This window comes from Nostoc flagelliforme FACHB-838 (assembly GCF_014698065.1).
In the GTDB taxonomy this organism is placed as follows: Bacteria; Cyanobacteriota; Cyanobacteriia; order Cyanobacteriales; family Nostocaceae; genus Nostoc; species Nostoc flagelliforme_B.
The window spans coordinates 1-57,231 of the sequence record NZ_JACJSI010000026.1; the positions used below are offsets into that span (position 1 = coordinate 1).

Below are 57,231 nucleotides of genomic sequence, written 5' to 3' on the forward strand. Positions count from 1 at the left end.
AAAATAAGGGTTTATCTAGTAATCGCATATTTATTGAGCATTTGATCCGATTGCTGAAAATATTTCGCATAGCCTCGCAAAGATTTCGCTTAAGGATTGATACCTATGAACAGATTATCTTAACAGTTTGTGGGTTAGTAAGGCTAAGAATTGGTAGTTTAGTTTTACCAAATTAATTACTATTAATAGTAATGCTAACTTAGATAACTAGGGAGTATTATTTATGGCTCTAAACTATCAGTAACTATCTCAAAGCTTTATGATTACGTTTTCACGAAGATATCAAAGCTTGCTCTCAAAGCTTTGAACAGTCTGGCTTTGGAGTTTTCGGACAAGTCTCTTTAGAGTTACAGCCCTCCATCTGAACTAATTACAGGATTAAAGATGAATTAATCAAGGTCAATAAAGTCTCTGGGAGTAATAATCTGGTTTTGATATTCGGCTAGGGTCTCGAGTGATAAAAGGTCTTGATCTCCTGTGATTAAAACTTCTGCATTTGCATCTTTAGCAAGTTATAAAAATTTGTTTTCATCTGGATCTCTACAGGTGTTTATTTGAGATTTTATTTGTATAAATTGACTATACTTTTTAACTATGTCCAAAAAATCTTGTCGGTCTTCATCTGAGATATATTTATCGAACTTACGTTTGTAAATTCGTGTGTTTAATTCTTGATAAGTTTCATCGCTTTGAGCAGTTTTGAATTCTTTATAGACTTTATCTATGGCTTTACGGGCTGCTCCATTAGGACTTAGAGCAGCACTAAGTAAAACATTTGTGTAAATGACAATTAGTTTATGATTCATCGGCGAGTAATTCTTCTAGAGTTTCTTCGGTTAATCCTTTGGCTTGAGCATTTCTGCCGATTCTGTCAAAAACACTAAGTAAATCTTCATCTTTATTATTTGAGGAAGTTTTCTTTATTTCTTGAATAAGTTGTTCTTGTTCTTGTGCGGGAAGTTGTAGGACAAGATTAAGAATTTGCTCGAAGCTTAGGGGGAGTTGATAGGTTTTTTGAGTCATGGTGAGTTCTGGAGTTAGGGAATAGAAACTTGTTAGCTTTTTTAATCATTTTAGCATTTTTGATTATCCCCATTTATCCTGTTTCTCTGTGTTCTCCGCGCCTCTGCGGTAGCCTGCGGCAAGCCGCTTTGCGTCTACGTAAAAAAAAAGGACGAACCCAAAAGTTCGCCCCCAACATAGTATTATGCTGTTGCTCAATCCAAACCCAAATCTAAATCTTCCCTTCTTCTCTCACCAACTTATCCCAACCCAAATCTTTCAAATTATTATTCCGACGTAGCGGACGAGTCACCAACTCTAACATGTCACGCGCATTCGTAAAGCCGTGAATTTGAGCAAAAGTGAACTCTACAGACCACTTTGTATTAATACCCCGTGCTTCCAACGGATTAGCGTGAGCCATACCAGTAATTACCAAGTCTGGTTTCAACTCATAAATTCGTTGAAGTTGATTGTAATTATCTGGCTTCTCCACAATTCTTGGCAGGGGTGAATTCATTTCCTGGCAAGTTTTCTCCAGCAATGCCAACTCAGCAGCTTGATAGCGCTTATCCATGTAGGGAATGCCGATTTCGTGAACAGTCATCCCACAACGGATTAAGAATCTTGCTTGGGAAACTTCCAGCAAGTTATCACCCATGAAGAATACAGACTTACCGCGAATCAGTTTCACGTAATCTTCCAAACCTGCCCAAATTTGTGCTTCCCGTTCATCCAAACCCTTGGGAGTAATACCGAACACCGAGCAGATTTTCTCAATCCAAGCGCGAGTACCATCGGGGCCAATGGGGAAGGGTGCGCCAATGAGTTTACACTTACGGCGGCGCATTAAGGTGGTAGCTGTGCGGCTGAGGAAGGGGTTGACACCAGCGACATAATACCCTTCTTCCAGTACTGGCAGTTCAGTGAAGCGCTTCGCGGGTAGCCAGCCGGAAACTTTGATGCCTTGTTTCTTCAGTTCCAAAGTTAACTGAGTAACTACGGGGTCTGGAAGGGAGCCAAAGAGAACTAAGGGTGGATGATCCACGTACTCAGATTCATCTTGGGCGACATCTTCTTTCTTTTTACCGAAGTTGAGCAATTTAGCGATCGCATTACGTTCACTTTTCTCTGTTTCCGCCACCGGAGCCTTATCAGGACAACGGTTAGCCATAGCAGCTAATACGGTGTCTTCCCCTTGGGTAAAGGCGTAATCTAGACCATTTGCCCGCGCTACAACGATGGGAATCCCGATTTCGGATTCTAGTTTCGGTGCTAAACCTTCCAAATCTGTTTTGATAATTTCCGTGGTGCAAGTGCCAATCCAGACAATTACACTAGGATTGCGATCGCGTTTAATTTGCAAGCACAACCGCTTTAACTCTTCATAATCACTCAGTTGTGCCGAAATATCGCCCTCTTCCAACTCTGCCATTGCATAGCGGGGTTCAGCAAAAATCATCACCCCCATCGCATTTTGCAGGAAGTAGCCACAAGTTTTTGTCCCAATCACCAAAAAGAAGCTATCTTCAATTTTTTGATATAACCACGCCACGCAGCTAATTGGGCAAAAGGTATGGTAATTTCCAGTTTCACATTCAAAGCTTAAAGCTTCTGGTTGTTGAGCGACAGTCATTTTGGTTTTTTCTCCCCTTGATATTTAATGGCAGGTCAACCAATTTTAGATTTTAAATTGACAATTTTGGATTAAAGACTGGGACAACAAAAGTATCCTTTGTCTAACGACAATTTCCCTAATTCCTAACCCAAAATCCCAAATCTAAAACTTAAAGTTGCGAGGAACGGCAATAATTAAGCGTTGGGGAAGAGACGGGCAATTTCTGATTCATCAAAAACGCCTGCTGGCAGTTCTTCCCCTAAAAAATCGTTACTTTCTTCAGCCTTTTGCAAAGCTGTTTCATCACCCCAGACATCTGACAACACGTCTTTAAACGCATTTTCGTCTAGTGGACTATCTTCAAGCCCCTCGTCTTCATCCAGCTTTATTTCCATTACAGCTGTTGCATCTGTATCGAAGGCAATTTCCCCAAACTCATCTGCTTCTAAACTAGAGGTTTCCAGAGACTGATCTTTTGAGTCTTGCCCGTTGGTTAAGGAAATATCGCCAAAGGCATCTTCGGTTTCCTCTAACTCGCTGATTTCCAGGCTTGGAGCGTCAGAATCCACTATTGTGAACTCCTGAACTACCGCCACCGCCGCAAAGCCATTTGTATGAGGATGTGCCAATGTTTCTTCTTCAGGCTTTTCGTCGATGACAGCCGCTGCTTCTTCTATGAATCTCTCTACTTCTGGGTTGCCAACAAAGCGATTACCGAGAACTAAATCTGGGTCAAAATGCAAATCCAGCACTTCAATCAGGGTATCGGCATCAGGATTAAGTTTGGCAAAGGGCAACATTAACTGCGCTAGTTTTGGCTCTAGGGCGTTAAGAACTCCCAGGATGAGGTAAGAAGGTGGTCGCTTCCCGCCATCAGGGGTGTACACTGACTCCACTTCCATGTGTAGGGTAATCCAGTCTCGATTACTCTGGAAAAATTGCAACCACTTTTGCTTTATTGAATCCGTAAAGCTGTGAAAGAATGCCATGTTATTGTCCCCCATCCTGAGAACTTGGTGATTTATACAATCATCAAGTCTAGTTCCTCTTCTGAATTAGGAACCTGGGGTTTTCCCGGATTTAGATAAAAATCGGATAACAAAGCGAACAGCTCCCGATCTGGTGTGTCGTTAGGTACAACACCTTCGGGACGCGCCAGAATTTGGTCAGCGATGTTGAGGTAGTAGTCGCAAACGTAGTCTAGGGAAGGATCTTGCTCTGCCATCTCAAACAAAGTTTTCCCTTTCACACGGGAAACACGGATATCTTCAATTAAAGGTAAAACCTCTAGAACTGGCATGGGCACAGCTTCTATATATTTTTCAATCAAGTCGCGTTTGGAGGTGCGGTTGCCAATTAACCCAGCTAAACGCAGTGGGTGAGTTCTTGCTTTTTCGCGCACTGAAGCAGCGATCCGATTGGCAGCAAATAAAGCATCAAAGCCATTGTCTGTAACGATCAGGCAGTAATCTGCATAGTTGAGTGGTGCTGCAAAACCACCGCAAACTACGTCACCCAGAACGTCAAAGAGAATTACATCGTATTCATCAAAGGCGTTCAGTTCTTTAAGTAATTTTACGGTTTCACCGACTACGTATCCACCGCACCCAGCACCCGCAGGTGGGCCACCAGCTTCTACGCAATCAACACCGCCGTAGCCTTTATAAATCACATCTTCCGGCCAGACATCTTCGTAGTGATAGTCCTTTTCTTGAAGGGTGTCGATAATTGTGGGAATCAAAAACCCAGTCAGGGTAAAGGTACTGTCATGTTTGGGGTCGCAACCAATTTGCAGCACTTTCTTGCCACGTTTAGCTAGGGCGACTGATATGTTACAGCTAGTTGTGGATTTACCGATACCACCTTTTCCGTAGACTGCTAGTTTCACTTTTATTTGCCTCTTATAGCTACTTGTCAAACTTGTGGCTCAAACATTTGCCTTCACCTTTCCTGAGATGGCGATGCGTGAGGTCTGTGAATGTCATTATTGGGCAAATTACCTAGAAAAGAAAGTGGCTCTTAATTTGGAAAACGCTCTTATCCGATGAATTAAATCACAATTATATCTATTTGGATTTTTATAAGCTTTAAGGGCTTTATTAGCTCTAAAAACCATAAATAAACAATTTTTATTACTTATTTTTATAAAAAGAGTTACAAAAAACAAAAAACTGAAATCGGCTTTTTTGAATGCTTTTCATCGAATTAGCTGATGGTCGGACAACGTGTTTTCAAGGCATTAGGGCGCTGGGTGAAGGGTAAAGAGAGGTATATGCAGCCTTATGCTGGAAATACTACTGTAATTTGCGTTAGCGTAGCTCACCCTACCACTTAGTGGAAGCAAGCTACGCGTAGCGTCTTGTAGAGAAGGTATCGCAGATAAATTGCCAGTTTTCAGTCTGTAGTCACAACCATTTAATTGCTGCTTGAGAGTAAGTTAGTCAGTATTTGTAAAAATTTATTAATTTACCAAATTTAGGAGGTGATAGCCCTCTTAATGGGCATTCCCATCCAGAGACTGGGAACAAGACTAATTAAGACACCTCAGTTTCAACTCCGTGGATTTCCTGTAATGTTTGCCAGCCAGCTTGCCACTGGGAATTATCTTGTAATAATTTGGCATTTATCCAAAAACGGACTTTCGGATCACAAGCAGCAACCATTTCGGCATAAACCCAGTTAGCCTGATTTTTCCGATTGACAACTTGGAAGTGCCGCCAGCCATCAACTTTTTGCTGTGCCGTCCACTTAGAACCAACTAAGTAAGGAAATTTTTGTTTTTTAGTCATTTGTCATTTGTCATGTGTCATTTGTTAATAGGTATGGGTTCTTCTCTTGCCCCCAATCCCCAGCTAATATGTCAGCAAATCACCGTTACGGGTAAACTTTTGACAATCCAACTCACTATCTTGCTGGACACATAGTGAAAACCATCTGATATGACTCCAGCAGGTGTTGATGTTGTTGGTAATTTTACGCTTTTTCTTGGAAAGGCGTTGTCTTACGACTTCATTAGGGCAAAGAATCTCTAACGTTCCTGTACCATCTTCGTAATTGACGATGCGAAATAGACAGTCTTGCAACATCGCACGGCTGCTGCTGTCGAAGAACCGCTTAAACCTCTGTAGCTTTTCCCCTTCAGTCATTTGGCTGATGGGTTTTATGTTCAAGAAATCCTCATCCTCAAAATCAAAGTCATCATCTTCAAAGTCGTAGGGGTCAATCATTTTCAGCATCCACTAGGCGACCTGGGATTATAGTAACTCTGTGTGGGGGCAGGAGGAGAATAGTGAAGGCAAGGTAGAAGAACTTTAAACTTACTTACGCATTGAGATTTATGGTGAGGTTCAGCCAGCTTCGGCAATAAGCTTGCCAATTTCTTAAAGGGTTGCACCTGTTGCCAGCATCGCACGTATCAACAGTTCAATTGAAACTGAAGCATCACCATTTTCTGCCTTAGCAACACGTGGTTGACTTGAGTGAATTCTCTTGGCTAATTCAACTTGTGTCATTACTTTTTGTCGTCGTGCTTTTAAACTCCAGCTGAGTGCTAGTTTAATTCCAATCAGAGCATTTTCTTCTGGCGTTAGTTCCAAAAATTCTGAAACTGTACCAACCTTCCAACCCCTTGCTTCTAGACGTTTTTTTTAACTTGATCCATGACTAATTCTTGCCATGCTTAACTTGACGGATGAGCAAATTAATGCCGCTCTGTCTTACATTGAGACGCATCGTCAAGAGGTTGAAGCAGAGTATCAACTCGTTCTCAAGGAAGCCGAAGAGCTGCGGCAGTACTACGAAGAACAGAATCGTGAGTTGGTTGAGAAAATGGCCAAAATGCCGCCACCACCAGGACGAGAAGCAGCTTGGAAAAAACTTCAGGCGCAGAAAGCCAGACTTAGAGCCCAACTTGAACCCCAGACATGATTTTTCTCGTCGATCATAATCTTGAAGGACACGCACTGCTTCTGTCAGGCAGTATCACAAATCAAGGTTAGCAAGATTTGTTTTCAATCCGCTTTGTTCTTCTCGAAGAGATGTCACTATCAGTTAATAGCAGCGACAGAGTTGTGTGGAGATTTGCTCAAGCAAATCAAATGCTCCTACTCACTGCGAATCGCAGAATGAAAGGAAAGTATTCTCTAGAGCAAGTATTGCAGGAAGAAAACACGCCGAATTCGTTTCCGGTTGTCACAATTGGAGACGCTAATCGAGTTTTGAATGATCCTGACTACCGGGATCTCTGTGTTAATCGCCTACTTGAAATTGTACTTTATTATATTGAGAATTACATGGGGACACGTCGAATTTTTATTCCGTAAGTTGCTCTGTTTGTTGTGCAATGAACAAAAATTGCACATGGAAATCGCAACTACGGGAAAATACGACTTTTACAAGACGTGAACACCGATCTAGGCGATCGCTCTGCTGTTCATACAATATCTATTAAGAATAGAAATTGTATTTACTTGGTGTTCTGGCGGTAGCCTGCAACAAGCTGCTGCGCCTCTACCTTCTTGAAAAAGCCTATGCAACCTACTAATCCTAACCAATTTACAGAAAAAGCCTGGGAAGCGATCGCCCATACCCCAGATATTGTTAAACAATATCAACAACAGCAAATTGAAAGTGAACACCTGATGAAAGCGCTGCTAGAACAAGATGGTCTAGCAACTGGGATTCTCACTAAGGCGGGTGTTAACCTCCAAAAACTGCGCGATCGCACTGAACAATTTTTTCAACGTCAGCCGAAAGTATCTGGTACTAGCAGTTCTGTCTACTTGGGACGTAGCTTGGATACACTTCTAGATCGGGCAGACGGATATCGCAAAGAGTTTCAAGACGAATATATTTCAATTGAACACTTATTGCTGGCTTACGCTAAAGATGACCGCTTTGGCAAAGCTTTATTCCAAGAGTTTGGTTTAGACGAAGGCAAGCTAAAAAATATTATTAAACAAGTTCGAGGGAGCCAAAAAGTGACCGATCAAAATCCAGAAGGCAAATATGAAGCACTGGAAAAATACGGGCGTGACCTTACAGAAGCTGCCCGTAAAGGCCAACTTGACCCAGTAATTGGGCGAGATGATGAGATTCGTCGGACTGTGCAAATTCTCTCTCGCCGCACCAAAAATAATCCTGTGCTAATTGGTGAACCAGGTGTTGGTAAAACTGCGATCGCCGAAGGATTAGCACAACGCATTATTGCAGGTGATGTACCCCAATCCCTCAAAGACCGCAAGCTGATTTCTTTAGATATGGGTGCTTTGATTGCAGGGGCCAAATTCCGGGGTGAATTTGAAGAACGCCTGAAAGCAGTATTGAAAGAAGTTACTGAATCTGGCGGCAATATTGTTTTATTTATTGATGAAATTCACACCGTTGTCGGCGCTGGTGCAACCCAAGGCGCGATGGATGCTGGTAACTTATTAAAACCGATGTTGGCGCGGGGCGAATTGCGCTGTATTGGGGCGACAACTCTAGATGAATACCGCAAACATATCGAAAAAGATGCGGCACTAGAAAGACGCTTCCAGCAAGTTTATGTCGATCAGCCCAGTGTAGAAGATAGCATTTCGATTCTACGCGGGTTGAGAGAACGTTATGAAAACCACCACGGGGTGAAAATTTCTGATAGTGCTTTAGTTGCAGCAGCCGTATTGTCGAGTCGTTATATTAGCGATCGCTTCCTCCCTGATAAAGCCATTGACTTAGTGGATGAAGCCGCCGCTAGATTAAAAATGGAGATTACCTCCAAACCTGAAGAACTCGACGAAATTGATCGCAAGATTCTGCAATTGGAAATGGAGAAGCTTTCGCTGAAAAAAGAAAGTGATGCAGCTTCTCGTGAACGTCTAGAAAAATTAGAAAAAGAAATTGCCGATCTCAAAGAAGAACAAAGAACCCTGAATAGTCAATGGCAGTCTGAAAAAGACATTATTGACAAAATTCAGTCTGTGAAAAAAGAGATTGAACGGGTCAATTTAGAGATTCAGCAAGCAGAACGCGACTACGACCTTAACCGTGCTGCTGAGTTGAAATACGGCAATTTAACCAGTTTGCACCGTCAATTGCAAACAGTAGAATCTGAATTGGCAAACGCTCAAAGAAGTGGTAAATCACTATTACGGGAAGAAGTCACAGAAGCTGATATTGCCGAAATTATTTCTAAATGGACAGGAATTCCCATTAGCAAGTTGGTGGAATCGGAGAAAGAAAAATTGCTCCATTTAGAAGATGAACTGCACCGCCGCGTAGTTGGACAAGAAGAAGCAGTTACAGCTGTAGCCGATGCAATTCAGCGATCGCGGGCTGGATTGGCTGATCCCAATCGTCCCATTGCTAGCTTTATTTTCCTTGGGCCTACAGGTGTGGGTAAAACTGAGTTGGCGAAAGCGCTGGCGGCGTATATGTTCGACAGTGAAGATGCGCTGGTGCGAATCGATATGTCGGAGTATATGGAGAAACACGCCGTCTCTCGTTTAATCGGTGCGCCTCCAGGATATGTAGGTTACGAAGAAGGCGGACAACTTACAGAAGCGATTCGTCGCCGTCCTTATTCAGTGATTCTTTTCGACGAAATCGAGAAAGCACACCCCGATGTATTTAATATCTTCTTGCAAATTCTTGATGATGGTCGCGTCACTGATGCCCAAGGTCATAAAGTAGACTTTAAAAACGCTATTATCATCATGACCAGCAACATCGGTTCGCAGTACATTCTTGATGTCGCCGGAGATAACGCCCACTACGACGAAATGCGTCGTCGAGTAATGGAGGCGATGCGGAATAGCTTCCGTCCAGAGTTCCTAAACCGGATTGACGAAATTATCATCTTCCACGGTTTAGATAAGAAAGAATTGCGGCATATTGTGCTACTGCAAGTCGAAAGATTGCGGCAAAGATTGAGCGATCGCAAAATATCCCTCAAGCTCTCGGATACTGCACTTGACTTTTTAGCAGAAGTAGGATATGACCCAGTTTATGGGGCGCGTCCACTGAAGCGGGCGATTCAGCGAGAGTTAGAAACTCAAATTGCCAAAGCCATTTTGCGCGGTGAATTCACCGACGGCAACACCATCTTTGTAGATGTGCAAAATGAGCGTCTTTCTTTTAGTCGCTTACCTGCTGAGGTATTTACCAGCTAATTGAAAAAGAGGCAGGGGAGCAGGGAGCAAGGGGAGGCAAGGTGACTTGAGTGAGAACTTGCAACAAGTGCTTTCCCCTTGCCTGTTCGTTAAAGATCATCTCACGCCAAAACGCCAAGTCAAGCAAGAGCGTCTTGGCGTTTTTTTGTGAAACATTAGTAGGGTGTATAATTACGAATTACGAATTACGTTGACCCTTACAAATCACTTGTCGCATTTTACGCATATTTGCAGGCAACTCTAAATTCATTGCTTGTTGAATGAAAATTGATGGAATTGGAATAAGAGGAGTAGCTTGCACAGTATAAGCTAGCATTGTACCGTTACCGCAATCTTTGAGTTCTAAATTGGCGTTAAAATCCTCGAAAGTCCCTTTTTCCATGCGGAATTGGATTTGTTGCCCCAACACTTCTACAACGTTGAGGTAAATTTCAACTTGAGCTGTGAAAAACAAAAAGGCTTTTTGTGCTGCTTGATACAGGCGTTTGACTTCACCTTTGTGTGATATCTCGCTTTTAGTGATGTCGGGAAAATATTGCACCCAGCGCGGGTAATCAGTTAATTGCTGCCAAACTTGCGATCGCACCATCGGCAAATACATCCAGGCTGTCACCGCGCCGCCCCAGCTTTTGTGCGATCGCGTTTCTACTAAAATTTCACCCTGTACCAGCAACTTTTGCTTGTCTTGATTCCAAGCCATATCTGAACCTGCAATAATTGAGTCTGATATATAAGATGCAGACATAATGATTTAAGTTACTCCTCAACTCATCCACCTAAATGAAGTTGAAACTACAAGCTGTAAACTTGGCTTCAGATCCAACCCATTAAACTTTAGCTCCAGTCTAATACTTATCTTTTCCAGAAACAGCGATTTTTGCTAATTATTTCAGTTACTTTACTGTAAAAACTGTGTTTCTTATTACAATTAATACAATTAACACTTAAGTAAATTTTATCAAAGCAATATTTATAGATGAAAAACTGCGTTGTTAGCAGCTAGAATGGCACAAACACGACCGAATATCAAGCACTTTAACCCAATGTTTGGATAGTTTCTCTAAACTTTCACGTATTATTTCTGATGAAACTGCAACTTCATGAGAACTTCATATCTTAATTATCAATATCAACTGTAATGTCTGTTGAGTTGGGAGGAAAAGTAGGTGAATCAATCTTCTTTAAATCGTAGATTAATCCAGATTTTTGGTATCCTTCTTGGCGTTAGCGTTGCCGTTTGGGTACTCAGAGGCTTTGGTATTCTTACTTTTATTCCAGGTGGAATAATTTGGCTATTGTTACTTGGGGCGATCGCGATCGGGATTATCAGTTACGTCCAAAGGACATGGTGGCGTTTTTAATTGGCAAGTAATATAAGGCTGAGTGCAGTCAAGAGGCAGGAAGTAAACCCGATAAATAAATTTAGGGGTTTCGATAAGGATGCAGGAAATACAATTTACTAAGAGAAACGAACATGACAAAGTATAAATGTACTGTTTGCAGCTACGTATATGACCCAGAACAAGGAGATCCAGATAGCGACATAGCACCGGGAACAGCCTTTGAAGATATCCCAGAAGATTGGTCATGTCCAACTTGCGGTGCCCAAAAATCAGACTTCGAACCTGATGAAGAGTGAAGATAACAGCTAGCCTAGAGAGTAGGTGCTGTAAAAGAGACATTTTTGAAATTGTTACCGTTACAAATTGTAGTTATTGGGGGTGGGGCAGCAGGATTTTTTGGCGCGATCGCTTGTGCTAAAGCAAATCCTGATGCCCAAGTTACTTTACTCGAAGCTAGTCGCCAACCCCTAGCGAAAGTGCTAATTTCTGGTGGCGGACGCTGCAACGTGACTCATGCTTGCTTTGAGCCGGAGGAGTTAGTGCAAAATTACCCCAGAGGTGCAAAAGCTTTACGGGGTGCTTTGACTCGGTTTGGGCCTCAAGATACAGTAGCTTGGTTTGCGACTCACGGAGTCTATCTCAAAACTGAAGCTGATAACCGGATGTTTCCTGTCACCAATACTTCAGAAACCATTGTGGAATGTCTGATTAAAGCGGTGGCGAAATCTGGGGTAAAACTCCGTATTGGTACACATGTAACTTCAGTGAGAACCTTAGCAGATGGGGGTTTTGATATCCTTCTGAAGTCGGGAGAGACGATTAAATGCGATCGCTTACTTTTTGCAACCGGCAGCAGCCTTGCGGGTTATAAAATTCTTCGAGAGTTAGGTCATCAAATTGAACCACCAGTACCCTCGTTATTTACCTTCAACATTGTCGATCAAAAGCTGCGGGAATTGGCTGGAGTTAGTGTTAATCGTGTCCAATTACGGTTATCTGCGGGTGGAAAATCTCAATTACAACAAATTGGGCCATTGTTAATTACCCACTGGGGTTTGAGTGGCCCGGCTGTTTTGAAGCTTTCTGCTTGGGGTGCAAGATTTCTCCACGAAAGCCGCTATCAAGCCAAGTTATTAATTAATTGGCTACCTGATTTGCAACAAGAACAAGTGCGAGAAAAAGTTTTAGCAGTTAAAGATGAATGGGGAAAGAAAGCGATCGCATTGCATCGCGGCGTTGATCTCCCTCATCGTCTCTGGCAATATATCATTGCTCGTGCAGGCATCACCACAGAAGACCGTTGGGCAGAAATATCTAGTAAAACCTTAAATCAATTGGTGCAAGAACTTACTCAGGGACAATATTTAATCAACGGTAAAGGAGCTTTCAAAGAAGAATTTGTTACCTGTGGCGGCGTCAACCTTAAAGAAGTCAACTTCAAGACAATGGAAAGTAGATTAGTTCCTGGTCTTTATTTTGCCGGAGAAATCTTAGATATTGATGGCGTTACCGGTGGGTTTAACTTCCAAAGCGCTTGGACAACCGGGTATTTAGCAGGGCTAGCAATGGCGACTAGCGACTAGTTTCACTACAATGATTATGGTAGTTTAAAAAATTTCGTAGTAAGCACTTTAGTGTTAAAAAAAAAAGGACTAAAGTTTTTACTACGAACTCATCAAAATTAATGTAGCAGACTACTATAACGATTATCGTGAAAATTTATTATCAAAAAGATAACTTTGAAATTTTATCTTAGTTCTCTTTTGATCAAATATTCAACTTATTCTACTAGCAGATCCCCAACTTCTTAAATCAGTGAAAATAAGCTCATTTTTACGACGAGAGCCATCAACAGAACAATGTCAGTGAAGTATTTCGACCTGAAGCGAAGTTAGGTAAGGTCTAATTCCATCACCGCTACACGTCTATAAAATGATCATAAAGAGGGAAAATTATCTTGCAATTGTAGATCAATTTTGAACACACCCAACAATGAAATTCAGCGAAATCCTCCGTCAATTTGGTGACGCAGCCACCAATCATAGCCTGACTAACAACCCAGACCAAGACCCAGAAATTACAGGGGTAGCAGCCATTGATGAAGCTAGCAACGGTACGATCAGTTACGTAGAAGGTGCAAAATTTGGGTCTTTTGTCGGTAAGACCGATGCTAGTGCTTTAATTTTGCCCCAAGACGAAAAATTACAAATGGTTGCACAAGAGAGGGGTATTGTCTGGATAGCGACCTCAGATCCGCGACTGTTGTTTGCCAAAGCGATCGCACTTTTTTATCAACCATATCGCCCTACCCCAGAAATTCATCCCACTGCTGTGATTCACTCCACTGCAAAAGTTGGTAGTGATGTCTATATTGGCCCTCATGCTGTGATTCAACAAGGGGTAGAAATTGGCAATGGTGCAATTATTCATCCCAATGTGGTAATTTATCCAGATGCCAAAATCGGCGATCGCACCACCTTACACGCCAACTGTACCATCCACGAACGCACCCGCATCGGTGCAGATTGCGTTATTCACAGTGGTGCTGTGATTGGTGCAGAAGGCTTTGGTTTTGTTCCTACCCGGACTGGCTGGTTCAAAATGGAACAATCTGGCTACACTGTCTTAGAAGATGGGGTGGAAGTTGGTTGCAACAGTGGCATTGACCGCCCAGCCGTCGGAGAAACAAGGGTAGGTCGCAATACAGTAATTGATAACTTAGTGCAAATAGGTCACGGCTGCCAAATTGGTGCTGGTTGTGCGATCGCAGGTCAGGTTGGCATGGCGGGAGGTGTTAAACTGGGAAATCGCGTTATTTTAGCGGGACAAACAGGAATAGTCAATCAAGTGAAAATAGGAGATGGGGCGATGACATCTGCTCAAACTGGAATTCACAGCGATGTTGCACCAGGAGAGGTTGTCTGCGGAACTCCAGCCCTTCCTTACAAACTATATCTCAAGGTATGTGCTGTTTATGGTCGCCTGCCAGATATGTATCAATCGTTAAAACAATTGCAACGTAAATTCAAAAATAGCAATGATTAACTTTATTGATCGTGCGTAAAACCTCATCCCGCAAGTGGCGTGAGGATGTAAGCACGGTTAAATTATGGGGTCCGATACCCCATAATTTAACACTATATGTAGAAGTCAAAGTTCGATTATCAAGGGTACTGTCTCGATCCCAGTCAACTTCTTAGATAGTAAATGTGACACCAGAAGTAATTGCACTTATACTGACATCTTCAGCCACAGCAATAATGTCACCGGAAAGGGGCGAACCGAAGAAGATGACCGTATCTAAGATAGATGAGTCATTTGAAAAAATACCACTACCAATACTATTGTTAGTATTGAAGTTTTGCTGTACAAAAGTGTAATCGCTAGCAGAACCCCGCAGAGCAATCTTGTCACCATCTAGTACAGAGAAATCTGTGATAATAGCATTACCAGCTTGCCGATAGGAGTCGTTTAGGCTGAACGTATCAGCAGATTGAACCCCTCCAAATGCTAGCCCTCCTGTTAAAATATCTATCTCTCCACTATTAAAGTTACCACCACCTGAGAGGGTATCATTACCTTGGCCTCCACCAAGAATATCATTGCCAGAATCACCAATTAGGCGATCATTACCAGCGTTTCCATCAAGGCGATCGTTGTCAAGTCCACCGGATAGTTGATCGTTACCGCTACCACCTAGCAGAATATCACTGCCATCACGACCATTAAGAAATAGACTAATGTTTTGGTTGGCACGACTGGCATCTATGCGATTATTGCTAGCGCCTCCTTGGATTTCGACGCTTTCAATATTTTGCAGAGTATCAGTACCTGTGGCTGAATCATCTAGATTGGCCCCAGGGCCAAACTTGCCACCTTTGAGTTGGCTTTTGTTTGGGTCATTGACAAATGAGAACAGTTCAAAGTTATTGTCGCCCTGTATGAAGAGGAAGTCTTCACCTGCTCCGCCGATGTATTGGTCATCGCCTGCTCCATCAAAGGCACTATCAGAAAAACTATCCCTCCCGGCTCCACCTTGGAGGAAGTCATTCCCTTCTCCCCCATTAAGATTATTATTGTCATTGCCACCGATAAGGGTGTCATTGCCATTATTGCCACGGAGAAAGTTAAATCCCGCTCCTCCTACTATGCTGTCATTCCCATCGCCACCGTTGATCTGGTCAAGACCACGGCTACCTATGATGGTGTCATTGCCTGCACCGCCAAAGAGATCGGTTCGATCTAATAACAAAGCTTGAGACGCATTAATCGTGTCATTACCCGCAGTACCAGTGAGCTTAACACGCTCAACCTCAGAAAACTGGTGAACTAAATTACCGACAAACAGCCGATCATTAGTCAAGACATAATTTGAGGCTCCTTCAACGCGCAGCTCGTCATTATCTGCACCACCAATTAGGGTATCGCCAACATCACCTACACTAGGAGAGTTGCCATTTTGAGCGATGAGAATATCCTTACCCGCACCGCCATTAAGGCGATTGTTTCCAGTCCCACCAGAAAGGCTGTCATTGTCATCGCCGCCGTTGAGAGTGTCGTTACCCGCGCCACCATCAAGGGTATCTCTGTTGAATCCACCATCGAGGGAGTCGTTACCAACTCCCCCAAATAGAGAATCATTGCCAAAGTTGCCTATTAAAGTGTCGTTACCCGCGCCACCATTAACTGTATCGTTACCCGCCAGAGCATCGATTTTATCGTTGTCCCCATTAGCTAGAATTTTGTCATCAGCAGGGGTTATGCTTCCATTAATAATTGCCATAATTTTGAGTCTTCTTTGATTTGGTTGTGAGTTTGTGTATTATTTACCTGATTTTGACTTGGGACTAATTTCTCAACAAAGTTAGATTTGTCCGAAGCCAAATAACTGCGGTTGCTGTTATTACTAGGTTCTCTTTTGAACGTAAAAACGTAAATATGGATAATTTAAGGAGTTTGATTTCCAGAAATTAGACGACAAAAGGGATTAACTTAAGGTTAAGTAAGTAAATTTAAACAGAGTAATGTTTGCTGAAGTAGGCAAGGTATGAATTTCAGCCATTTGAATATAATTTGGTGAAAAATCAGGAAAGTCGATAATTCGGACTGTAGCTAAATAGATAAAAGTTGTGATTCATCCCTGAGCAATGGAATTCGAAACAGCATTCAAAATCTTAGATGCAGCAGTTCTTGCCCAGACACAAAGACATCTGAAAGATATTGAAGTAACAATACTTCGTAACTCTTGGCAAGGAAAGAAGTATGGCGAAATTGCCCAAATTCATGGCTATACTACCGAATATCTACAGCATGATGTTGGGCCGAAGCTTTGGCAGATGCTATCAGCAGCATTCGGCGAAAAGGTTAGTAAAAAGAATTTTCAGGCAGCACTAGAGCGACAGCGGCTTTCTGGCAGTGCTGCTTCACCAAAGCAGTTAGAGGCTATTTTGCAGCCCCAAAACCTGATGTCATCTGATTCACAAGTAAAAAAGGGTTCTAAAGGAAATGGGGAAGTATTACTAACTAACGAACAACCACAACTAAACGCAGAAGTAGAATTTCCGGTAGGTCAAGTTCCTCTTACTTCTAGCTTTTATGTTGAACGTCCTCCAATTGAAGATCTCTGTTTTCAAGAGATTTTACAGCCAGGTGCCTTAATTCGCATCAAAGCATCTAAACAGATGGGTAAAACCTCGCTAATGGCTAGGACTCTTGATGAAGCTAGAAAGCACGGCTGTCAAACTGTAGCTTTAAGCTTTCATTTAGCAGATAAAGCAGTTTTCACCAGCTTGGATACATTTTTACGCTGGTTCTGTGAAAGTGTTGGCAGAAAACTGAAGCAGCTTCATCAGTTAGATGATTATTGGAGTATTTATGGCAGTAAGGATAAAACCACCGCTTACTTTGAAGAGTGTTTGTTAGAAGAAATCGACAGTCCATTAGTAATTAGTTTGGATGGTGTCGATCGCATTTTTCCACATCGTGATATTGCTGAAGACTTTTTTAACCTATTACGGGCTTGGTATGAGTATGCAAAGTATGGCGATCGCAGTAGCGAACTCTGGAAAAAACTCCGGCTAGTTTTGGTACATTCTAAAGAAGTTTATATTCCCTTAAATATCAATCAATCTCCCTTTAATGTCGGGTTAAGCATTGAATTACAAGAGTTTAATCAAGAACAAGTCCAAATTTTAGTTGCATGTCATCAAGGGCTAAATTGGACTGATACCCAGGTCAAAAAACTGATGGATATGGTAGGAGGACACCCCTATTTAGTCCGGCTAGCTCTTTATCACGTTCAACATCAGGACATCACGCTTGAGCAGTTATTGCAAACAGCCCCAACTGAAGCTGGAATTTACAGTGATCATCTCCGAGGGCATTTGTGTAATCTCGACGATCATCCAAGTTTAGTGGCAGCTTTTAGCCAGGTTGTGAAGAGTTTAGTACCGATAGAACTAGATTCGGAGTCAGCGTTTAAATTACACAGCATGGGTCTAGTGGTATATTGTAATGACAATAAAGTGATGCCACGCTGCAATTTGTACCGCCAATATTTCCAACATCGCCTCAGTTAGAATGCATCCGACGAGCAAAGCAGAAAACTCGCCTTACAAATATCAAGTCGGAGGGAGTTTACAAATTGATGCTCCTAGCTATGTGCAGCGACAAGCTGACAAAGATTTTTATGATGCATTAAAAGCTGGAGAATTTTGTTATGTCTTCAACTCGCGGCAGATGGGCAAGTCTAGTTTGCGAGTGCAAACAATGTCTAAGCTGCAAGCAGAGGGTATTGCTTGCGGTGTTATCGATATTACGGCAATTAGTAGCCAGGATATCACTCCATCGGAATGGTATTTGGGTGTACTGCGGAGGCTGGCGCGTAGCTTCATTCCCAAATTCAAAGTACTGGCTTGGTGGAGCGATCGCTCTGGACTATCACCTGTTGAATGCTTGAGTGAGTTTATCGAGTCAGTATTGCTGGCAGAAGTGTCTGAAAATATTGTAATTTTTGTAGACGAAATTGATAGCATTCTCCAATTAAACTTCAAGGAAGATTTTTTAGCTCTGATTCGCGCTTGCTATAACAAACGAGCCGATAATTCAGCTTACCAGCGTCTTACCTTTGCACTGCTAGGGGTAACTACTCCTTACGATTTGATTCAAGATAAACACCGGACACCTTTTAATATTGGTCGAGCAATTGAATTAAATGGCTTTCAATGGCATGAAGCTCAACCATTAGCTGAGGGATTAGTGGGTATTGGTAATCCTCAGATAGTGTTGCAAGAGATATTAGCTTGGAGTGGTGGCCAACCTTTTCTTACTCAAAAACTTTGCCAGTTAGCGATGGCTACGCCAACACCTTCTCTGCGAGACGCTACGCCAATGGCGATCGCATCTTCTCCCATTCCATTAGGTGCTGAGACAGAGTATGTTGAGAAACTAGTACGTTCTCAAATAATTGACAATTGGGAATCCCAAGATGAACCGGAGCATCTGAAAACAATCCGCGATCGCATTTTTTTTCGGCGCACTCAGCAATTGCTAAAGCTTTATCAGCAAATTTTACAAACAGGTCAAATCACAGCAGATAGCAGTCCTGAGCAAATAGAATTACGCTTATCAGGATTAGTAGTCAAGCAACAGGGTTTATTAAAAGTTTATAACCGCATTTATGCTGCTGTTTTTAATCAAAATTGGCTTGAGAAAGCGTTATTAAGCTCAGAATCGGGGGAGCGATCGCCTCAAACATTACCTAGCAAGCGCCCTCTGCCAACTGTGCTGATTTTAAGTGTAGTTGTGACAGCTTTGGTAATGGGAGTAAGGCATCTGGGATTTTTACAAGCTGCCGAACTAAAAGCTTTCGACCAATTGCTGCGGTTACGTCCTAGCGAACAGCCAGATCGCCGCCTTTTGGTAGTAGCGATCGCTGAAGATGATTTTAAGCTTCCAGAACAGCAGCAGAGAAAAGGGTCGCTCTCAGATCGGGCACTTGCTCTTTTGGTGCAGAAACTAGAGCAGTATCAACCACGAGCCATTGGCTTAAATATTTATCGTGATTTCCCTGTAGACTCCAAAGAGGTATCTTTAGCTAATTGGATGCGGCGCAGCGATCGCTTTATTGCTATTTGCAAAGTCAGCGAACCCCAAATTAATGAACCAGGCGTTTCACCTCCTCCAGAAATTTCGACAGCGCGTCAAGGCTTTAGCGATTTTGTCAAAGACAGTGATGGTATTCTCCGCCGCCATCTAATTGCGATGAAACCGAACGACTCATCCCCTTGTACTACACCCTACGCTTTTAGCGCTCAATTGGCATTTCGTTACTTTAAGGCAGAAGGCATTTCTGTCAAGTACACCGAAAAAAAAGATTTACAGATTGGCCAAGTTGTGTTTAAGCGATTGCGTTCATATATAGGTGGCTATCAACAACTGGATGACTGGGGTTATCAAGTATTGCTAAATTACCGTTCTTTTAACTCTCCCTTAAAAGCTGTTGAGCAAATTACCTTAAAAGATTTGCTTAAGGGTGCGATCGATCCCAATCTTGTGAAGAATCGGATTGTACTTATTGGCATCACTAACCAAAGTGCCGGGGATTATTTTTTCACCCCTTATACTACCGTTCAAAAGCAGGAAATGCCAGGAGTTATTGTCCATGCTCAAATGGTGAGTCAAATTCTCAGTGCAGTTTTAGATGGACGAACCCTCTTGTGGGTTTGGCCAGCTTGGGGTGAGGCTTTATGGATCTTTTACTGGTCAATTTTTGGAGGAATACTGGCATGGCGCATTCGTAATTCCTGCTTTTTAGGACTGGCAATAGTTGCTGGAATTGGCGTTATATCCGCAATTAGCTTTGTGATGTTTATAAAAGGTATTTGGATACCGCTAATTCCTGCCACACTGACTCTGGTGCTTACAGGTAGTAGTCTAGTAATTTACACCGTTACTCAAGGCAGCAATAGCAGTATAAATTTTCTAGTCCGTTCGCGTATTTAATCATGCCTAACTACTTATAAATACGCGAATTACTCAAATGAGAAAATCAAATAACCTTTTGTTTGCGGAAAACATCAAAATGAGTAAGCAAACTAGGGTTTGAGTAAACAAACTGGAGTTTGAGTAAGTCAAATTAACTTTTGCTTGCGGAAAACACCGAAATGAGTAAGCAAACAGGAGTTTGAGTAAGCAAAATTAACTTTTGCTTGCGGAAAACACTGAAATGAGTAAGCAAACTGGAATTTGAGTAAGCAAAATTAACTTTTGAGAAAGCATTGAAGTATTTTAAGAAAGCAAACAGGCTTTTTGATAAAGCAATTCGCTATTTTGATAAAGTAATCAGCAAATATACCTGACGATTAAAAATAGCGCCTGCGATACCACATCTGAATCGTAACCGCTATATGTATAGCAGATTGTAACAAATGTGAGGTACAGATAATCGTAGGGAACATGGCTGTGCCCCTACCCATGTACTTCATTTACCTGAAAATACGCTGTATGAGCAAGGATAATTTCCGAAAATACCTTTCATACTTCTGAATATATAAATAGTCTTCATTAGTCTACTTATTAGAGGATGTTTTAAAAGTCTTTTTCTCGGTAGTGCTACCGCATAATCTATTTACCTATAAAAATAGTTAAAACTTTGAGTTACTAATAAAAATGAAATTAGGTCTTCAACAGCTTAAAATCGCCTTTGCAATCAGTTTGTTATCGCTATGCTTCACACTAGTTCAAGCACAGCCTGGAAAATCTGAAATTCTCACATCGCGGGTTTTTAACGCACCTCCTCCGCCAGATGACGTTAACGCACCCGGTAATCGCGTTGGAGGAGGAAAGCGCGGCTGCGAAAATATAAATATATCTCAAGAAAAGCAACTGACAGCCTTAGTTCCGGTTTATCAGTTTCCCAATGCGGAATTAGTCTTTGGATTAACAACTAACTCTCATCCAACTTTCTGGTTTTACATACCTTATGATGTAGCCACAGTTTCCGCAGAGTTCGTGCTACAGAATGAAGCGGGGCAGATTATATATCAAAGCCCTGTGCCATTATCTGGAAAGCCAGGGGTTGTTAGCTTCTCTCTGCCATCGACAGCTTCCTCATTAGAAATTGGCAAGCGTTATCATTGGTATTTCAATACTTTCTGTAATTTAGAACAACCACCTATTTTTGTTAATGGTTGGGTTAAAAGAGTCGAACCCAACCCCCTTTTAAAAAGTCAGTTAGAGACAGCAACACTAAAGCAGCGTGTTGTCCTTTATGCCACTAATGGTATTTGGTACGACTCCCTGACTGCTTCAGCCGAACTTCGCCGCCTAGACCCAAGACTTACTGATTGGGCTACTATGTTGCAAGCTGTTGGTTTGAATAATATTGCTTCAGAACCGATAATAGACTGCTGCCAATAGCTATTATTATCGAACAGAATTCAGGAGTCAGGAGTCAGAATTCAGCAATGTTTTCTGTATGACTGGCGGATAGCGCCGAGTCCACGATATCGACGCGCAAAGCAAGTCTTCTCCTGTTGGAGACGCTACGCGAACGAGCGTCGCGTCTGAATAATCGGCGTTTTTGCACCCCCACCAAATTGAAAATTTGGTGGTGCAACAATTCCTGCGCGGTCTGAATCCCCAACTGATTTATTCTGACTCCTGAATTCTGACTCCTGAATTCTGACTCCTGAATTCTGACTTCTGAATTCTTCTTCAATAACCAGGGGGCTTAAGCCCCTTGTACTCAATAAACTAAAATCCTAATTTTTCCAACACTGGTTTTGTAGAAACAACGTGGCGTTCTAAACCCAGTTCTTCTAGACTAACCCCAAGTGCCAAAGCAATTAACTGGGATAAATGCAATACTGGTAAACCTAACTTTTGTTCAATCACCTTTTCTACTTCTGGCTGACGCGAATCTAAATTTAAGTGGCACAAAGGACAAGGTGTAACTATACAGTCAGCACCAGATGCTAAAGCGTCTTGAATATGCATCCCCGCCATCTTAAAAGATTGGGTAGTGGCATAACTAGAAAGCGGCCAACCACAACATTGTGTCCGGCCTCGGTAATAAATTGGTGTTGCACCCACCGCCCGAAACATATTTTCCATCGCTTCCGGTTGGAAGGGGTCATCATAGGGCATAGATTTTTGGGCGCGGAGCAGATAACAGCCATAAAAAGCCGCACATTTTAATCCACTTAACTTCCGAGTGACACGTTTGGTAATTTCCTCTAAACCGTAATCTGTCACCAATGCGTAAAGAAGATGTTTCACATCAGTACTGCCGCGATAAGGCGAACAGCCTTCTTTATGCAGCAAGCCATTAACCTGTTCAATATAGACAGGGTTAGAAGTCTTACATTCTTTCAGGTGTTCGTTGACATGACCAATAACACCTTGACAAGTGCTGCAATGAGTAAGTAAAGGCAGATTTAATTCTTCTGCTAAAGCAATATTTCTGGCATTAACTGTATCTTCTAGCAGTTGCGAATCTTCTTTAAATGTGCCAGAACCGCAGCAAGCAGCTTTTTTAAGTTCAACTAATTCAATGCCCAGTGCTTGGGTAAGCGCTTGAGTTGATTGGTAAAGTTCCCGACAGGCGCCTTGAGCAACACAACCGGGAAAGTAAGCGTATTTCAGCGTGTGAGGTAGCATAGAGGTATGTTTGAGTTAGAGCGATCGCTCTAAAAATAACTGTTTAATCATTCCCTTGTTAGCACCGAAGTTCTGATGTTTGACGTTTAACGATCCTTTAACCGTCTAGGTTCAAAGCCGTAGCATCTACATATTCTTATTGCTAGCAAGGCTTTAAATACTGATAGAGACATTGTAAAAAATTTTAGCAATAATTGGAAAACCAAAGCATTTAGATGGTATCGGCCATGCTGTGAACTCCTCTACTGCCCAAGTGTTGCCAAAAAACTTACCCCATTCATTTTAGAAATGGCAGGAGTTTTTTAGAAGAAAAACCTTTAGCAGTGTACTGGCGATCGCGCTTGACGATAAGATGTATATGCTCAAAACAATGTCTCCCATAAAGAGCAGAACCTAAGAACTGGTTAAGGACTTTTATTACTTATGAGCCAAACGGAACTTTTTGATAAGGTCAAAAAAATTGTCGCCGAACAATTGAGTGTTGAAGACCCAGCCAAAATCACACCCCAGTCCAAGTTTATGGATGATCTAGGAGCAGACTCTTTAGATACCGTTGAATTGGTGATGGCTTTGGAAGAAGAATTTGATATCGAAATTCCTGACGAAGCTGCCGAGCAGATTATATCCGTTCAAGACGCAGTAGATTACATCAATAACAAAGTTGCCGCATCAGCTTAACTAGGGATTGGGAATGGGGGATTGGGGATTGGGAAGATTTTCCCCGTACCTAGTCACCGCAAGGGTGACGCTCTTAACGTCGCTAAGGTCAGTCGCTCATGGGCAGCCATTGCGATCTTCTTCCTTGGCGCTAGCCTCTCCCTTGGGGAGAAGGGAAGCCACTGCGGTCTTGGGGTCTCCCCAAGTCAAGCAAGTGGCGTAAGACACTAAAAGCGATGGGGTTTTCTCAAATATTCGCGTAGTGTCTTTGAACAAGAGAGCAAGTGGCTTAGAAACCCCTAACACCACGCTGGCTCACATTACCTACTCGCTAACCCCGAATTTTTTGCCTGCTGCTTTTTCGCCATTTTTAACTGAATCATGACAGATTATACACGTAAACGCGTTGTTGTAACTGGTGTTGGCGCGATTACACCTATAGGTAACACAGCAACAGAATATTGGAATGGATTATTGAGTGGACGCAATGGCATCGACTACATCACTTTATTTGATGCGTCTCGCCATGATTGCCGCATTGCTGGTGAGGTGAAAAACTTCGATCCGCATGATTACTTGGAGCGCAAAGAGGCCAAGCGCATGGATCGATTTGCCCAATTTGGGGTTGCGGCAGCAAAACAGGCTATAGCTAACGCGGAGTTAGCGATCAATGACCTGAATGCAGAACAAGTAGGTGTGATGATCGGTTCTGGCATTGGTGGCATTAAGGTATTAGAAGATCAGCAAACTATCTACCTCAACCGTGGCCCCGATCGCTGTAGTCCATTCATGATCCCAATGATGATCGCCAATATGGCGGCAGGACTAACGGCAATTCATACGGGTGCTAAAGGGCCAAACTCTTGTCCTGTAACTGCCTGTGCTGCTGGCTCCAACGCTGTAGGCGATGCTTTTCGCTTAATTCAAGGGGGATATGCCCAAGCAATGATTTGCGGGGGAACGGAGTCAGCTGTCACACCATTGTCGATAGCTGGGTTCGCCGCCTGCAAAGCCCTCTCTTTTAACAATGATGACCCGGCTCACGCTTGCCGTCCCTTTGACCGCGATCGCAATGGATTTGTCTTAGGTGAAGGTTCAGGAATTTTAATTTTAGAAGAACTGCAACACGCCTTAAGTCGCGGCGCTCACATTTATGCGGAAATGATTGGCTATGGTATGACCTGTGACGCTTACCATATCACCTCCCCCGTACCCGGTGGACTAGGAGCAGCTAGAGCGATCGAACTAGCCCTGAAGGATGGCGGTATAACTCCCGAACAGATTAGCTATATTAATGCTCACGGCACTAGTACCCCAGCTAATGATTCAACTGAAACCTCAGCCATCAAAAAAGCTTTGGGAGAACACGCCTATAAGGTGGCAATTAGCTCTACGAAATCGATGACAGGTCATTTATTGGGTGGTTCTGGAGGTATTGAAGCAGTCGCAACAGTGTTAGCGATCGCTAATGACCAAATTCCACCGACAATAAATCTAGAAAACCCCGATCCAGAGTGTGACTTAGATTACGTGCCTAACTCTAGCCGCGCTCAAAAAGTCGAGGTGGCAATATCCAATTCTTTTGGGTTTGGCGGTCATAATGTCACACTGGCCTTTAAGAAATACGTTTAAAAGAAGGCAGAAGGCAGGAGGCAGAATTCAGTAGTTTGATCCAACTCTGCTCATTTGCCCAATGCCCAATGCCCCATGCCCAAAGTATCAGAAATATCATTCCGATATAAAGTAAGCGTTCAACATGACCCAATTATCAGCTTGATTTATCACCATAAACTCAGGAGATCCCGCTTGTCCATCGACAAGCGGGAATGGGATGATGAGGATACTGTGGGGAATCTAAAATAACCCTCAGCAAGAGAAGCTACGAAGAGTGCTAACCCGTCGTTAAAAACAAGAGATTATGACTGTTGCAACCCAATCCGCCAAAGAATTGTCCGTCGAAGAACTGGCTATTAACTCGATCCGCTTCTTGGCTGTTGATGCCGTAGAAAAAGCAAAATCGGGACACCCAGGATTACCAATGGGCGCGGCTCCGATGGCTTTTGTCCTCTGGGATCGCTTTATGAAGTTTAATCCCAAGAATCCCAAATGGTTTAACCGCGATCGCTTTGTCTTGTCTGCCGGTCATGGCTCAATGTTGCAGTACGCCCTACTGTATCTGACAGGCTACGATAGCGTCACCATCGAAGATATCAAACAATTCCGTCAATGGGAATCCAAAACCCCTGGACACCCCGAAAACTTCATGACCCCAGGCGTGGAAGTCACAACTGGCCCCTTGGGTCAAGGAATTGCCAATGGAGTTGGTTTAGCGATCGCCGAAGCGCACCTTGCCGCTAAATTTAACAAACCCGATACCAAGATTGTTGACCATTACACCTACGTAATTTTAGGTGACGGTTGCAACATGGAAGGAATTTCCGGTGAAGCTTGTTCTTTTGCAGGACACTTGGGATTAGGCAAACTCATCGCTCTGTACGACGACAACCACATTTCTATCGACGGTTCCACAGATGTGGCATTCACCGAAGATGTTTCCAAGCGATTTGAAGCTTACGGTTGGCACGTTCTCCATGTCCAAGATGGTAATACCGATTTAGAAGCGATCGCCAAAGCTATTGAAGAAGCTAAATCTGTCACCGATAAACCATCAATGATTAAGGTGACAACCACAATTGGTTACGGTTCCCCCAACAAACAAAACACTGCTGGTATTCACGGTGCTGCTTTGGGTGGAGACGAAATAGCCTTGACTCGGAAAAATTTGGGTTGGGAATACGAACCTTTTGATGTTCCCCAAGAAGCTCTCAACCACACACGCAAAGCAGTTGAACGCGGCGCAGGTTACGAAACCGAATGGAACAAAACATTTGCCGACTACAAAGCTAAGTATCCTCAAGAAGCAGCTGAGTTTGAACGCTACATTAGCAGCAAACTGCCCGACGGTTGGGATAAAGTTCTACCCACCTACACCCCAGAAGACAAAGGATTGCCCACCCGCAAACATTCAGAAACCTGCCTCAACAAACTAGCGGCAGTTTTACCTGAATTGATTGGTGGTTCGGCTGACTTAACCCACTCCAACTTGACCGAAATCAAGGGTAAAGGCGACTTCCAAAAAGGAGAATACCAAAATCCCAATATCCACTTTGGTGTGCGGGAACATGCTATGGGCGCAATCTGTAATGGTATAGCGCTGCACACTTCCGGATTAATCCCCTACGGTGCTACTTTCTTGATCTTCACAGATTATATGCGTGCTGCCATCCGCTTATCCGCCCTTTCTCAAGCTGGGGCGATTTGGGTGATGACTCACGATTCCATTGGACAAGGTGAAGATGGCCCCACACACCAACCAATTGAAACTCTTGCTTCCTTGAGAGCCATTCCTAATTTATTAGTGTTTCGTCCGGCAGACGGTAACGAAACCTCTGGCGCTTATAAAATAGCGATCGAGAAAGCGAAGCAAAACGCTCCATCTCTGTTGGCGTTCACCCGTCAAAACGTCCCTAACTTGGCAGGTACATCGATTGAGGGTGTGGCAAAGGGTGGATACACCGTGGTGGATAGCGAAGGTACACCTGATATCATCTTGATTGCTACTGGTTCAGAATTGAGCCTTGCCGTTGGCGCAGCCGAAAAACTTAAAGCCGAAGGTAAGAAAGTCCGTGTTGTCTCCCTACCTTCATGGGAACTGTTTGAAGCACAAGATGCGGCTTATAAAGAGTCCATTTTGCCGAAAGCTGTCACCAAGCGTTTGTCTGTAGAAGCTGCTAGCAGTTTCGGTTGGCACAAGTATGTGGGTACTGAAGGCGATTGCGTTAGTATCGATCGCTTTGGTGCTTCAGCTCCAGGCGGTGTTTGTTTAGAGAAGTTTGGCTTTAGCGTTGATAATGTATTAGCTAAGGCTAAACAATTGTTGGGTTAATAGCAACAGAATATTCTCAAAATTTTGTGAGGTGGGCTGAAAGGCCCGCCTTTTTTTTTACACAGAGGGGCGCTGAGGTAAACGCAGAGTTTAGCTGAGTAAGATTGTTTATAATTAAGATAATTATTTTATAAATGGAGGAAATTATGCCAGAAGTTGCTAATTATTACCAAGAAGTGAGTAATTGTATATCACCAATCGTTGAAAAGCTAATTAAAGGTAATAGCTTATATCAAGTTAAGCTAAACCAACAGGAAATGATGGAAATGTTAGTAGAACTCTTTGGAGAGTTATCGCCAGAGGAAATGAGAGCTATAACCGAGCATGAACTGACACGCAGAATTGATAAGATTCTTGTCTTAGAAGCGGTTTCTGGTACGTTAAATGATTTGACCCCGGAGCAAATCAAAATGTACGATGATGCAGTAAAGCGAAAATAGACAAAGTGGCTTATTTATTAGATACAAATATTGTTAGTTACATTTTGAGGAGAAATGCAACTGTTGGTAAGAAACTACGGGATGCTAATCGTTCGGGACAAGAAGTTTTTATCAGTTGTATAACTTATTATGAAGTTAAAAGAGGACTTTTGTATGTAAATGCTACGAGGCAGATAGCAGAATTTAATCAGTTTTATAGAAAATATGAAGTTTTATTCTTGGATGATATAGAAATTATTGAGAGAGCGTGTGAAATCCATGTGGATTTACAATGTAGGGGTTTGAAGATACAAGAGCAAGATATATTGATAGCGGCTACAGCGATCGCACGCGGTTTAATTCTGGTTTCTAATGACTCTGATTTGCTCCGAGTTCAAGGACTAAACTTGGATAATTGGGCAAGAATAGAACCTTGAGTTTGAGAGGATATCACCCTGGCAAAAACTGGCTTAACTGACTTAGTATATTTAAGGATGCAACAGTAAAAATTTATTCAATATACTAACCGGACTCTCAATGGAATCTTTGGAATCCCTTTTTAAAGAACATCCTCTTGCACTTACACCAATTTACTTTACTGGAGAACCTAATCAACCTATCCAACTTTATCAAGGTTCCTTAAAAATTAGTCAAGAAGGAACTGTATATGAAGGAAATGGTACTGTTTTCTTTGAATGGCTGCCATCTCCCGATGTTAAGTTCCTGTTTTCAAAATCTGATAATGAGTCCCTTATTCAGATTGAACTTGGTAAAGGTAATCTAAATCTTTCAGAAATCCAAAGTTCAGTAGAAGTAGGAATTTCTAGTGTTATTCCTATTGGCTTTGAGAATCAAAGTGGAGATATTTTAGGCAACTTAAATCAACCTATAATATTAAGGTTTGGACATAATTTATCACATCTACTCTTTCACCTAACCAACTTTCATCAATTTAGTGGGATGCCTATATCAACATCAAGGGGAATGTGGCGAGGCAGACTCATATTAGAAGCTGAGAATTGGAATGTTTTCATTGACCGCCTGGAAAACCTTAGAGATATTATAAAGTCTCTTGAATTAAAGGGAGGCTACGCCATAACTCATGTAGGGAAACTCGAACGTTCCGATAAAAAGCCTTTTACAACAGAGGAAGCTGATGATGTATTGAAAGCTTTGCATTGGTTTCTCTCTTTTTCTAGAGGCTTCAGGACTTCTCTTATCCTATTAGTCGGTTATGATAACAGCGGGAAAAAGCTTTGGGAAAACTGTACTTCTTATACAACATCACCCTGCCGAAGTATACATTCGTGGTTTGCAGATTCACAAGATTCTTGCAGTCTCAGTAAACTTTTTCCAGGTTTCCTTAATCGCTGGCGAAGTACTACTTGGAATCAGCCGATAAGGTTTGCAATCCATTGGTATTTGGAAAGTATTGCTCAAGCCGGAGCTGTACAAGGTTCCATTGTTTTGATGCAAGCTGCTTTTGAAATCCTTGCTTGGACTCTTTTAGTGGAAGAAAAAGGTATTATCAGTCAACAAGGATTTGAAAAACTTGCAGCAGCTGATCAATTAAGACTCCTGCTTTCACAGTGTAGTGTCCCGCTAAAAGTACCTGACAGCTTAACTGACTTGCTCAAAGCCTCAAAAGAATTAAATTGGGTTGATGGCGCACAAGCTTTAACAGAGATACGTAATGCAATCGTTCATCCTAATCCAAAAAAGCGTCAAAAATATCTTAACCGACCCTTTCCAGAACAGATAGATGCTTATAAACTTGGCTTATGGTATTTAGAACTGATTCTGTTAAATCTTTTTGAGTACAAAGGCGACTACTTCAACCGTATAACAAATAAAGAATTTTATCAGGAAAATATCGAAGCTGTTCCTTGGGTTAAAAAATAAACTGAAGCGATGGGTGTGGAATTAGGAATTTGGCAAGGCCACTATCAGAATCTAGAATTACCTTGGTTGTGTTGGTGGGATAATCAGGGTAATTTGCTACAAACAGGAGGGGAGCGATCGCAACGCTTGGCTGCTAAACCAAGAGAATTAAATATTAACTCTGACAAATTAGTTTAATTATTTTGTCAACTATCTTTAGATAGACAGGGCAAACACTACACGATTTATCATTAGAAATCGCTTCTAAATAAAAGAAATATAGATAGCAGCATATTTTATTGGTTTTGTCAATATGTAATCTCCAGCATGAACTAATAAATCAGCATGGCCTTCTGTAGGCTGAATCTATATTCATGCTTTCAGGGGATACAATTATGACTTTATAGATGCGATTATGTATATGTCCTCAAACAATTAGATAGTTACTGTTGTCCAATTGAAAGAATATGATTTTCTCTGACTCCAGTAACTTTGACTTAATCCAATTGTTTGATGTTTTGAGAAGGTAACACAATGAATAATATCCTAAAACGCGCACTTCTACCCAGCCTCATGGCTGCAAGTTTAGCTGGTGTCACTATAGTTTCCGCTAAACCAGCAGCTGCTGATGACCAAGTATTAAGAGATGCAGGTATTGGGGCTGTTACCAATGTAGTCACCGGAGCAGTTAGAGGAAATGGTAATGTATTAGGCAATGCTGTTAAAGGTGGTGTAACTGGCGCAGCTGTAAATGGTGCAAATGGTCTGAGAAACACTCGCAATCGTCGCCACCGGAACGCTGCTCAAGATATCGGAGTTGGTGCAGGAGCTAGTGCAGTAACTGGCGTAATTACTGGCGATAGCAGAGATACCCTTGGCAATGCTATTGATGGTGCTGCTGTAGGCGGAGCAATCCATCTATTAACCAATGGCAAATAATTTCGTGAATTCATCAACTGAAATAGTTTCCAACGATTAACGAACTTATCCCTCCCTAATTCCTCTCCTTTTTAAAAAGAGCAAACCCAACCTCTCTCCCCAGTAGAGAAGAGAGGTTGGGTTTATTGTAAATATATCCCACTTTCAGGATGGGATGACATTAGACTTAATAGTAAACTTTAGCCCTTCAGCGCCTTTCTAAAGTTTCGGCGATAGGATGGATTTGTAATAAACAAAGCTGGCCATAGCAAAGATAAACCGATACGATTGCTCAAGGTTGGATTAAAATTAGTCCGTCCAAACCCATTCCAAAACTTCCAAACGCCGCCTCCATAAACCACTACCAAGGTAAAAATAATGAAGTTACCCATTCCCATCAACTCCGTTAGTAACTGACAGAATTTAAGTTAAGTTTTACGCACGAGGTAATCACCTCATAAGCAACACCGAGAAGTATGACAAAACTCCCCAGTTTTTGATATCTAAGTCAGATTTATTCTACTTATCATAACTTTCTGGCATAGCCACTGGTGATAAACCCGCGATCGCTCGTAAGTTTTGGCAACGAATCAACTCAGTAAAATTTAAACCAGAACGCCCTTCAATTTTGGCTACCGCTTCAATCGCAGATAACAAGTGTTGCGCTGCTTCTGTTTCTGAATAACCGCGCCGTTGTGCTATGCGAATTGCTGCGGCATCAGCATTTAACTCTGACTCTTGAGATTTATTAATGCGCCAGATGCGAAAAGCAGCGATCGCACTTAATCCTCCAGCTACAGCTACACCCACCACATCTGACTGTGTTGCTTCCAATAATCCACCTAACAGCCCAGCCAGCACTACACCTTGATAAATGTCCGGTTTAAACCACTTCACTCCCGTCAACCAGCTAACCATCTGCAACAGTAGCAAATCTCGTTGCGGCTTTGTCAAGCGTCGCCACAAATCAAAATTAATATATATCGGTCGCGTCTGATTCCAGGGTTGAGGAAAAGAGGCATCAATCACTGTTGCCTGCTCCGGCTTACTAACGATTTTTGTCGTCATCCGACCAGAAGCAGGCATCACATCTAACAAACGGCGAATTTCAACATTTGGCTCCATAAATTTAATTATTAGCCATAATGTGCATAGTAAGTAGGTGTGTAAAAAATAAAGTTTTCGTGTTAACCTTTGATTTGTGAGATGCTCTTACAGTCTTGACTAGATTCAGATCAAGCCATAAAAATATTGAGTTTGTATAGTGTGGCAGCATTTTATGGTATTCCTTTGCCGCCAAATTCAAAACCTGAAAATTTTGGATCACCATTGAGACTACACTTGTAACTACATGGATGCTTTTGCTCCCCTCCCGCCTGAATGGACTAATAAGGCAACACACGCTTATGATTTTTGCTGTCCCAACTGCCACTCAAGTAGCCTAGAAGCTGAAAAAGTTTGGCTAAATCGGCGATCGCCTGTACTTACAGAAAACCGTCGTCGCAAATGGCAAGAGTTTTACTATTGTCAATGTGGTTATGTATGGTGGGCTTGGAGTAGCGATCGCCCCCCAAAAGATATATCCAATCAGCCAGATTATAATCCTACATAGTTAATTTTCTTCATAAACAAAACCCCACATTTACGTGGGGTTTTGTTTATCTAATTCTCAGCTTTATCGAAACAGGATTCAGCAGTCAAATTTCATCACCAATCTTAGAAGGTGAAGGTAGTACGTAGAGTACCGACATAGATTGTATCGTTAGCGTCGTTATGCTCTGGATTGAATATTACCAATACGCCAGGAGTTACCTGAATATTATCGGAAAGCTTGAACTTGTAAAGACCTTCTAAGTGATAAGATGTATCATCGTCTAAGTTAACATTGGCGGCGGCTGTTTTGATGCTACCACCAGTAATTTTAGGTGGTTGACCAAAGATAACACCTAAGACATTGCCTTCTCCACCAAAGTCTTTCAAAGCAAGTGATCCCGCCCAGTACCAAGCATCTGCGTCTGCACCCGCATTAACACCAGTTCTAGCATCAGCTGTTGTGTAACCTCCCCAACCACTAATAGCTAAGGCAGAGCTAAGTTGGAAGGTAGCTTGTACACCGTAGTTATTGGATTCAGTGCGAGTACCAGTTCCGAAAGGATTATTGGCAAAGGCGCTACCTGTACCTTGGAAAAGACTGTTGGCAGCATTGCCAGCGAAGTAACTACGAGCGTAGGTTAGACCAATATTGAAGGCTTGGTTGGGCTTGAAAGTTAATTGACCGAAGATGGTGTTATCACCATTGAACAGCCCATTATTAAGACCGGGATTATTAGCACCAAATACACCACCAGTACCACTTGTAGGTGCCAAATAAGCACCAGTCAAGCTGATAGCACTATTAGGATTAAAAGTAACAGTCAGACCAGCACCATTTTGACCTTGACGGTAGATGGGGCTAAAACGTCCATAACGAGAGAGCGCACCTCTACCAGAGCTTGCAAAGTCAGGGTTGAAGCTGTTTACGTTTTCGTATAATTCACCACCACTAGCGTCAATTTTGACACGCACCGCATCAGTAAAGTTGAAAGCATAGTTAACTTTATCGATCGCAACAGAGTTGCCAGTATCACCGTCAAAACCCAAGCGGGTCATGTTAGTACCAGTACCAGTAGCGGCTGCGGTAGCGGTTGCAGGACTACCAACATTGGAAACGATATTGCCAGCATTCAAACGAATTTGCAACTGATCTGTACCAGTGAAACTGCTGTACAAGTTCAAACGCACCCGGTCAGAAAAAACAGTGTTGCTGTTTAAGTCTGCATTATTGCCAGGGTCGAGATCTGTATCAGCCCTATCTCCGCCAAAAACATCAGACACGGCGAAAATTCCTTCCCCAACCAACTTGGTGGTAGTGGAGAACTGATTAGCTTCTAACTCAGCAGTGCGGGCTTCTAATCCATCAACACGACCGCGCAGGGTTGCTAGTTCAGCAGAATATTCTTCTTGTAAGCGCTGTAAAGTAGCTAAATCTTGTTTACTGACCAAATCGGCAGTAGCTGTAGCAATCAGTTCGTTAACCCGGTCTAAACAGGCATTCAAACCTGCGGCAAATTCATAACGGGTTAAAGCACGGTTCCCACGATAGGTACTGTTGGGATAACCTGCAATACAGCCGTAGCGCTCAACTAGAGATTGTAAAGCTTGGAATGCCCAATCTGTGGGCTGCACATCAGAAAATTGCGAAACTGATGTTACCTGACCAAATGTGTTATTAGAATCTTGAGATTCAGATAACTGGGCAACGTTTGTTGTTACTTGTTCGTTGACTTCAGCAGCTAGGGCACTATTCGCAGCGAAAAATGCAGCAGCGACAAGAACCGGACTAACCTTAAAAAGATTCCAGAATCGTTTTGTCATGTTTTTACTCTCACTCACACCTATATAATCCAGCTATGATAAAATGCTTTAAACACTTTACTTTCGGGGATTCTACACACAATCACAGCAATGATTATACATTTATCCTGCGATTATTACAAGTAAATCAGTTAATATATTGCTGAACTATAATTTTTAATTAATTTATTTGGTAAACGCAAAATAATGCGGCGTTTGTGACGTAGAACTGTTCCTTCTTGCTCTAACTGTTGTAGGAGCCGGGTAACTGTTACTCGCGTAGTATTTAAAACTTCAGCAATATCTTGATGGGTAACATTTAAATCAATTAGTTTGCCCTTCTCTACATCACGTCCAAATTTTTCACTTAACCACACTAAAAACTGCCATAAACGTAGTGAAATTGGTTTTCGATGCACAATACTCAGTAGATCCTCTGCCTGTTGAATGTGAGACAACAAAGCATTAATATCTTGATGCCACAAATGAGGTGGCACAATGCTTAATTCCACGCCTGTGAGACATTCAATCTGATAGGGCTTGACCTTAGACAAGGGATAGCCAATCAAATCTCCTAGCCCCCAATAACCGAGAGTGATTAATGTTCCATTTTCACTCCAGGTTAAAGTGCGAACTGCACCGTGTTCAATGCGCCAAATTACGTCATCTTGAAGTGGAATTATTTCCCGACGAGTAAATATCTGCTGGGGTAATTGTCTGCTGAAAGCAGAGCTATTTGACACGTCAAAAGAGTTTGAAGGAGGACTTGTGGAATAGATCATTTGTAACTACATAATTATCAGGGAATCTCGCTGTTTACAATGATTAAGAAACTCTAATAATTTGTATCAAAATTTACCTGTATATCTGAAAGTCTCTTCTTTTCAATTAGAGCTAAGGAGTAACTCAAAATCTTCTGATGGCAACAACTTTTGATTTAAGGCATCTATTAATTAGATATACCGAGAATTTTTTAGTTGTTTATTCGTTACTTTAATTGTGTAAGTTTAAGACCAGGTAAGCTTTTAGTAAAATATTTAGTTAACTTATTTTTAATTTTTTGGTATTTTCTATAGACTAAGTAAGTATGTATATTGGCGTAAATAATTACAACGAACCGTCAATTAAGAGCGTTGACCGGTGACAATATATGCTACCCTCTGACCAATATTAGTGGCATGATCTGCCATGCGTTCCAAACAGCGAATTGCTAGTACTAGCAGTACAATTGGCTCGACTACACCGGGCACATCTCGTTGTTGGGCTAAAGTCTGATAAACGCGATCATAGGCATCGTCTACGGTATCATCTAGGTGCTTTAAACGACGCCCACCTGCTTCATCGAAATCTCCCAAAGCCTTTAAGCTAGTTGCTAACATAGCTTGGGCGTGAATGGACATAGCTTCAATTTCAGATAAGCACGTATGAGGCGCGTAAGGAAAAATTTTAATCGCAATCTCAGCTAAATCCTCAGCATAATCGCCAATGCGTTCTAAGTCTCGCACCAGCTGCATAAAGGCACTCAAGCAACGCAAATCTTGAGCTGTAGGCGCTTGCAGCGTCATAATCGCCGTACAGTCTGATTCTATTTGTCTATAAAAGCGATCGATCTTTTTATCTAATCGGGGAAGTTCCTCAGCTGCGGTTAAGTTACGAGCAAATAACGCTTGGTGGCTGAGGCGAAATGATTGTTCTACCAAAGCACCCATGCGTAATACGTCCCGTTCTAAGCGCCTAATGGCGCGTGCGAGTTGGGGCCTTTGCGGATTGGGACTGTAATCGACAGCTTTCACCCTTGTTGTCTCAAACGTGAAGATATTATTAACTATAGTCTTGGCTTAAGGAGTTTGCCATAACTTCAGGAAATTGGAGTTGCATCCACGCACCTCCAGTTTCTGGATGGTTCATAGCTTTGATTGAACCACCGTGGGCAATCAGGATTTGCTCAACGATCGCTAATCCTAATCCATTACCAACGATCGCGCCTATGGAGTTACTATCTTGGGAGGAATGGGTTCGGGCTTTATCTCCTCGATAAAATCGCTCAAAAACGTGGGGTAAATCTGCCTCAGAAAACCCGGCTCCAGAATCAATAAGATTTATTTCCAGCATTGGAGAAGCCGCATCATTATTATCCTTTATTGATAAGATTTTCGCTTCAACGTGAATGCTTGTAGAAGGAGGGCTGTATTTAATACTGTTGTCTAGCAAATTGAGAAAAACTTGGTAAATCCTGGCTCTATCTGCCTTAATCCAAATATTTTCGGGCCCAGAATAAGAAAAAGACAGATGTTGTCGCTGTGCCAAAGGTTCTAGTGTTTCCCAAACAGATGTAATGAGCGATCGCAATTCTACAGCTTTGGCTTGCAATTGTATATTTGGGTTTGCTTCCATTTGGGTAAGTTCTAACCAGCTTTGCACCAAGCTGATCAGTCGGTCAACTTCTTGCATTAGGCGGTTAACCCAGCGATTTAAAGGTGGTTCCAAGCGGTTTTGTAAAGTTTCTACAACCAAGCGAATTGAGGTTAGTGGTGTTCTGAGTTCGTGTGCTAAATCAGAAAAAGAGCGATCGCGTACTTGATTTATATCTAATAGGGGTTGACGATTTTCTAAAAAGACTCCCACTTGTCCATTGGGTAAAGGCAAGCTAGATGCCCGCAAAGCCAAAGATTTTATTGTTGCTATCTCTGCTGCATCATCACAAGATGGATGAAATATCCATTCTCCCCTTTGTGGTTTTTGCAAATCACGAGTTTGCTCAATTAAATGGTCAAGTTCATAAGACCTGACCAACTCCAGTAACAAGCGTACCTGTTCTGGTTGCCACCTTTGCAGATACAAAATTTCTTGCGCCTGCCGATTACACCACAGCAGTTGATTTTCCTCATCCACCTGCAAATATCCCACTGGTGCAAAATCTAGCAGGTCTTGGTAAGTTTGCAATGACTGCTGCAAATCTTGCCGTTGCTGCTTCACCATCGCTATTTCCTGCCGCAACCCAGGAATCAGCAGTAGTCCCATCTTGTAAGAATGCGAGGTTAACGGTCGGAGTAAGCGCCCTAGGTAACGGTTAAGTTGAACCTGTTGCCAAACCCAAAACCCAATGCCTACCGCTAAACCCAGAAAAAATCCCAATAAAAGCATTTGAGTTGTTAGTTTCTTCGTGACTACTAAAAACTAACAACTATCCAAACTAATTATCCAAACCTATAGCCAAAACCTCGTACAGTCACAATATATTCGGGATGACTAGGGTCTTGCTCTAATTTCTCGCGCAACCAGCGAATGTGAACATCTACGGTTTTACTATCGCCGACGAAATCTGGCCCCCAAACCTGATCGAGCAATTGTTCCCGTGACCATACGCGCCGGGCATAACTCATAAAGAGTTCCAGTAAGCGGAACTCTTTAGGTGAAAGACTCACCTCTTGACCACGAACCAGCACACGACATTCTTGAGGATTCAAGCTGACATCTTTGAATTTTAATACTGGTACTTGCGGTAAATTACTTAGGCGTTGGCGGCGGAGTAAAGCGCGACAACGAGCCACTAACTCTCGCATACTAAAAGGTTTAGTCAGGTAGTCATCTGCTCCCACCTCTAAACCCAAAACGCGGTCAGTTTCACTACCCTTAGCACTGAGCATTAAAATAGGTATTGGGTTTCCTTGATGACGCAGCAAACGGCAAATATCTAACCCATTAATTTGCGGCAGCATCAAATCAAGAATGATCAAATCAAAGGGAAGTTCCCCTGGATTGGTTTCAAAACTTTTGAGATACTCTATAGCAGATCGCCCATCAGGAGCAGTTATCACCCCATAACCTTCTTCTTCCAGAGCTACAGCTAACATTTCTTGGATTAATTCTTCATCTTCTACTACTAGAATACGGCTGGTTTGCCCAATGTCCGTTCTTGCAGAATATTTGGTCGATTCACTGGTATACATTGATATCACAAAAGTCTGGGACTGTGCTTGTATCAATTAGGCTGATCAAGTCTATTATCTCGCGTTACTGTAACCGCGCTTCTACTAGGGATAATTCTTTTAGATTTTATTTACAAAAAGTAACATATATCACAGTAGCCTCCTCAATCATAAATCACTGTGGCGGCAAGCTTCTAAATATTCTTTTACAGCAGTTTTCATCTATTTGAACCACATCCTATCGTAGGGACGCAAGGTCTTGCGCTCCTACTAGCTTCGATTCTGTCTTCACAAGATGATCAATGACAGGGAAAGACATGACTACATGAAGGATTATCTTGACAAAAGGAGATTAGATTAAGTATATTTATCATAGTACAAAAATACTATAAATTTCAAAGGCAAAACTATACCTGAAAAACAGAAGGACATATATGTGGAAAATTCGTAGTACCTAAGTGTCAGCTGTTGATCATTACAGTATTTACACTGCGTTAAAAATATTTATTTAAAAGTTATTCTGATGTCTGCATAGGGTAGTCATTGGTATGGCTTGCTACCCAATAAATCATTTGCCTATCGAAGGGAGTTGGAAGATGACTACAGTTGGAGTTAAGGACAGCAAACAACAACTAATGCAAGCATTTCAACAAATTATTATCCAAAGAAAAAAACTGGAATCGAGAATAGCGACTAAACAAGAAGAAGCAGAAAAGGCAAAAAGTCAAGAAATTCTCCAAGCAGCTTCTGCATATACAGTTGATAGTATTGTCAAAGGTTTAGCTGATTTACAATTGGAGTTTGGCAGTATTCTCAATGGATTATCTGAAAAACTAGCTCAAGAAAATTCAAAATTAGATGAGTTAAACCGAGCTATAGAAATTGAAACTCAACGCTTACAAGAGCTTCAAAAAATCAGAATAATAGCAGATACTCTAGACGTTTTAAGTCAAGAACACCAAGAAAAATTAAAAATCCTCGAACAAGATACTATTAGTAAAAGGGAAGCGTTAGAGAAAGAAATTACAATTAGGCGAAAAGAATGGCAAAAAGAGCAAGCAGAGTATGAAGAAAAACTCCAAACATATAATGATTTATTAGCCAAAGATCGCCAGCGACAACAAGAAGAATCTCAGTATAAGTTAGAAACTAATCGTAAAGTTAATACAGATAGCTACGAAGCGATAAAACGCCAACAACAAAGGGAAATACAAGAAAATTCTCAAAAGAAAAATAAAGATTGGGCAGAACGAGAAAAGATTCTCGTTGAACGTCAACCCCTCTTTGCAGACTATCAACAAAAGGTAACTATATTTCCTAACGAACTTGAAGAAGCCGTTAAAAAAGCTAGAGAAGAAGCTATAAAAGAAACAAGCCAAAAAGCTAAATTTGAGGCTGATTTATTTGAACGAGAATGGGAATCTAATAAACAGAGTTATGAATTAAAAATTCAATCTCTGGAAGAAACCATTAAGAAACAATCTGAGCAAATTGAAGGTATTTCTGTTCAATTGCAAACGGCACTAAAACAAGCACAAGACTTAGCTATGAGAGCTTTTGGTAATTCTAATTCTAAATAGTTGCGAGTCTGTAGTATCTTAATCATTTTTAATTCCTAAAGAGGAGGTTTATTGTGGTGGTGAAAAAGCCGACTGATAAGAATACTAAAGTAGAAATTCTTCAGGCGTATGAGGAGTTAGCTAAAGAAAAAGCAGCCCTGAAATCGCAACTCGAACAAGTTGCTAAGGAAAACCAGTCTGGAACGAAAGAACAGCCTAAATTAGAACAAAAAACAGCGATGAATCAGCTTTCTAGTGTCCAACAAAAAATGAATAATACAATTGAAAGCTTGGCGAAGATTCAATTAGGTTTTGGCAGCGCTGCTAATGAATTATCGGAACAGCTAACCACAAAAGCCTCTAAATTAGAAGAAATCAGGCGAGATTTAGAAGAAGAAATCCAACAATTAACACAGTTGCACAATTTAGAAATTTCTGATGATATTTTGGATACTCTGATTCAAGCCTATGAAGATAACACTAAAGCCTATCAGGAAGAATATACCCGGCGCTCTGAAGTGTTATTTCAAGAAATATTAGAGCAAAGGAATACTTGGGGGAAAGAACAAGAGGAACAGCAACGGGCGATAAAAGAACGGAATGAAAACTTGAATAAAACCCGACAACGGGATGCTTCAGAGTATAAGTATAATTTTGAACTCCAGCGGCAATTAGAAAATGACGAATACGAACAAGAGCAGAAAGCGCTATATAAACAGCTAGAAGAATTACTACAAGAAACAGAGAAACAGTGGGCTGAACGAGAGAAAGCAATTTTCGAGAGGGGGAAACAATTTGAAGAGTTAAAAGCTAAGGTAGAGGCTTTGCCAAAAGATAAAGAAGCGGCTATTAAAAAAGCTACAGAAGAAGGCAAAGGCATTGCCCACTACCAAGCTAAAGTAAAATCAGATTTATATTCTAAAGAAGTAGAAGGGCAAAAGCGCTTTTATGAACAAAGACTACAATCTTTAGAACAAACTATTACTAATCAAGAGACGAGAATTCAAAACCTTTCTAAACAACTTGAGTCTGCTCTCAAACAAGTTCAAGATTTGGCAGTTAAAGCTATTGAAGGTACTTCAAATGTTAATTCATATCAGGCAATTAAAGAAATAGCTTTAGAGCAAGCAAAGACTCAAGCGAAAAACAAATAAGCTAATTTATTTTTGATAAGAATTGTAGAGACTTGATTTAATTTAAGTCTCTACTAGGAACTATAGCGATTTTCAGTCAGTTTTCCTGGGTTTTTTGATGTCTGGGGGAGGTTGTGGTTTCTTCCTCTTGGTTCCGGTAGCTTGTGTTTGCTTAAATGCTTGATTAGAATTTTGGTCTTGACTAGACATAATACTAAATTTTAAAATTTCCGACAATATTATCTACATCACGAGTATTGTTGATTACAGAAATATATCACAGAAAATTTAAGCTTAACTAGAATAAGTTGGTAAATAATATTACATTTGTAGAAAGCTTCATTTTTAACGGAATAACTACAAATCTTAATAAATGAGTCAGCAAGTTTAAGTGTATTGGGTGGGCAATCTGACCAAACTTAATATTACTGCGCTAATGCCTCACGCACCTACTGCCTAAATGCTTGTCGCGCTGTACTAGATCCTTCTGTGAGGCTGAATTGCAAAAACTGCAAGATTCTCTCAATCACAGGCAAATTCCCAAATGTGGGACTAGTTTAAATCTCAGCGTATTCTGCTTGATTTAAGACAAATACTTGCAACTTGCCATTTCCGTAACACCAAAGCTCAGGTACACCCAACGCTACATAAGCACAGTGTAACAACCATTTCACTCTCCGTACCGTTCACTCTTTAGCTAAAACAAATAGCCGGACTGATTAAGAGAGCAACCACTGTACTCGGAGTAACAAGTACAGTGTGTGAAGTGTTCCACCAAAGACAGAAAATCTTAAGCAAAGGTAGAAAAATCTAGATTTGGTGGAATATCCTGAATCCGGCCAGTCCCGATCGCTCGCAACGCTTCTTTGAGTAAAATATCCCCAGTATACAAGGCACGTCCGACAATCACACCAGTGACACCTTGAGGTTCTAACGCCAACAAACTCAACAAATCGGTGACAGAACTTACCCCACCAGAGGCAATTATCGGGATAGAAATTACTGCTGCAAGTTCTCGTAAAGCTTCCAAATTGGGGCCTATAAGTGTACCGTCCCGGTGGATATCTGTGTAAATTATCGCGGCTGCACCCAATTCTTGCATTTGTACAGCCAGTTGGGTTGCTAAAACTTCTGAGGTTTCTAACCACCCGCGAGTTGCTACGCGGCCGTTACGGGCATCAATACCGACGATAATTTGTTCGGGAAATTCTTGGCAGAGTTCTTGCACTAGCTGGGGTTGTTCTACGGCGATGGTTCCGAGAATCGCCCACTGTATGCCTAGATTGAATAGTTGTTGCACACTGGTGCGATCGCGCAATCCTCCACCAATTTCAATGGGCACTGACACTGCATGAGCGATCGCTTCGATTGCCCCCAAGTTTACTACTTTACCTGCTTTAGCACCATCTAAATCAACTATATGCAATCTGGTAGCACCTTGATCTACCCACTGTTTAGCAACATCAGCAGGATTATCGCTAAAAACTTGTGAGCGATCGTAGTCTCCTTGATACAGTCGCACACAGCGACCTTCTAGTAAATCAATTGCTGGAATTACATCCATTTAACTCTTCCTCATAACTCAATGCAATCAAAACCCTAGCTATCGCTGGGGTTCGTATTTTTCATTTTTAATTGCCTTACAGCCTGTCCAAAACCCAGCACAAGCAAAATATTAGAAAGTGTCAAAAATACTTCTGCACCACCGTGCAACCAATCCACATCTGCCAAAGGCTTGCCATAATGCAATACAGCATAAATTCCGGCTGGGATGGTGATGGCAACAAAGACGAGAGTGCCATAAAATCCATACAGCGCTAAACGCGGCATTTGCGGACTGCGGCTGATAAACCACAAGAAACCCAAATAGGGAAACAGTGAAAGTGCAAACAGGGTTTCTTTAGAAATCATTGCTCTGATTTGATAGGTTTTGGTTCAACAGTGTTAACAGACTTGGTAGAACGCCAAATCAAATACGCCGCTGCCCAAAGCGTAAAATTACCAACTAAGGTCATGGTAGCTTGAAGCGTTACCAGCCATTCCAGAGATTCGGCGTTGTCGAAGTAATGCCAGGTACAAGCACACATGGCGCTGACTAAAGCTGGTAACATGGCAAGGGATAATCCCCACCAATTGCGGTTATTAGTAAGTTCGCCATAAGTCCAGATTAACCAAATGGCGACAATCCACTCAATAACGCTAGAAACATGAATAATCCAGGTGGGAACCGATAGGGCGTGCATAAAAACGTTGGGAGTTAGGAGTTAAAAGTTAGGAGTTTTTTCTATCTTCCTTTTTTATGAAGTTTGAAAATAGAGCTTGTGAATGAGTCTACTATCTGGATCAATTACAGATATTCTGTATAAAAAAGTTGTTAATTTAAAATCCAAAATGGTCAAGATGCGGGCGTTATTGTCTGGATACTACGGTAAAGGTAATGGTGGTGACGAAGCTTTGTTGGCAACGCTTTTGCAAATGTTACCATCTCACGTAACGCCTGTGGTGCTTTCTGGTAATCCAAAAGAAACGCGCGATCGCTACAATAATGTAGAAACTTGCGATCGCATGGCTGTTTTACCTGTACTGCAAGCTTTACGCTCAAGTGATGCCTTGATTTGGGGCGGCGGGAGTCTCATTCAGGATGTTACCAGCACTATCAGCCCATTTTATTATGGGGGACTGATGGCATTGGCGCAGAAAATGGGCTTGAAAACTGTTGCTTGGGCGCAGGGTATTGGCCCGTTAGTGCGTCCGCAAACTCGTTGGTTGGCACGGCAAACCTTTGGTAATTGTAGCAAAGTTAGTGTCCGCGATCGCGCTAGTGCGGCTTTATTATCTGATTGGCAAATTCCTTGTATTATAGCCCCTGACCCGGTTTGGGCGTTGGAATCTAAACCAGTACCAGGACTTTGGGATTTACCTGCGCCGAGAGTTGCAGTAACGTTGCGATCGCATCCTCAACTCACAGAAACACGCCTAGCAAACTTGACTCGTGCTTTGGTGGATTTTCAAAAAGCTACGCAGGCTTTTATCTTACTACTGCCGTTTCAAAAAAGTGAAGATTTAAGTATTGCTGAAGCCATTCAACCACACCTTAAAGATGTCAGCAAGATTTTGTGTTTGGAAGATCCGCAACTTTTGAAAGGTGTGTTTCGCGGCGTGGAAATGGCAATAGGGATGCGCCTACACAGCTTGATTATGGCTGCATCTGAAGGTTGTCGCTGCTTTGCTCTCAGTTATGATCCTAAGGTAAATCGTCTCATGGAAGACTTGCAAATGCCTGGATGGGATTTAGCTAGTTTACCAGATGACCCCAACTTCATTAGTCTGGCTTGGATGGAGCATTACGCTAATGGTGATCCGTTATCACCAGACCAAATACAATCTTTAGTAGATAGAGCATTAATGCACCGCGAGTTATTGAGCCAAGCTTTTCTTTGACACTCCTTAGTCATAAATGGCGTGGATTTTAGATTGGTAATTATCAAAGTTTTATAAATTTGACACAATTCTTACCAGATGCAAGTCGTGGATTTTCACTTTGGATTCACTGCGTCAAAAACAAAATGCTCTAAAAGCACATTAAAGAATTTTCCAAACCTCAACTTTTACCATCCTCCCAGCAATCAAGATTTGAGTTGAGTGCAGTTCGTTTTAATTCCGCCTTGCGGTACTAGTAACTAGTTTTACTGCTAACAATCCCTGACCACTGCACCTTTTTCTCTTTCTCCCGGCGGTAAGAAAAGAAATGCTCTGGAGTTTGGAAAGTACAATAAGGTGCGATCGCAATTTGTTCTGCACTAATCCCCATGTTTTCCAACTGTAAGGTATTCACTCGTCGGACATCTAACCTTACCTTTCCAGGATTGGGGTCTTCCAATAAGGGTGAATTTGGTAATTCATGTAATGCAGTTACAATTTTTTCTTCGTCTTCATCTGGTATAATGCTAGCCCCAATTTCGGCAGCCACTTCGATAGAGACTTGATAAACCTCACCAGCGATCGCTGGCCCCATTGCAATGCGTAAATCATCGAGTTTGCTGCCTTGAGATTGTAATCGAGCGATCGCTAAGGGAACAATCTTCTTAGCAGTCCCTCGCCAGCCTGCGTGTAATGCTGCCACCCGTCCAGTTTGCACATCCCCAATCAGCACGGGCGTACAATCTGCACTAGCTACCCAAACAGCTTGTAGAGGCTGCTCACTCATTAAACCATCCGCCGACGCTAAATCCTCCTCAGCAGAGCTTAAGAAGCTTTTAACTTCCTGAGGGGTGAGAACAGTATTGCCATGAACCTGCTTTAAGCGATAGACTGATGCCTCTGGTTGCAATACTTCTGTGATAACTTGTGGCGATCGCGGCCAAAACTGCTGGGTAAAGAAGCCGTGATGCCAACGTTCCAGAATACTACAAGTTAGATAGGGCAGTCCTTCCCAATTGCGCCAGTGCCAAGTGTGCATCTTCAACCAAACCTAAACAGAAATCACTCATCAGCCAATCAATGCTAACTTGAACAACGGAATTTGGGTTAACTGCTGTGGGATTTAATTTGCAAAACTTGGAAGCAGCCTTGAAAGCAGGGCGTAAGTATACATATTTACCATTTTCGCTCCACTTTTTTGAAAGTGTCTCTTCAACTAACCAAACCCTCTGGAACTTACTTAACCAAGGTGCTATTTCCGGAACAGTAGTAATCGCAACTGTGCAATCTGCTGGACGAGGACAATGGGGCCGCCAGTGGATTTCTCCAGTTGGTGGATTATATGTTTCTGTGGCGATTTCTTTAGACCACAAAATAGAGGCTACTGACAGCTATCAGCTAACTTTTGCTACTGCTTGGGGGATTGCCTCTCAATTGCGCCAATGCGGTGTAGATGTTGGGATAAAATGGCCCAACGATTTAATTTTAAATGGTCGCAAACTAGGCGGCATTTTGACAGAAACCAAACTAAACAAAGGACAAATCACCCAAGCAGTAATTGGTGTTGGTATTAACTGGACAAACCCAGTACCCGAAACTGGAATCAATCTGGAATCGTGGCAAGCTTCTCAAGATTTCAGACCAATTTCTTGTTTGGAAATGCTCACCTCTAAAGTCTTACTGGGAATAGAATCCGGTATGGAGTGTCTTTTTCAAGAAGGAATAAGCATACTCTTGTCTCGCTATTTAGATTTGCTTATAAATATGGGCGATCGGGTCTACGTCAATAATATTTCAGGTACAGTAGTTGGGGTGACATCTCAAGGAAATTTACGAGTTGATTTAGAAACAGATGATACAAAGGAACTAATTACACCGGAAATTTATATTGAACCCGGTACAATCAGTTTGGGGTACCATAAATCTTCCGTTTAAATTTGAGGTTTGTTCAAAATTTCGCTCTTTGGGCAAGACAAACCACTAGCATCATCTCTTTAGGCTAATTACACACAACTGAGAGAAAAAATGACGCAGCGCAATAATTCTGCCCATCATCGTTTGCATTACTTATGGCAGCAAGGTCTTACGAAAAAACGTTTTGCTTCAACGCTACCAGCTCAGAGCCTCTGTTGGCTGAGTAGCTTCAGCCTCCTTAGCGGCGGCTTTGTGTTTGCTCAAACAGAAACACAAATAGACAATATCGTTCCCACAGTTGAAAGTTCTCAGCCAACAGCAGTTACAAATCCAGTTAAAAGACAGGTTGTTGCGCCCGAAGCAGCGTCAGCGCAACCGGAATTTTCCCAACGGCGAACCAGACTCAGAAAGAGATTAAGCAAGCCAGAGGTTGCTCAATCAAAAGAGCCAGTTAGGCAGTCTACACCCAAAATCGAAGTTGCTGAACCTGTTGTTATTATTAGACAGTCTAAGCCCAAGGTAGAAGCCTCCCAGGTTACTCCTACACGGGTAAGACAGGAAAAACCCAATACCCCTGCCCGCTCCTTACCTGAAAAACTCCCAGAGGTTGCTCAACCATCAAATAATTCGAATAGCCCTGTCAGGGCAACGGCGGGGAAAATCAAGGATTATAATAACGCCTATATTGATCCTAATAGTTATGACAGTGGTGCTACAGGTACTTATCAAGCACCAAATTCCGTAATTCTCACAGAACGTTCCAGTGGTTGTAGAGCCATCTTACCTTCAGGGCAAAGCGTATTAGGTGGTGTTTGCGCCAAAGTACCCCAAAGGAGTGTAGCTGATTCTAATGGTAAACCAGCACCTAATTGGCTCAGAAGAAGTCAAAATGCACAATTACCAGTAGTTTCACCCGTGCGCCAGGTTGCAACTACTGGCAACACCAGCAGATGGCGTGCTGCTCAAAGTGGTTCTAATGGTGTCACCAAGAGCGCATTTCGCCCGAATCGCTTTATCCCAAGTCCCGGCGAGTTCAGCCCCACAAGAGTGAGCGCAACTCCCATCGCACCGAGTGGCGGAACTTTACCTCCACCAATGGCAGATGGCAACATTGCACCCCGTCCCAGCAACGTAGCTTACGACTTCTCGCTAGCATCAGTATTGCCGCAAATCCCCTACACGGGGAGAGTCGCCTATAGTGGTACGGGAATGATGTATCCCCTGTCTATTCCCGCTTCCATCACTTCTGTATTTGGTTGGCGAGTTCATCCAATAACAGGTAATCAACGCTTCCATGCTGGTACAGACATAGGTGCGCCTACAGGTACGCCAGTTTTGGCAGCTGCTGCTGGTCAAGTAGAAACTGCTAACTGGTTGGGCGGTTATGGTTTAACCGTTACCCTGAATCACAAATCGGCTCAACAAACCCTCTACGCTCACATGTCAGAAATCTTTGTTCAACCCGGTCAGTGGGTAGAACCTGGAACTGTCATCGGTCGAGTTGGCAGTACCGGCAACTCTACAGGCCCCCACCTGCACTTTGAAGTCCGTCATCTGTCACCAAACGGGTGGGTTGCTACTGACCCAGGTGTACATTTACAAAGCGGTCTGAGTCAGTTAGTACTAGGCTTACAAACTACTCAGGTAAGCCAAAAACCAGGTAGCTAGAAGAAGTTGAGGGGCAGGGGGAGCAGAGCAAGTAGGGGGAGTAGAGGGAGTAGGGGGAGAATAACTAATGCTCCATACCCCATTTTTAATACCCTACTCACCACTCTCTACTCCCCATTCCTAAATTACAAATACCCGTGTTCTGCTAGGAATGCGGGTGTAATGCCATCTATACTATTGTCATCAAGGGTGGTGTGGGGATTGTTAGAGTAAAGAAATTTTTCCACGTATTTGCCGAGAATATCCCCTTCTAGATTTACCCAACTGCCAGAAACCAGATAGCGAAGATTTGTCTCGTTGTATGTGAGGGGAATTACCGCCACCTTGAATTGAGAGAGTTCTGGCTCATAAGCGGCTACTGTGAGGCTGATGCCATTGACAGCTATGCTACCTTTAGGGACAATGTACCGTGCGATCGCCTCGGATGCAATAAAGGTCATTTCCCAAGAACTAGCCGTTTGTTCTGCCACTAGCAATCGACCGATGCCGTCTACATGACCCATCACAAAATGACCACCAACTTTACTGCCTACCTTCAGCGACGCTTCTAAATTGACATATCTCTGTTGCGTTTGCTCACCGCCGAGAGTTGTGCGACGTAGAGTTTCCGGTGAAGCAGTGGCAATAAACCCGTCTTTTAAAACTTTTTCTACTGTCAGGCAAACGCCATCTACAGCAACACTGTCACCATAAGCCAAATCTTGCATAATTACTTCACCCGACTGGCTTTCACAAGTAATTTGCCAATAATCACCCCCTAAGGGTTCCATCGTTCCTAATGCTTGGATTAATCCTGTAAACACGGCTTTTTTGTCAAACTATCTCTATTTATTGCCTAATTTTGGCTGAAGTCAATTGGTAATTGTCACAGAAATCTTGAGCGTCCAAGTATATTTTCTGACTTTTTTTCGTATAGGAATATTAACACATTAGCATCCTTCACAAGGCATACTTGGGTAAGAAGGTTATTGTCTAAGAAGACTAGTTTGACTTACTCTGGTTTTCACCACAAGTTCGGAGTTTAATAGAAGCAATTATAGAGAACGAATGCTTATGTTTATTCCTGTCGCCAAACCGCCTAAAAAGGGGTATTATTTGTTACACGGCATCCAAGGCTCTCGAAGCATTGTAGAGGCTTAGGCAATGATTGAAATGAAAGTCGCTGGCATAGCATTAGATGCCATAACCCGCAGCCCAATCGTACTTTTGAAAGATTCTTCAGATCGACGGGCTTTGCCAATTTACATTGGTCAGGAACAGGCTAGGGCAATTATGGGTGCGCTGGAGAATCAGAAGCCTCCCAGACCCTTAACTCACGACCTGATTGTGAATATTCTAGAGACTTGGAACATGACTTTAGAAAAGGTAATTATTCATTCCCTGCAAAAGGATACATTTTATGCAGCTTTAATTGTCCAGCAAGGCGAAGTCAAAAAAGAAATTGACGCGCGTCCTAGCGATGCGATCGCTATTGCTCTCCGTACAAATACCCCCATCTGGGTAATGGAAGAAGTGATTGCCGATGCTTCTATCCCTGTTGACCGCGATGCAGATGAAGCCGAACAGCAAGCCTTCCGTGAATTTATTTCCAATCTCCGTCCTGAAGATTTGATCAAGCGCTTTGATAATAGCGATAGTTAAAAAAGTTATGAGTTATAAGTTATGAGTTAGGAGTGATTTTGCTTCAACTCTTAACTACTAAGCAAAAAAGCTAGGAGTTATGAGTTATAAATTACTTTTTTCAACTCTTAACTTCTAACTCCTAACTCTTTGTTAAAGATGCAATACCGACGCTTTGGAAAAACGAATCTCTACCTCTCAGTTTTTTCTCTGGGAACAATGCGCTACTTGGCTGATTCTGAAAATGCTCACCAAATCATTGAACAAGCCTTAGCACTAGGAATTAATCATTTAGAAACTGCCAGAGGTTACGGTAAAAGCGAGGAGTATCTTGGTAGGGCGTTAAAAGCTGGGTTGTCAGTACCCCGAACGAGGCTTTATGTCACTACCAAAATCTCAGCCACAGCAGATGCTGATACCATGCGTCGGTGCATCGACGAATCCCTAGAACGATTACAGGTAGATTATTTAGATTGCTTAGGTATTCATGGTTTGAACACTTGGCAACATTTAGAGTGGGTACAAGCCAAAAATGGCTGTATGCAAGCTGTGAAGGAAGCTGTTGCTGATGGTCGAGTCCGACACGTTGGTTTTTCTACCCACGGGTCATTAGAGCTAATTCAGGCTGCAATTAATACAGATTTTTTTGAATTTATCAATCTGCATTATTATTATTTTTTTCAACGGCACGCACCAGCGATTCAACTAGCTGCCGAAAAGGACATGGGTATTTTCATTATTTCCCCTGCTGATAAGGGAGGACGCCTCTACACGCCACCTCAGACTCTAAAAGACCTGTGTTATCCGTATTTACCCTTGGAATTAAACTATAGATTTTTACTTTCTGACAACCGTATTAATACTTTGAGTATAGGCCCAGCAAACCCAGATGAATTAATAGAACCTTTGCGAATCGCTGACCGTGATGGAGAGTTAACATCAGCAGAAATTGCTGCTTTTCAGAAATTAAAAAATCATCAAAAAGTTGTTTTAAAAACTGATAAGTGTAGCCAGTGTTATGCTTGTTTGCCCTGTCCAGAAAATATCAATATTCCAGAGATATTACGGTTACGTAATCTCACTGTGGCATACGATATGAAAGATTACGGCCAATATCGTTATGGAATGTTTGAAAATGCTGGTCACTGGTTCCCTGGCATGAAAGGCAATCGGTGTACAGAATGCGGTGACTGTTTGCCTCGGTGTCCAGAAAAGTTAGATATTCCAACTTTATTGAAAGATGCTCACCAAAAATTAAGTGGGAAAGCAGGTCGGAGATTGTGGGGATAAAAATATAAACAGGAGTCAGAATTCAGAATATCCGTCTCATAATTCTGAGTTATGACTTATTTCTTGGTAAAATTTATAAAGATTTAATAGAGTCAGGAAGATCCGCCCAAGGTGGGGTATGTCGTCCAAAAAAAGATGAAGATTAAAAAAAAAGAAATATCCTGCGCCAATCACTGACGGTTTTCCGTTACAGTGGACGGGCTGTCAGCTTAGTATGGACTACTAGCCGATCGCTTACTATTCTTCTGGCGAGTTTAACAATAGTTGCTGGTCTTTTACCGGCGGCGATATCTTACATCAGTAAGTTAATTGTGGATGCAGTGGTACTTGCCTCTCAAGTTAACTCAGAGAGCAATGGTTTTGTCAATATTTATCCTTCCCTATCTTATGTAGGATTAGAAGCGATCGCTGTAATTTTACTAGCAGGCAGTCAACGAGGAATTACAATTTGTCAGTCGTTATTGCGGGCGCTAATGGGTCAGCGAGTGAATGTACTCATCTTAGAAAAAGCGCTGACACTCGATCTTAGGCAGTTTGAAGACTCAGAATTTTATGACAAATTGACCAATGCCCGACGAGAAGCATCAGTTCGTCCGCTTTCCTTAGTAAACCGCACCTTTGGGTTAGTGCAAAATGCTCTTTCCCTGTTCACATACGGTATTTTGCTAGTAAATTTCTCAGGTTGGGCAGTAGTGGTGCTGATTTTGGCAGCTATGCCTGTATTTATTGCTGAAACAAAGTTTGCTGGAGAAGGCTTTCGCTTGTTTAGTTGGCGTGCGGCAGAAACTCGTCAACAGCACTACTTAGAAAATCTGCTAGCAAGAGAAGATTTCGTTACAGAAGTCAAACTCTATCAGCTGGGAAAAATGCTGCTAGGACGTTACCGCAACCTGTTTGAGCAACTATATGGCGAAGACCGTGATTTGACTCTGCGGCGAGGGTTGTGGGGGTATCTCCTAGGTTTAGTTAGTACTGGGGCTTTTTACCTAGCTTATGCTTGGATTGTACTCGAAACAGTGCGAGGTAAGATTTCTTTGGGAGATATGACAATGTATCTCACTGTGTTTCGCCAAGGACAGTCTACTTTTTCTAATGCCCTCACTTCTATTGGAGGGATGTATGAGGATAACCTATATCTATCAAATCTCTATGATTTTCTAGAAGAGGAAGTACCAAAGTCTTGGGGTAAGGCAACCATTGGGTTAAATCCTCAAGATGGTATCCGTTTTGAAAACGTATCATTTACTTATCCAGGAAGTTCCAAGCCAGCGTTGACAAACATTTCGCTGCATTTGAAACCGAGAGAAAAACTGGCAATTGTCGGTGAAAACGGTTCTGGTAAAACTACCTTAATCAAATTACTTACCCGACTCTACACCCCTGACTCTGGGCGAATTTTCTTAGATGGCTTGGACTTGCAGGAATGGGATGTAGATGTGCTGCGGCGTCGGATTGGTGTGATTTTTCAGAACTTTGTCCGCTACCAATTCACTGTGGGCGAGAATATTGGCGTGGGTGATGTAGAACATCTCGAAAACAAAACCCGTTGGCAAACTGCTGCTGAAAAAGGCATGGCCCAATCTTTTATTGACCAATTACCCCAAAGCTTCCAGACTCAGCTTGGTCGTTGGTTTAAGGGAGGACAGGAACTTTCGGGGGGACAGTGGCAAAAAATTGCTCTCTCTCGTGCTTTTATGCGATCACAAGCAGATATCTTGGTGTTAGATGAACCAACATCAGCAATAGATGCCCAAGCTGAGTTTGAGATTTTCAATCATTTTCGTACTGTTACTAAAAATCAGATGGTACTTTTGATTTCCCATCGCTTCTCGACGGTACGGATGGCTGACAAAATTCTAGTTATAGAAAACGGGGAAGTTATAGAACAAGGAACTCACGAAGAATTATTAAAGGTAGGAGGACGTTATGCCAAGTTGTTTCTATTACAAGCAGCCGGTTATCAATAGGAAAGGAAGCTAGTAATCTTTGTTAATTGAGATAGCGATGCCTACGGCGAGCTACGCCTACGCTCACTTTGTACAAAGCACATAGTACCTCTATCAAACCATGTTAACCTGTTCGGTAAATATGGGTCACTAGACGCTCCGTATCGTTAAACATTGCTACCTGATAAAATTATGCAAATAACAAAACAGCGATACTATACCCCAGAGGAATATTTAGAGCTAGAAGAAGCTGCTGACTACAAAAGTGAATACATTGATGGGCAAATAATTCCTATGGCAGGTGGGACAGTAAATCATAATCAGATAGCACTCAACTTAAGTACTGAGTTAAATTTCGCTTTTAAAAAGCAGAACTACCGGGTTTTTATGAGTGATGTTCGTCTGTGGATACCTCAAAAGCTTACCTACACCTATCCCGATGTGATGATTCTGGCGGATGAACCGGAATATTTCAACAACCGGAGCGATATAATTATCAACCCACAGATCATTATTGAGGTTTTATCAAAATCAACCAAAGGCTACGATCGCGAAGATAAATTTCAGGCTTATCGAACTATTTCAACTTTCCAAGAATATTTATTAATTGACCAAACACGGATTCATGTAGATCAATTTTCCAAAACCGGGAAAAAGCAATGGGCGCTTCGTGAATATGATGAAGAAGATGAAGCGATCGCACTTGTAACTGTACCCTTTGAGATTTCTCTACAGGATTTATACAACAAAGTTAAGTTTGAGCCTGTTGAGTCGGAAGGGGAAAGTGCTGATGTTGAAGAATTGGGCTAAGGTGCGACCCTACTTGTGCAGAGTATCTTAAAAAGACTTAAGCCACTTTTAATGGTTTCTGAGGGAAAGTAATTGGCTCTGGTAGAGGTTTTCTTTGCTCTTCATACCATTCAATCAGAGATTCAATCACTTCATGTCCATGTTTAGCGGCTTCTTCATAAGTCTTACCATGAGTGTGGAATTGCTGCCAAGGGAATTCCGGTAAGTGTACTAAGTAGCAATTATCCTCATCTGACCATTGAATTACCATACTGTAGCGATCGTTCATTATTCCTCCTCTATTTTTTCTAATTGTTTCAAAACACGATTGACTTGCTTTTCCAAGTATTGGGGTGCATCATCTCCATCTTTTCCCGCAATCGTAACTGGTTCGTCAGGTATCAATGGATGAGTCCAGAAGGTATGACTACCTTTAGCAGGACGATAGACAAACCCAGCCTTCAACAAAATTGATTTTAACTCTCTGATTTTTTTGGGCATTTACCCTAAATTTAAACAACTGTGTTATTATCTCATTAGTATAAATGTACTATATAAATAAAATATAAATTACTAAATAGTAGAGTTTATGAATCAAAACACAGATAAATTTATTTTTCCTGAGAAAGGGTTTTACCTTGTAGTTGATAAAGTTGCCGAAACAGATTATTTCCTCGATATGTTGAAAAACAAACAAGACAGCTACCAAGAATTTAAGTATATATTTAGTGCGTTCGTTTCGGCTGCAAGAAGTATTACTTTCTGTCTGCAAGCTGTCATGTCTAAATACCCTGGTTTTAATGAATGGTATCCTCAACAGCAAGAGAAATTAAAAAGTAGTAATCTTGCTAAATATTTTGTGGAGTTAAGAAATCAAGTTCAGAAGACAGGAACCATTCCTATTACTCACAGTGGTTTCTTTGGAGGACAACCTCTTGAGATTGTCTATTCTTATAGATTTGAATTTACAAAAGATTTAAATGTAAAAGACATTCCTGATGGTGAAGTGCTTCCACTTTGTCATAACTATTTTACTGAAGTTTTAGAAATTATTTGCAAATGCTATCGAAAATGTGACGTTTATGTTGATCCTAGAATAATTTTCACTGTGAAAGGGCTTGAAAAACTTGGATGGTCAATCGAAGATTTGGAGGAAGCATTAGGCTTTCCTAGAGGTTACACAGATATAGAAGATTGGCCTGAAGATAATAGGACTGAGATAAGACTTCAAGTTTTAAGTAGGTATGGTAGTGATGAAGAACTAGAATACTTTTTAAGTAAGTACAAGATCACAGGATAAGCTAATTAGCTAATGCTACTTAGCACTCTCCAAATCTGATGAAAAGCGATCGCTCTTTTCACAGTAACCTTTAAAATTTATATAGCTCTGTTAACTAAACTCTCTAACTATCGTTGCTATCGGCAAAAATAATGAGATATCATTATCTTGAAAAGGAATAAACTCATACTTGAGATAAAATTCTTTTGCTTGCAAATCGATAGCATCAACTCTCACGATGTCTATACCAATTTCTTGAGAAGCACGAACAGCACGATAGAAAGCATCAGCTAATAATTCACCTCCCAAACCTTGTCCTTTAATCGAGTTATCTACAGCTAATCTCCCAATCAGCATTGCTGGAATCGGATAGGCAGGCATTCTACGATTATAGGATTCCGGTAATGATTCATACTTAATAACGCTGGCACTGACAGTATAATAGCCATCAATCTTCAAGCTACCTGATGCCGAAATTGCTACAAATGTTTTAGCAATTCCTTTATTATGATTTTGCCATGCATATTTTTTAAGATAATCATTCAAAATTGCATAACCGCAATCAAAAGAATCTCTTTGATACTTTTTATCAATTGGTACGAAATTCCATCTTGCCTCGCTATCACTTGTCATACTTCTGTCTATATTCGTGAATAGCAGATTGGAGTTTTCCCTTCAGTTCTGGCGGGTTTTCCATTGCTGACATAAACAAATCTCTATCAAGATTAGACAGCACCAGCCTTTCATTTGCATCTATATCTTGCTTGGCAAGTGGCAAAAGATGAAAAAGTGTATAAGCACTCAAAGAAATTCCTTTGAGACTTGCAGCCCGTTCTAATAGTTCTTTTTGCTCTTGGGTGACTCGTAAATCGATACGGCAATCTTTTGCAGATGATGTTTCTGACATGGTTAATTCCCACCTTTAGCTAAGTCTCTATTTACAGCATAGCTAATATTATTGGACAATGTACACACAAGGGAATATACATCCTTCTTGTAGCTGTGCGCCCTTAACCGTGTGCTGCTAATTGCTGGTGTCAAAAACTAAATAGTCAATTATCAAACCAGCCCCATAGACACCCGTTTTTTTGTTAGTATTCAAAAAAACCTATTGACACATTTGTCAGATCAATTGTTTGTTATTTGTAAGTAAATGTAAACAATTGTTTCAAAAGGAAGAAAGCACCTGAGGTTTAATGACTGATTATTTCCAAGGAAATTTCCCATTACAATCTGTCCCACTGACGAAGAGTGTGGTAAAAAGCCATGCTCAAACCGAAGAGGCCAGCGGAAAATTAGCTGCAACGATCGCAGAAGCGGCATCAGATCGCAAAGCAGGTGAGATTTTATTGCTCAAAGTGGCAGAGGTATCTTACCTAGCGGATTACTTTGTGATGATGACAGGCTATTCTAAGGTACAGGTCAGGGCGATCGCTCAAGCAATTGAAGGAAAAGTCGAAACTGAACTGCAACGCCGTCCCTTAAGGACAGAAGGAAAAGTCGAGGGAAGTTGGGTACTACAAGACTACGGTGATGTGATCGTTCACATCATGATGCCCAAAGAACGAGAGTTTTATAATTTAGAAGCGTTCTGGATTCATGCAGAGCGTATTTCCCTTCCAGAATCTGATGAGGGTGAGGGTAAGCCAACATGATTAGGTCTTCGGTTTCAAACTGCCCAGTTCCTACAGACCAACAACCGCTCAATGAGTACGAAGAGTTAAAAGCTTCCTGGCTGTTTCGTGATGCCACTTTAGATTGGCGCGAGTATATCACGAAACTTGCTTGGATTTGGGGTTTATCTTGGCTCTTTGCAGGGCCTATTGCTGCGGCAAGTTTTCCCCCTCACAAGTATATTGCACATTTTATACTCTGTGGTGCAGCAGGAGCCAGTGTCGGCTTAGTGCTGATACTGGTAAGATTGTACTTAGGCTGGTTCTACGTGTGCGATCGCCTTTGCAGTCCCACAGTATTTTATGAAGAGTCAGGCTGGTACGACGGCCAAACTTGGACAAAGCCACAAGAAATCCTCAACCGCGATCGCTTAATTGTCTCATACGAAATCAAACCCATTCTGCGGCGGTTACAATTTACCTTCGCTGGCTTGGCGGGAATGTACGTTACTGGTACTATAGTCTGGCATTTGTTTTAAAGAGTCATTAGTCATTGGTCATTAGTCATTAGCTAAGGACTAATGATTAATGACCAATGACTAATTAATTAAAAAAGGTGATAAATATAAACCCATGACAATGGGAAAACGAACTCAAGCCACAGCACTGGAAGTCCGGTTGCTGCGGGAAGGTATTATTGAATCCAGGCATATAGTCCAAGCTGTTGTCTGCGACGACCGAGGACGGGTTCTAACCGTTGCCGGAAATTCTGAAACTGCTGCATTTATCCGTTCAGCGCTCAAACCATTTCAGGCACTTGCTGTCACCACAACAGGTACACTGGAACGCTATAACCTCAGCGATCGGGATTTAGCAATTATTACAAGTTCCCATAAAGGAAGAATAGATCAAGTCCGACAGGTATTTAACATCCTTTGGCGAGCTGATCTCGACCCGACTATACTCCAGTGTCCAATTCCTGATGATAAGCGCAGTCCTCTGGAATACAATTGCTCTGGCAAACACGCGGGAATGTTAGCCGTTTGTCAGCAACGCCATTGGCCCTTGAATAACTACTTGGATCG

59 protein-coding genes and 1 pseudogene (1 of these 60 only partly in view) are annotated in these 57,231 nt (G+C 41.9%); 33 read left to right on the top strand and 27 right to left on the bottom strand.

The window, feature by feature from the left end:
• The coding region (locus H6G97_RS14970; protein ID WP_277883296.1) for a transposase family protein at positions 1-176 on the top strand (176 nt) is incomplete at its 5' end.
• Between the two features lie 336 nt (positions 177-512).
• Here H6G97_RS14970 and H6G97_RS14975 read toward each other — a convergent pair.
• The 8 genes from H6G97_RS14975 to H6G97_RS15010 all read right to left on the bottom strand — a co-directional run bounded on the left by H6G97_RS14975 (position 513) and on the right by H6G97_RS15010 (position 6,216).
• Complete coding sequence (locus tag H6G97_RS14975) at positions 513-806, bottom strand: putative toxin-antitoxin system toxin component, PIN family (protein WP_199349384.1); 294 nt, start codon at positions 804-806, stop codon at positions 513-515.
• Positions 796-1,023, bottom strand: a complete 228-nt coding sequence (locus H6G97_RS14980) for a hypothetical protein (protein WP_190941459.1) — start codon at positions 1,021-1,023, stop codon at positions 796-798. Before H6G97_RS14980 ends, H6G97_RS14975 begins: the two co-directional genes overlap by 11 nt.
• A 211-nt stretch (positions 1,024-1,234) precedes the next feature.
• A complete protein-coding gene (locus H6G97_RS14985; protein WP_190941461.1) occupies positions 1,235-2,638 on the bottom strand; it encodes a ferredoxin:protochlorophyllide reductase (ATP-dependent) subunit N in 1,404 nt (467 codons plus the stop codon).
• Positions 2,639-2,814: 176 nt separating this feature from the next.
• A complete protein-coding gene (locus tag H6G97_RS14990) occupies positions 2,815-3,609 on the bottom strand; it encodes a DUF5331 domain-containing protein (protein WP_190941463.1) in 795 nt (264 codons plus the stop codon).
• Between the two features lie 32 nt (positions 3,610-3,641).
• Positions 3,642-4,508: a ferredoxin:protochlorophyllide reductase (ATP-dependent) iron-sulfur ATP-binding protein gene (gene bchL, locus H6G97_RS14995; protein WP_069070723.1), complete on the bottom strand. Its 867-nt coding sequence runs from the start codon at positions 4,506-4,508 to the stop codon at positions 3,642-3,644.
• Between the two features lie 646 nt (positions 4,509-5,154).
• Positions 5,155-5,409, bottom strand: coding sequence for a TIGR02450 family Trp-rich protein (locus H6G97_RS15000; protein WP_190941465.1), 255 nt, complete (start codon positions 5,407-5,409; stop codon positions 5,155-5,157).
• A gap of 63 nt (positions 5,410-5,472) precedes the next feature.
• Positions 5,473-5,847, bottom strand: a complete 375-nt coding sequence (locus tag H6G97_RS15005) for a hypothetical protein (protein ID WP_190941467.1) — start codon at positions 5,845-5,847, stop codon at positions 5,473-5,475.
• Positions 5,848-6,000: 153 nt separating this feature from the next.
• The gene (locus H6G97_RS15010; protein WP_190941469.1) at positions 6,001-6,216 is read right to left on the bottom strand and encodes a helix-turn-helix domain-containing protein; all 216 of its coding nucleotides are present in this window, start codon (positions 6,214-6,216) and stop codon (positions 6,001-6,003) included.
• A 79-nt stretch (positions 6,217-6,295) separates the two neighbouring features.
• On the opposite strand from H6G97_RS15010, the gene H6G97_RS15015 reads away from it, so the two are divergent.
• The 3 genes and pseudogenes from H6G97_RS15015 to clpB all read left to right on the top strand — a co-directional run bounded on the left by H6G97_RS15015 (position 6,296) and on the right by clpB (position 9,768).
• The gene (locus tag H6G97_RS15015) at positions 6,296-6,547 is read left to right on the top strand and encodes a hypothetical protein (RefSeq protein WP_190941471.1); all 252 of its coding nucleotides are present in this window, start codon (positions 6,296-6,298) and stop codon (positions 6,545-6,547) included.
• Positions 6,544-6,942: pseudogene (locus H6G97_RS15020) on the top strand (ACP S-malonyltransferase). The gene H6G97_RS15015 and the pseudogene H6G97_RS15020 overlap by 4 nt, the downstream one beginning before the upstream one ends.
• Before the next feature lie 207 nt (positions 6,943-7,149).
• Positions 7,150-9,768 carry an ATP-dependent chaperone ClpB gene (gene clpB, locus H6G97_RS15025; RefSeq protein WP_190941473.1) on the top strand — a complete coding sequence of 873 codons (2,619 nt, stop codon included), beginning with the start codon at positions 7,150-7,152 and terminating at the stop codon, positions 9,766-9,768.
• Between the two features lie 178 nt (positions 9,769-9,946).
• Here clpB and H6G97_RS15030 read toward each other — a convergent pair whose 3' ends face one another.
• On the bottom strand, positions 9,947-10,513 hold the full coding sequence (locus H6G97_RS15030; protein WP_190941475.1) for an SRPBCC family protein: 567 nt from the start codon (positions 10,511-10,513) through the stop codon (positions 9,947-9,949).
• A 421-nt stretch (positions 10,514-10,934) separates the two neighbouring features.
• Between H6G97_RS15030 and H6G97_RS15035 the strand changes: the two genes are divergently transcribed.
• The 4 genes from H6G97_RS15035 to lpxD all read left to right on the top strand — a co-directional run bounded on the left by H6G97_RS15035 (position 10,935) and on the right by lpxD (position 14,156).
• Entirely contained in the window at positions 10,935-11,129 is a 195-nt protein-coding gene (locus tag H6G97_RS15035; RefSeq protein ID WP_190941477.1) for a hypothetical protein, read from the top strand.
• A gap of 113 nt (positions 11,130-11,242) precedes the next feature.
• The gene (gene rd / locus H6G97_RS15040; protein ID WP_190941479.1) at positions 11,243-11,407 is read left to right on the top strand and encodes a rubredoxin; all 165 of its coding nucleotides are present in this window, start codon (positions 11,243-11,245) and stop codon (positions 11,405-11,407) included.
• A gap of 51 nt (positions 11,408-11,458) precedes the next feature.
• Positions 11,459-12,694 carry a BaiN/RdsA family NAD(P)/FAD-dependent oxidoreductase gene (locus H6G97_RS15045; protein ID WP_190941603.1) on the top strand — a complete coding sequence of 412 codons (1,236 nt, stop codon included), beginning with the start codon at positions 11,459-11,461 and terminating at the stop codon, positions 12,692-12,694.
• Positions 12,695-13,103: 409 nt separating this feature from the next.
• Positions 13,104-14,156: a UDP-3-O-(3-hydroxymyristoyl)glucosamine N-acyltransferase gene (lpxD, locus tag H6G97_RS15050; RefSeq protein WP_190941481.1), complete on the top strand. Its 1,053-nt coding sequence runs from the start codon at positions 13,104-13,106 to the stop codon at positions 14,154-14,156.
• Between the two features lie 151 nt (positions 14,157-14,307).
• Here lpxD and H6G97_RS15055 read toward each other — a convergent pair whose 3' ends face one another.
• A complete protein-coding gene (locus H6G97_RS15055; protein ID WP_190941483.1) occupies positions 14,308-15,894 on the bottom strand; it encodes a calcium-binding protein in 1,587 nt (528 codons plus the stop codon).
• A 364-nt stretch (positions 15,895-16,258) separates the two neighbouring features.
• Between H6G97_RS15055 and H6G97_RS15060 the strand changes: the two genes are divergently transcribed.
• The 3 genes from H6G97_RS15060 to H6G97_RS15070 all read left to right on the top strand — a co-directional run bounded on the left by H6G97_RS15060 (position 16,259) and on the right by H6G97_RS15070 (position 21,530).
• Positions 16,259-17,689 carry an AAA-like domain-containing protein gene (locus tag H6G97_RS15060; RefSeq protein ID WP_190941485.1) on the top strand — a complete coding sequence of 477 codons (1,431 nt, stop codon included), beginning with the start codon at positions 16,259-16,261 and terminating at the stop codon, positions 17,687-17,689.
• A 1-nt stretch (position 17,690) separates the two neighbouring features.
• On the top strand, positions 17,691-20,114 hold the full coding sequence (locus H6G97_RS15065) for a CHASE2 domain-containing protein (RefSeq protein WP_190941487.1): 2,424 nt from the start codon (positions 17,691-17,693) through the stop codon (positions 20,112-20,114).
• A gap of 666 nt (positions 20,115-20,780) precedes the next feature.
• Positions 20,781-21,530: a DUF928 domain-containing protein gene (locus tag H6G97_RS15070; protein WP_190941489.1), complete on the top strand. Its 750-nt coding sequence runs from the start codon at positions 20,781-20,783 to the stop codon at positions 21,528-21,530.
• Between the two features lie 336 nt (positions 21,531-21,866).
• On the opposite strand, the gene H6G97_RS15075 is transcribed toward H6G97_RS15070, so the two are convergent.
• Positions 21,867-22,772, bottom strand: coding sequence for a CoB--CoM heterodisulfide reductase iron-sulfur subunit B family protein (locus H6G97_RS15075; RefSeq protein WP_190941491.1), 906 nt, complete (start codon positions 22,770-22,772; stop codon positions 21,867-21,869).
• Between the two features lie 423 nt (positions 22,773-23,195).
• On the opposite strand from H6G97_RS15075, the gene acpP reads away from it, so the two are divergent.
• From acpP to H6G97_RS15115, 8 genes are all read left to right on the top strand, one after another.
• Positions 23,196-23,450 carry an acyl carrier protein gene (gene acpP, locus H6G97_RS15080; RefSeq protein ID WP_190941493.1) on the top strand — a complete coding sequence of 85 codons (255 nt, stop codon included), beginning with the start codon at positions 23,196-23,198 and terminating at the stop codon, positions 23,448-23,450.
• A gap of 360 nt (positions 23,451-23,810) precedes the next feature.
• Positions 23,811-25,061 carry a beta-ketoacyl-ACP synthase II gene (gene fabF / locus H6G97_RS15085; RefSeq protein WP_190941495.1) on the top strand — a complete coding sequence of 417 codons (1,251 nt, stop codon included), beginning with the start codon at positions 23,811-23,813 and terminating at the stop codon, positions 25,059-25,061.
• Positions 25,062-25,347: 286 nt separating this feature from the next.
• Complete coding sequence (gene tkt, locus H6G97_RS15090) at positions 25,348-27,375, top strand: transketolase (RefSeq protein WP_190941497.1); 2,028 nt, start codon at positions 25,348-25,350, stop codon at positions 27,373-27,375.
• 146 nt (positions 27,376-27,521) lie between these two features.
• Entirely contained in the window at positions 27,522-27,815 is a 294-nt protein-coding gene (locus tag H6G97_RS15095; RefSeq protein WP_190941499.1) for a hypothetical protein, read from the top strand.
• A gap of 5 nt (positions 27,816-27,820) precedes the next feature.
• Positions 27,821-28,231, top strand: coding sequence for a PIN domain-containing protein (locus H6G97_RS15100; protein ID WP_190941501.1), 411 nt, complete (start codon positions 27,821-27,823; stop codon positions 28,229-28,231).
• Between the two features lie 100 nt (positions 28,232-28,331).
• Positions 28,332-29,696 (top strand): YopA family protein, encoded by a 1,365-nt coding sequence (locus H6G97_RS15105; RefSeq protein ID WP_190941503.1) that lies wholly within the window; start codon positions 28,332-28,334, stop codon positions 29,694-29,696.
• A 9-nt stretch (positions 29,697-29,705) separates the two neighbouring features.
• Positions 29,706-29,873: a hypothetical protein gene (locus H6G97_RS15110; RefSeq protein WP_422394187.1), complete on the top strand. Its 168-nt coding sequence runs from the start codon at positions 29,706-29,708 to the stop codon at positions 29,871-29,873.
• A gap of 336 nt (positions 29,874-30,209) precedes the next feature.
• Positions 30,210-30,614: a hypothetical protein gene (locus H6G97_RS15115; RefSeq protein WP_190941505.1), complete on the top strand. Its 405-nt coding sequence runs from the start codon at positions 30,210-30,212 to the stop codon at positions 30,612-30,614.
• 179 nt (positions 30,615-30,793) lie between these two features.
• On the opposite strand, the gene H6G97_RS15120 is transcribed toward H6G97_RS15115, so the two are convergent.
• Entirely contained in the window at positions 30,794-30,985 is a 192-nt protein-coding gene (locus H6G97_RS15120) for a hypothetical protein (RefSeq protein WP_190941506.1), read from the bottom strand.
• Positions 30,986-31,112: 127 nt separating this feature from the next.
• Positions 31,113-31,718, bottom strand: a complete 606-nt coding sequence (locus H6G97_RS15125) for a DUF3318 domain-containing protein (protein WP_190941509.1) — start codon at positions 31,716-31,718, stop codon at positions 31,113-31,115.
• A 226-nt stretch (positions 31,719-31,944) separates the two neighbouring features.
• Between H6G97_RS15125 and H6G97_RS15130 the strand changes: the two genes are divergently transcribed.
• Positions 31,945-32,205 carry a hypothetical protein gene (locus H6G97_RS15130; protein ID WP_190941511.1) on the top strand — a complete coding sequence of 87 codons (261 nt, stop codon included), beginning with the start codon at positions 31,945-31,947 and terminating at the stop codon, positions 32,203-32,205.
• Positions 32,206-32,309: 104 nt separating this feature from the next.
• On the opposite strand, the gene H6G97_RS15135 is transcribed toward H6G97_RS15130, so the two are convergent.
• The 5 genes from H6G97_RS15135 to H6G97_RS15155 form a co-directional block, all read right to left on the bottom strand.
• Positions 32,310-34,007: an iron uptake porin gene (locus H6G97_RS15135; protein ID WP_190941513.1), complete on the bottom strand. Its 1,698-nt coding sequence runs from the start codon at positions 34,005-34,007 to the stop codon at positions 32,310-32,312.
• A gap of 131 nt (positions 34,008-34,138) precedes the next feature.
• Positions 34,139-34,768: a Crp/Fnr family transcriptional regulator gene (locus tag H6G97_RS15140; RefSeq protein ID WP_190941515.1), complete on the bottom strand. Its 630-nt coding sequence runs from the start codon at positions 34,766-34,768 to the stop codon at positions 34,139-34,141.
• 342 nt (positions 34,769-35,110) lie between these two features.
• A complete protein-coding gene (phoU, locus tag H6G97_RS15145; RefSeq protein WP_190941517.1) occupies positions 35,111-35,779 on the bottom strand; it encodes a phosphate signaling complex protein PhoU in 669 nt (222 codons plus the stop codon).
• Positions 35,780-35,807: 28 nt separating this feature from the next.
• Positions 35,808-37,130, bottom strand: a complete 1,323-nt coding sequence (locus H6G97_RS15150; RefSeq protein WP_190941519.1) for a sensor histidine kinase — start codon at positions 37,128-37,130, stop codon at positions 35,808-35,810.
• A gap of 53 nt (positions 37,131-37,183) precedes the next feature.
• Complete coding sequence (locus H6G97_RS15155) at positions 37,184-37,936, bottom strand: winged helix-turn-helix domain-containing protein (RefSeq protein WP_190941521.1); 753 nt, start codon at positions 37,934-37,936, stop codon at positions 37,184-37,186.
• A 575-nt stretch (positions 37,937-38,511) separates the two neighbouring features.
• On the opposite strand from H6G97_RS15155, the gene H6G97_RS15160 reads away from it, so the two are divergent.
• Positions 38,512-39,495 carry a coiled-coil domain-containing protein gene (locus tag H6G97_RS15160; protein WP_190941523.1) on the top strand — a complete coding sequence of 328 codons (984 nt, stop codon included), beginning with the start codon at positions 38,512-38,514 and terminating at the stop codon, positions 39,493-39,495.
• 53 nt (positions 39,496-39,548) lie between these two features.
• Complete coding sequence (locus tag H6G97_RS15165) at positions 39,549-40,628, top strand: coiled-coil domain-containing protein (protein ID WP_190941525.1); 1,080 nt, start codon at positions 39,549-39,551, stop codon at positions 40,626-40,628.
• 769 nt (positions 40,629-41,397) lie between these two features.
• Here the strand turns inward: H6G97_RS15165 and hisA are convergent.
• From hisA to H6G97_RS15180, 3 genes are read right to left on the bottom strand one after another with little or no spacing between them, the layout of a single operon-like run.
• On the bottom strand, positions 41,398-42,171 hold the full coding sequence (gene hisA / locus H6G97_RS15170) for a 1-(5-phosphoribosyl)-5-[(5-phosphoribosylamino)methylideneamino]imidazole-4-carboxamide isomerase (protein ID WP_190941527.1): 774 nt from the start codon (positions 42,169-42,171) through the stop codon (positions 41,398-41,400).
• A gap of 35 nt (positions 42,172-42,206) precedes the next feature.
• Positions 42,207-42,518: a DUF3593 domain-containing protein gene (locus tag H6G97_RS15175; RefSeq protein ID WP_190913071.1), complete on the bottom strand. Its 312-nt coding sequence runs from the start codon at positions 42,516-42,518 to the stop codon at positions 42,207-42,209.
• A complete protein-coding gene (locus tag H6G97_RS15180) occupies positions 42,515-42,850 on the bottom strand; it encodes a DUF2499 domain-containing protein (RefSeq protein WP_190941529.1) in 336 nt (111 codons plus the stop codon). The genes H6G97_RS15175 and H6G97_RS15180 overlap by 4 nt, the downstream gene beginning before the upstream one ends.
• A gap of 157 nt (positions 42,851-43,007) precedes the next feature.
• Between H6G97_RS15180 and csaB the strand changes: the two genes are divergently transcribed.
• Entirely contained in the window at positions 43,008-44,048 is a 1,041-nt protein-coding gene (gene csaB, locus H6G97_RS15185; RefSeq protein WP_190941605.1) for a polysaccharide pyruvyl transferase CsaB, read from the top strand.
• Positions 44,049-44,280: 232 nt separating this feature from the next.
• Here csaB and pgeF read toward each other — a convergent pair whose 3' ends face one another.
• Complete coding sequence (pgeF, locus tag H6G97_RS15190) at positions 44,281-45,066, bottom strand: peptidoglycan editing factor PgeF (protein ID WP_190941531.1); 786 nt, start codon at positions 45,064-45,066, stop codon at positions 44,281-44,283.
• A gap of 77 nt (positions 45,067-45,143) precedes the next feature.
• Between pgeF and H6G97_RS15195 the strand changes: the two genes are divergently transcribed.
• Both H6G97_RS15195 and H6G97_RS15200 read left to right on the top strand, forming a co-directional pair.
• The gene (locus tag H6G97_RS15195; RefSeq protein WP_190941533.1) at positions 45,144-45,962 is read left to right on the top strand and encodes a biotin--[acetyl-CoA-carboxylase] ligase; all 819 of its coding nucleotides are present in this window, start codon (positions 45,144-45,146) and stop codon (positions 45,960-45,962) included.
• Between the two features lie 90 nt (positions 45,963-46,052).
• A complete protein-coding gene (locus H6G97_RS15200) occupies positions 46,053-47,609 on the top strand; it encodes a M23 family metallopeptidase (RefSeq protein ID WP_190941535.1) in 1,557 nt (518 codons plus the stop codon).
• A gap of 125 nt (positions 47,610-47,734) precedes the next feature.
• On the opposite strand, the gene H6G97_RS15205 is transcribed toward H6G97_RS15200, so the two are convergent.
• Positions 47,735-48,412: a riboflavin synthase gene (locus tag H6G97_RS15205; RefSeq protein ID WP_190941537.1), complete on the bottom strand. Its 678-nt coding sequence runs from the start codon at positions 48,410-48,412 to the stop codon at positions 47,735-47,737.
• A gap of 340 nt (positions 48,413-48,752) precedes the next feature.
• Here H6G97_RS15205 and H6G97_RS15210 point away from each other — a divergent pair, with 340 nt between their 5' ends.
• From H6G97_RS15210 to H6G97_RS15225, 4 genes are all read left to right on the top strand, one after another.
• Positions 48,753-49,250: a bifunctional nuclease family protein gene (locus tag H6G97_RS15210; RefSeq protein WP_190941539.1), complete on the top strand. Its 498-nt coding sequence runs from the start codon at positions 48,753-48,755 to the stop codon at positions 49,248-49,250.
• Between the two features lie 138 nt (positions 49,251-49,388).
• Positions 49,389-50,519: an aldo/keto reductase gene (locus H6G97_RS15215; protein WP_190941541.1), complete on the top strand. Its 1,131-nt coding sequence runs from the start codon at positions 49,389-49,391 to the stop codon at positions 50,517-50,519.
• A 158-nt stretch (positions 50,520-50,677) separates the two neighbouring features.
• Positions 50,678-52,486: an ATP-binding cassette domain-containing protein gene (locus H6G97_RS15220; protein WP_190941607.1), complete on the top strand. Its 1,809-nt coding sequence runs from the start codon at positions 50,678-50,680 to the stop codon at positions 52,484-52,486.
• A gap of 171 nt (positions 52,487-52,657) precedes the next feature.
• A complete protein-coding gene (locus H6G97_RS15225; protein WP_190941543.1) occupies positions 52,658-53,275 on the top strand; it encodes a Uma2 family endonuclease in 618 nt (205 codons plus the stop codon).
• Positions 53,276-53,312: 37 nt separating this feature from the next.
• On the opposite strand, the gene H6G97_RS15230 is transcribed toward H6G97_RS15225, so the two are convergent.
• Positions 53,313-53,543, bottom strand: a complete 231-nt coding sequence (locus H6G97_RS15230; RefSeq protein ID WP_190941544.1) for a type II toxin-antitoxin system HicB family antitoxin — start codon at positions 53,541-53,543, stop codon at positions 53,313-53,315.
• A complete protein-coding gene (locus tag H6G97_RS15235) occupies positions 53,543-53,755 on the bottom strand; it encodes a type II toxin-antitoxin system HicA family toxin (RefSeq protein ID WP_190941546.1) in 213 nt (70 codons plus the stop codon). The genes H6G97_RS15230 and H6G97_RS15235 overlap by 1 nt, the downstream gene beginning before the upstream one ends.
• 88 nt (positions 53,756-53,843) lie before the next feature.
• Between H6G97_RS15235 and H6G97_RS15240 the strand changes: the two genes are divergently transcribed.
• Complete coding sequence (locus H6G97_RS15240; RefSeq protein WP_190941548.1) at positions 53,844-54,554, top strand: hypothetical protein; 711 nt, start codon at positions 53,844-53,846, stop codon at positions 54,552-54,554.
• Positions 54,555-54,644: 90 nt separating this feature from the next.
• On the opposite strand, the gene H6G97_RS15245 is transcribed toward H6G97_RS15240, so the two are convergent.
• Both H6G97_RS15245 and H6G97_RS15250 read right to left on the bottom strand, forming a co-directional pair.
• Positions 54,645-55,166, bottom strand: coding sequence for a GNAT family N-acetyltransferase (locus tag H6G97_RS15245; RefSeq protein WP_190941550.1), 522 nt, complete (start codon positions 55,164-55,166; stop codon positions 54,645-54,647).
• Complete coding sequence (locus tag H6G97_RS15250; RefSeq protein WP_190941552.1) at positions 55,156-55,440, bottom strand: type II toxin-antitoxin system TacA family antitoxin; 285 nt, start codon at positions 55,438-55,440, stop codon at positions 55,156-55,158. Before H6G97_RS15250 ends, H6G97_RS15245 begins: the two co-directional genes overlap by 11 nt.
• Positions 55,441-55,729: 289 nt before the next feature.
• On the opposite strand from H6G97_RS15250, the gene rsfS reads away from it, so the two are divergent.
• The 3 genes from rsfS to H6G97_RS15265 form a co-directional block, all read left to right on the top strand.
• On the top strand, positions 55,730-56,188 hold the full coding sequence (rsfS, locus tag H6G97_RS15255) for a ribosome silencing factor (protein ID WP_190941554.1): 459 nt from the start codon (positions 55,730-55,732) through the stop codon (positions 56,186-56,188).
• Positions 56,185-56,685, top strand: a complete 501-nt coding sequence (locus H6G97_RS15260) for a CGLD27 family protein (protein ID WP_190941556.1) — start codon at positions 56,185-56,187, stop codon at positions 56,683-56,685. The genes rsfS and H6G97_RS15260 overlap by 4 nt, the downstream gene beginning before the upstream one ends.
• Positions 56,686-56,779: 94 nt before the next feature.
• Positions 56,780-57,231 carry the 5' end (the start) of an asparaginase gene (locus H6G97_RS15265; protein ID WP_190941558.1) on the top strand. 502 nt of this gene lie beyond the right edge of the window, so 452 of the gene's 954 nt are visible here — the first part of the coding sequence; its start codon is at positions 56,780-56,782; the stop codon falls past the right edge of the window.

What these genes read in the sequence shown, in the direction of transcription:
- H6G97_RS15240 (WP_190941548.1), top strand. Translation starts at nt 53,844, where the DNA reads ATGAATCAAAACACAGATAAATTTATTTTTCCTGAGAAAGGGTTTTAC.
- H6G97_RS14985 (WP_190941461.1), bottom strand. Translation starts at nt 2,638, where the DNA reads ATGACTGTCGCTCAACAACCAGAAGCTTTAAGCTTTGAATGTGAAACT.
- H6G97_RS15135 (WP_190941513.1), bottom strand. Translation starts at nt 34,007, where the DNA reads ATGACAAAACGATTCTGGAATCTTTTTAAGGTTAGTCCGGTTCTTGTC.
- H6G97_RS15095 (WP_190941499.1), top strand. Translation starts at nt 27,522, where the DNA reads ATGCCAGAAGTTGCTAATTATTACCAAGAAGTGAGTAATTGTATATCA.
- H6G97_RS15260 (WP_190941556.1), top strand. Translation starts at nt 56,185, where the DNA reads ATGATTAGGTCTTCGGTTTCAAACTGCCCAGTTCCTACAGACCAACAA.
- H6G97_RS15250 (WP_190941552.1), bottom strand. Translation starts at nt 55,440, where the DNA reads ATGTCAGAAACATCATCTGCAAAAGATTGCCGTATCGATTTACGAGTC.
- rsfS (WP_190941554.1), top strand. Translation starts at nt 55,730, where the DNA reads ATGACTGATTATTTCCAAGGAAATTTCCCATTACAATCTGTCCCACTG.
- pgeF (WP_190941531.1), bottom strand. Translation starts at nt 45,066, where the DNA reads ATGCACACTTGGCACTGGCGCAATTGGGAAGGACTGCCCTATCTAACT.
- H6G97_RS15150 (WP_190941519.1), bottom strand. Translation starts at nt 37,130, where the DNA reads ATGCTTTTATTGGGATTTTTTCTGGGTTTAGCGGTAGGCATTGGGTTT.
- H6G97_RS14990 (WP_190941463.1), bottom strand. Translation starts at nt 3,609, where the DNA reads ATGGCATTCTTTCACAGCTTTACGGATTCAATAAAGCAAAAGTGGTTG.
- H6G97_RS15075 (WP_190941491.1), bottom strand. Translation starts at nt 22,772, where the DNA reads ATGCTACCTCACACGCTGAAATACGCTTACTTTCCCGGTTGTGTTGCT.
- H6G97_RS15230 (WP_190941544.1), bottom strand. Translation starts at nt 53,543, where the DNA reads ATGAACGATCGCTACAGTATGGTAATTCAATGGTCAGATGAGGATAAT.
- H6G97_RS15115 (WP_190941505.1), top strand. Translation starts at nt 30,210, where the DNA reads ATGAATAATATCCTAAAACGCGCACTTCTACCCAGCCTCATGGCTGCA.
- H6G97_RS15105 (WP_190941503.1), top strand. Translation starts at nt 28,332, where the DNA reads ATGGAATCTTTGGAATCCCTTTTTAAAGAACATCCTCTTGCACTTACA.
- H6G97_RS15175 (WP_190913071.1), bottom strand. Translation starts at nt 42,518, where the DNA reads ATGATTTCTAAAGAAACCCTGTTTGCACTTTCACTGTTTCCCTATTTG.
- H6G97_RS15155 (WP_190941521.1), bottom strand. Translation starts at nt 37,936, where the DNA reads ATGTATACCAGTGAATCGACCAAATATTCTGCAAGAACGGACATTGGG.
- lpxD (WP_190941481.1), top strand. Translation starts at nt 13,104, where the DNA reads ATGAAATTCAGCGAAATCCTCCGTCAATTTGGTGACGCAGCCACCAAT.
- H6G97_RS15120 (WP_190941506.1), bottom strand. Translation starts at nt 30,985, where the DNA reads ATGGGTAACTTCATTATTTTTACCTTGGTAGTGGTTTATGGAGGCGGC.
- H6G97_RS15215 (WP_190941541.1), top strand. Translation starts at nt 49,389, where the DNA reads ATGCAATACCGACGCTTTGGAAAAACGAATCTCTACCTCTCAGTTTTT.
- csaB (WP_190941605.1), top strand. Translation starts at nt 43,008, where the DNA reads ATGCGGGCGTTATTGTCTGGATACTACGGTAAAGGTAATGGTGGTGAC.
- H6G97_RS15060 (WP_190941485.1), top strand. Translation starts at nt 16,259, where the DNA reads ATGGAATTCGAAACAGCATTCAAAATCTTAGATGCAGCAGTTCTTGCC.
- H6G97_RS15110 (WP_422394187.1), top strand. Translation starts at nt 29,706, where the DNA reads ATGGGTGTGGAATTAGGAATTTGGCAAGGCCACTATCAGAATCTAGAA.
- H6G97_RS15055 (WP_190941483.1), bottom strand. Translation starts at nt 15,894, where the DNA reads ATGGCAATTATTAATGGAAGCATAACCCCTGCTGATGACAAAATTCTA.
- H6G97_RS15065 (WP_190941487.1), top strand. Translation starts at nt 17,691, where the DNA reads ATGCATCCGACGAGCAAAGCAGAAAACTCGCCTTACAAATATCAAGTC.
- H6G97_RS15200 (WP_190941535.1), top strand. Translation starts at nt 46,053, where the DNA reads ATGACGCAGCGCAATAATTCTGCCCATCATCGTTTGCATTACTTATGG.
- H6G97_RS15070 (WP_190941489.1), top strand. Translation starts at nt 20,781, where the DNA reads ATGAAATTAGGTCTTCAACAGCTTAAAATCGCCTTTGCAATCAGTTTG.
- clpB (WP_190941473.1), top strand. Translation starts at nt 7,150, where the DNA reads ATGCAACCTACTAATCCTAACCAATTTACAGAAAAAGCCTGGGAAGCG.
- acpP (WP_190941493.1), top strand. Translation starts at nt 23,196, where the DNA reads ATGAGCCAAACGGAACTTTTTGATAAGGTCAAAAAAATTGTCGCCGAA.
- H6G97_RS15000 (WP_190941465.1), bottom strand. Translation starts at nt 5,409, where the DNA reads ATGACTAAAAAACAAAAATTTCCTTACTTAGTTGGTTCTAAGTGGACG.
- H6G97_RS15180 (WP_190941529.1), bottom strand. Translation starts at nt 42,850, where the DNA reads ATGCACGCCCTATCGGTTCCCACCTGGATTATTCATGTTTCTAGCGTT.
- H6G97_RS14975 (WP_199349384.1), bottom strand. Translation starts at nt 806, where the DNA reads ATGAATCATAAACTAATTGTCATTTACACAAATGTTTTACTTAGTGCT.
- hisA (WP_190941527.1), bottom strand. Translation starts at nt 42,171, where the DNA reads ATGGATGTAATTCCAGCAATTGATTTACTAGAAGGTCGCTGTGTGCGA.
- fabF (WP_190941495.1), top strand. Translation starts at nt 23,811, where the DNA reads ATGACAGATTATACACGTAAACGCGTTGTTGTAACTGGTGTTGGCGCG.
- H6G97_RS15030 (WP_190941475.1), bottom strand. Translation starts at nt 10,513, where the DNA reads ATGTCTGCATCTTATATATCAGACTCAATTATTGCAGGTTCAGATATG.
- tkt (WP_190941497.1), top strand. Translation starts at nt 25,348, where the DNA reads ATGACTGTTGCAACCCAATCCGCCAAAGAATTGTCCGTCGAAGAACTG.
- H6G97_RS15125 (WP_190941509.1), bottom strand. Translation starts at nt 31,718, where the DNA reads ATGGAGCCAAATGTTGAAATTCGCCGTTTGTTAGATGTGATGCCTGCT.
- H6G97_RS15160 (WP_190941523.1), top strand. Translation starts at nt 38,512, where the DNA reads ATGACTACAGTTGGAGTTAAGGACAGCAAACAACAACTAATGCAAGCA.
- H6G97_RS15140 (WP_190941515.1), bottom strand. Translation starts at nt 34,768, where the DNA reads ATGATCTATTCCACAAGTCCTCCTTCAAACTCTTTTGACGTGTCAAAT.
- H6G97_RS14980 (WP_190941459.1), bottom strand. Translation starts at nt 1,023, where the DNA reads ATGACTCAAAAAACCTATCAACTCCCCCTAAGCTTCGAGCAAATTCTT.
- H6G97_RS15210 (WP_190941539.1), top strand. Translation starts at nt 48,753, where the DNA reads ATGATTGAAATGAAAGTCGCTGGCATAGCATTAGATGCCATAACCCGC.
- H6G97_RS15235 (WP_190941546.1), bottom strand. Translation starts at nt 53,755, where the DNA reads ATGCCCAAAAAAATCAGAGAGTTAAAATCAATTTTGTTGAAGGCTGGG.
- H6G97_RS15005 (WP_190941467.1), bottom strand. Translation starts at nt 5,847, where the DNA reads ATGATTGACCCCTACGACTTTGAAGATGATGACTTTGATTTTGAGGAT.
- H6G97_RS15130 (WP_190941511.1), top strand. Translation starts at nt 31,945, where the DNA reads ATGGATGCTTTTGCTCCCCTCCCGCCTGAATGGACTAATAAGGCAACA.
- H6G97_RS15225 (WP_190941543.1), top strand. Translation starts at nt 52,658, where the DNA reads ATGCAAATAACAAAACAGCGATACTATACCCCAGAGGAATATTTAGAG.
- H6G97_RS15245 (WP_190941550.1), bottom strand. Translation starts at nt 55,166, where the DNA reads ATGACAAGTGATAGCGAGGCAAGATGGAATTTCGTACCAATTGATAAA.
- H6G97_RS15015 (WP_190941471.1), top strand. Translation starts at nt 6,296, where the DNA reads ATGCTTAACTTGACGGATGAGCAAATTAATGCCGCTCTGTCTTACATT.
- rd (WP_190941479.1), top strand. Translation starts at nt 11,243, where the DNA reads ATGACAAAGTATAAATGTACTGTTTGCAGCTACGTATATGACCCAGAA.